Here is a 46,086-nt window from a genome sequence, read left to right as displayed (position 1 = left end):
ACCCTCCAAACTGGACCGAAGAAGGCTACGCAAAGGTCACGTCCGATAATATCGGTCGACCTCGCACACTGGCTACGGGAACACGACTTTGCAGTAACAGAAGATCATCTGTGTAAGAGGCCGTGCAGCACATCTTTCTTCACAGCGAATCGACGTCACTGTTGAGATACGTGACCACATTCAAGAGGCTATAGCTCGCTTTCCTGACTTCGCGCCTCACTGCGGGATCCCGCTTGTCGCGCAGGTCAAGCAAGCGAGCGCACCTTGCTGTAAGCTGCGCGGCAAATGCCGCCACTGCCGCTGGGCTACCGGCCCGGGGGCGCGTTCTACTTCACGCATTATTCGCTAGCGCGCGGAGATCATGCGCACAATCGCCGAGGACGTCCGCCGGGAGCACGGCGCGTCGCTCGATCAGAGTACGTACGCAGCGCATGTCGCGCCCACGATTGAGCGTCACACCCGCCGTCACCACGCCGTCGCGCAACCCAACCAATACGCAGGTGGATCTGGAGAGATCGCCTCGCTCGATCCATTCGGACGCTGTCATGTCGCCAGCAAACTGCACGTTCACGCCGCACTGATCGGTCCAGAACCACCGCACGTACGGTGAGTCGTCCGGCTCACCGAGCATCGCCGAGGTCGCACGCGCGGCCTGTCGATTTGCGTTGTCCCAGCTTTCCTGACGCAGATGCGGGCCGCCGCGGGGGTCGACTTCGGCTGTGTTGTCGCCGGCTGCGAATATGTCTGGATGCGACGTCCGGCAGGCGGGGTCGACGAGAATCGCGCCGTCCGTGCGCAGGCCGGCGTCCCGCGCGAGCGCATCGTCCGGTTCGACGCCGATCCCGTAGACAACGGCATCGCCGCGTACGGCGGTGCCATCTTCAAGCGTCAACACGAACCCATTGGCGTCGCGCGCCGCGTCGAGCAGCCTCACGCCGGTCCGCACATCGACGCCCCGTGCACGATGCAGCGCGAGCAGATGTGAACGCACCGGCAGCGGCGCGCAACGCACCATCACGTCGGGCGCCTGCTCGATCACCGTCACCCGCGCGCCAAGCTCGATCGCGCTCGACGCGAGCTCCATCCCGATCACGCCGCCGCCGACGATCAACAGCCGCATGCCGCCGTGAAGCGCTCGACGCAGTGCTTTCGCGTCGTCAAGCGTACGCAAGGTATGCACACCAGGACCCAGCCGGTCGAGCATCGGCAGCCTCCTGACCCGTGCACCCGTCGCCAGCAGCAACTTGCCAAACCCGAGCGACGTCCCATCGGCGAACGTCAGCGTGCGTTGCGCCGGATCGATCGCCGTGACGCGCGTGCCGAGCCTCAGCTCGATCCGCTGTTCAGCGTAGAACGTCTCCGGATGAAGCGCAATGCGCGCGCCGTCCGGTTTCAGCAACATCTCTTTCGACAACGGTGGTCGCTCGTACGGCAGATGCGGTTCATCGCCGATCAGCACGACGGGCCCGTCGAAGCCGCGCCGCCGCAACTCGGCTGCCGCAGTCGCGCCCGCCTGCCCGGCGCCCACGATCACGCAGGCGCCGCCCCTGACCGCACCACCCGCTTCATGTATGTGAGACATGGAGGCCCCCTGCGACATGGCGGATCCCGCGAATGCCGAGCCCCGCGTCGGCCTGGATCATCACGCCGGATAGCGTGCGATTGTTCGCACGCGATGCAAGCAGCACGAACGGTCCGGTGAAATCCGCAGGCGCCGGAAAGAACTGCAGCGGCAGGATACTGGTGATCGCCTCTGGGGTCCGCGTATCCATGATGCGCTGCTGCGACTGTCCCAGTGCGTCGGGTCCGCGCAGGTCGCTCGCCATCCCGCACGGCCCCACGCCGTTCACGCGCACGTGCGGCGCAAGCTCGTATGCCAGCTCGCGAATCAGACCGACCGCCGCGTGCTTGCTCGCCGTGTACAACGGACCGCCGCCACCCGGATAGAACGCCGCGTTCGACAGCGTGAAGATCATGCTGCCGTGCGATGCAACCAGCGCGCCGGCAGCCGCCTTCGCACCGAGCAGGTACCCTTTCACGTTGACCGCGAACAGTTCGTCGAATCCGCTATCGAGCCGCTCCGGCGACAAGCCTAGCAGGCTGGCACCGTGATCCCACAGCGCGGCGTTGCCGATGAACGTATCGAGCTTGCCGAAACGCGCGACGGTCGCGTCGACCGCGCGACGGTTGTCGTCATACACACGCACGTCTCCGTGCACGATCTCAATGTCCGCACCGAAGCGCGCGTGCAATGCGTCGACCTTGTCCGCCAAACGTTCCAGCACGCCGACGCGCGCTCCTTCAGCGAGAAACCGCTCGACGAGCGCAAGCCCGAGGCCCGACCCACCCCCGGTGATCAGCGCGACTTCTCCATCGAGCCAGCTCATGCGAGCTCCGGCTCGTCGACGTACAACACACCTGCGTCGACGACGATCGGGAACGTACGCAGCGCGTCGGTCGCAGGCTGGCACAGCGCCGCGCCGGTCTTCAGGCAAAAGCGCGCGGCATGCAGTGGGCATTCGACTGTCGCGTCGTCTTCGACATAGCCGTCTGACATGGACGCGTTGCCGTGCGTGCAGCGATCGGACAGCGCGTAATACGCACCCTGCACGCGAAACACCGCGATTGCGCCGTGTGCACCGCTTACGCGCGTCGCGTCGCCGTCGGCGAGCGCTTCGATGGGTCCTACGAGAATTCGAGCCATGATCAAAAGAGCACACTGAGGTTATGGGAAGACAGCACCGCCTGGTCGAGAACGATCTCGCGACGGCATATGTGCCAGCCACCGACGTCGTCCGCACGACGCACGCGGTCGCGGCGTGCCCCGACATAGAACGTCTCGTCGCGCTCCTTCTGCGAGCGATACAGCAGATAGTTGACGTACACGTCGTATTCTCCGTGGGCGTCGGCCGGCTCGACCCGAACGTTCGCGAGCAGATGCCGCGTGCGCGAAGGCGGCTCCTCAGCCCACGCCATGCCCGTCTCGAGCCGTGCGATGCGGCGCTCCAGCTGCGCCTTCGTGTCGTTGAAGATCCAGGTGGTGGGCGGCTGCACGCCCTTGCGGCGATCGCGCGTCTGGGCGTTGACGGTCGTGCGCATCGTGTACTGCACATCGTGGCTCAGCAGCGCGAGCCAGTCGCGAAAGCGCCATGTATCGAGGCAGTCGGCCTCGCGATACAAGAACTGCGTGATGGCGTGATGCAGCGCCGGTGTCACCGGCACCCGTTCGATCGTGACGGCGTCGTTCATTTCAGCAACTCCCGTTCATAGTCGCGCGTCCGGCGCTCGACTTCGTCCCAACTGTCCGACAGCAACAGGTCGGCCCAACGGCGGTACATCCCGCGCGCCGCCGTTTCCGAGAAGATGTAGTTGGTGATGCCCGGAATGCCGTCTGCGCGTACACGCTCGCCGCCCAGGCCCATTTCGACGCAGAGCTGCGTCTTGCGCGCGCGGCTGCCGCGCAGCACTTTCTGCACCTCGACCCAGTTCTCCGAATCGTCCTGCTCAAGGAAGCCGGCCGGGCCGAACGCGCGTGTCGCGCTGCGCTCGAACGCCGACTTCACTTCGTCCGACGCATCCTTGTCCGCGATGCAGAACGCCCACACCTCGACCTGATTCGGGCCGCGCGGATGCCACACACGCAACGTCGCGGTGCCATTCAGCCAGGACATCGTCGGGAACAGGTTGTTGTGGCCCGCGAGACGGCGCGCGCGCACTTCCCCCAGACGCGCCTTTGCTTCTTCATACGTATCGCGGAAGTACTGGGACACTTCGCCGTCCACCCACACATTCGCGTCCGGCTCCTCGGTGAAGAAGAAGCCGCTGCCGTGGCCGGCCTGACCATACTGCAGCGCGTCCTTTGCAGTCTCCCACACGGGCCGCGCGGTCTGCCCCGCACCGAGAGCCTTGTCGCTGGCACCGGCCTTCGCGCCGAGCACCTCGATCGCCGACGCATGCGAGTACAGCGCGTGATACTGGTCGCTCGCGAACTGCTCGGCCGGGAATTTCCAGTTGCAGTCGATCACCCACTTGTGCACGCCGCCGACGATCTCGGTGCCCCCTTCTCGGCGGTCCAGCACGCTATCGAGATACCACGCGATGTCGCCCATATAGGCGTCGAGATCTGGCGCATCGGGGTCCCAGTTGCCGAAAATCAGCCCCTTGTAGATTGCAACACGCGTGACTTCCTGCAGCCCGAGATGCTGCTTGCACAGCCCGTGCGGAAACGCGCGCGCCTCGAGCGGCACGTCGATCAGCGTGCCATCCGTGCCGTACGACCAGCCGTGATACGGGCACGTAAATGAGCGCGCATTGCCGGAGTCGGCGAAGCTCACCCGCATCGAGCGATGCCGGCACTGGTTCAGGAATGCCTTCACCGAGCCGTCCTTCTGCCGCACGACGACGACGGGATCCTCGCCCATGTACGTGTTGAAGAAATCACCGGCCCTCGGAATCTGGCTCACATGCGCGAGGAACAGCCAGCAACGGCCGAAGATGCGTTCTAGCTCCAGCGCATAGATCGCCGGATCGGTATAGATCGACGACGTCACGCGGCCGTTGCGTGCGTCGACGAGTGCGTCGATGTCAAGCTTCTCTGTCATTTGCGTCTCCTCCGTGGCACCATCCGTTCCATACGGACAGGCACGCGACGATGATCGCCGTCCGTGCATTCGTTGTGAAATAGTTTGTTTGTTTGCCGTTAGACGTTTTGGCGATGACAGCCGAATGGAACTCCGACACCTACGTTATTTTGTTGCGGTCGCCGATGAGCTGAACTTCACGCGCGCCGCGCAACGGCTGCACACGGCACAGCCGTCGCTGAGCCAACAGATTCGCGATCTCGAGGACGAGGTCGGCACGCAATTGCTCGAGCGCTCGAAGCGTAAGGTCGAGCTCACCGAAGCGGGCCACGTGTTCCTTGCGGAAGCGCGGCTCGTGCTCGCGCAGGCGGATCGCGCTGTCGAACGGGCTCGTCAAACAGGCCGGCGACAGGCACTGACTGTGAGAATCGGATTTGTGCCAGCAGCGGAGGTGGCCATCTTTCCGGCGATCCTGCCAAAGCTGCGGATGCAGTGTCCCGGCGTGCACGTCGAACTGCGGAGCATGCCGACGATGGAACAGGAGGACGCGCTGCTGCGCGGTGACATCGACATCGCGTTCATGCGTAGACCCGTGCAAGCGCCGAACCTGCATGCGGAAGTGGTGCTCACCGAACCGCTCATCGTGCTGATGCGGTCCGATCACCCGCTCGCCGCGCATGCGAACATCGAACCCGCAATGCTCGACGGCCAGTCGTTCATCCAGACCAACCCGGCCTACGCGGGGCAGCTGTACGACATCGTAGACCGGTACTTCACCGACAACGGGATCCACCCGGATGTCGTGCAGGTCGCGACGAACATCCTGCTGAACCTGAACCTCGTCGGGATGGGGCTCGGCGTAGCCCTACTGCCGGCGTATGTCGAGGCGCTGGTTGGCGAATCGATGTGCTGCCGCACGCTCGCCAGTCCAGCTCCCCACATCGATCTGCTGATGGTCACGCGCGCGGAGCCGCATTCGCGGGAACTCGGCGCCCTGGTGGACCTGATGCGCCGCGCAACTTTCAGGCGCAACGACTGAACACGGAGCCCTGGCGGACAAAGATCGCGCCCACTGCATTCGAAGTGGCCGGACCGTGCGCGGCCGCGCAGGATCATGGGCGGCCGCGTGAAAGGCGATCCAGCATGATCCCGTTGAACCTGGCCACGCAGTCCACGAGGCGGGCCCGCCGCGGAAGCGGCCGGAAACGATCGTTGCGATTCGAATCCAGGCCAGCGCGACGATCCGGCCGACGCGCAAGCCCTAAATCGGTGAAAGGCCTTTCGCAGGCAACACCCGCATCGCGGCACTCAATTCTGCAGAAAGTCGACCACCATCCGGTTGAATGCATCCGCATGCTCCCACTGCGCCCAGTGCCCGCACCGGTTGAACACATGCAGTTGAGCGTTCTGCATTCCGGCGATCAGCCGCAAGCCGGTATCCATCGGCACGAACCGATCGTCGCGCCCCCAGATCACGAGCGTCGGCGCCGCGATCTCGCCCAACCGCGGGCCGTAGTCGGTGAACTGCTTCGGATTGGCCGCGAGGCTCTTCACGAAGTTTTCGAGGTGATCGCGCCGCGCGAGCATGTTGTCGAGGCGTGCCTGCATCAGCTCGTCTGTCAGCGCGCTCGGGTCATAGACGAACACGTTCATCATCCGTTTCAGGTTCTCGATCGTCGGGTCCCGATACAGCCCCTGCAACAGCTTGATGCCTTCGGTCGGCATCGGCGCGAAATTGCTCGGGCCGCCGGTGCCGCCGCCCATCAGCACGAGTTTGCCCACGCGCCCGGGATTGCCAAGCGCGAACGCGACCGCGCTATGCCCGCCCATCGAGTTGCCGAGAATATGCACATGCTCGATATCGAGCACGTCGAGCAGCCCCTTCAGCACGCGGCCGTTCAGTTCGGAACGCGAGGACGTGCAGACGATCGGATCGCTCTTGCTCCAGCCCGGGCAGTCCATCAGGATCACGCGATAGCCTGCCGCGACCAGCGGTTCGACGTTGCGGTTGAAGTTCGCCCAGCCGCTCGCGCCGGGCCCCGAGCCGTGCAGCATCACGACCGTGTCGCCCGTCGCTCCGGCGCCCGTGTCGTTGTAATGGATCTGCAGTTCGAGCTCACCGTCCTTCACGCGCGCAAACCGGCTCGTCGACGCTTCCGTGATCGATGAAGTAGTGGCAGTCATGATGATGTCCTTTCCGTAAAAATGAATGATGTCGATCGCGAGCCACGCACGCGTGGTCCGCCCGAATCGCTACACACGCTGCGGCTCGCTCGTGCGCTGCCGCGCAAACGCTCCCACCACCGTCAACGCCGCCACCGCGGCGATCACGATCAACGGGATGCTCGCCGACACCAGCATCGACGGGCTCTGACCGAGCGCGAACAACTGCCCTGCCACCAACGGCCCCAAAATCGAACCGAGCCGCCCCACGGCGACGGCCGCACCCACGCCCGTGCCACGCACTTCGGTCGGATACGCCTGGCCGGCCAGCGCATACAGCACAGACTGGCCGCCGACGAGGAACAACCCGCACAGCAAACCGCCCATCGCCATCGACGTCGCGCCACCCGCGCTCGCCAGCGTGGTCAGTGCAACAGCAACGCCGACATACATGCCGATCACCGTGCCGCGCCGTCCGAAGCGGTCCATCAGCGTCGCGATCGCGACGGCCCCGATACCACCGCCGATGTTGAACATCATCAGCACGACGTTGGCCTGCACGCGCGTCAGTCCGCGCGACAGCACCATCGACGGCAGCCAGTTCATCAGGAAATACAGCACGACCAGCGTGCCGAGATAGCTGATCCACAGCGCGATGGTCGTACGCGCGCGGCCGTGTCGCCACAGCGCGTCACTCACGCCGGGTAGGCCGGCGACATGGCCAGTCACGGCCGATCGGCTCACCTCGAACTGCCGTGACTCGTGCAGTAACATCCAGAGCAGCGGCACCATGACGAGCGGACCGAATCCGCCGACGTAAAACACGTGACGCCAATTGGCATCGCCTGCGCTCGCGATGCCGATCACCGCGGCGATCGCCGCGCCGAACGGCATCCCGCAGTACATCGCGCCGACCGCCGTGCCGCGCTGCCGCGGGCCCGCCGCTTCCGAGCACAGCGCAATCAGGTTCGGCATCGCGGCGCCGAGCCCGCAGCCCGTCATCAATCGCGCAATGAGCAGGCTCTCGAAGCTCCAGACCTGCGTCGTCGCAAGCGAGAACAGGCCGAACATCGCGACCGACCACATCAGCACGCGCTTGCGGCCGAACCGGTCGGCCAACCGACCGCCGAGCGCGGCGCCCGGCAGCAGGCCAAGCGCGCCCGCGCTGAACGCCCAGCCCATCTGTGCGACGGTGAGCGAAAACTCCTTTGCCATGCGCGGGCCGGCCACACCCGCCGATTGCAGGTCCAGCCCTTCGAGCAACGCAATCGCGAGGCACAACGTGATCGTCGCGCGTCCCGTGCGTCCATGTCGCGCGGTATCGCCTTCCTTTCCTGACGTATTCATCCAGAGTCTCCAATGATTGATATGCAGGCCGCTCTTGCCGGCGGCTGTCACGTAGCGAACCGCGGCGTGCGCGGTCCTGCCGTCCGTTCCTATGCGGCCTCGCCACGCTTCTTCAGATCGAGCGCGACATCAACGATCATGTCTTCCTGGCCGCCCACCATGCGGCGCTTGCCCAGTTCGACGAGGATATCGACGGTCCTGATGTCGTACTTTTTCGCGGCCGCTTCCGAATGACGCAGGAAGCTCGAATACACCCCCGCATAGCCGAGCGCGAGCGTTTCTCGGTCGACGCGCACCGGACGGTCCTGCAACGGTCGCACGATGTCGTCGGCGGCATCCATGAGCGCGTAGAGATCGGTGCCGTGGTTCCAGCCCATCCGCTCGGCCGCCGCGATGAACACTTCGAGCGGCGCATTGCCGGCGCCCGCCCCCATTCCCGCGAGCGACGCATCGATCCGGTCGCAGCCCTCCTCCACGGCAACGATCGAGTTCGCGACGCCGAGCGACAGGTTGTGGTGCGCGTGCATGCCGGTTTCCGTTTCGGGCTTCAGCACCGCCTTCACCGCACGGAACCGGTCGCGCACGTCCGACATCGTCAGCGCGCCGCCGGAATCGACGACGTAGATGCAGGTCGCGCCGTAGCTTTCCATCTTCTTCGCCTCGACGGCCAGATTCTCCGGCGTCGTCATGTGGCTCATCATCAGGAAGCCGACCGTGTCCATGCCGAGCTCGCGCGCATATTCGATGTGCTGCTTTGAGATATCGGCCTCGGTGCAGTGCGTCGCGACACGCACGATGCGCGCGCCGGCGTCGTACGCGGCCTTCAGGTCGTGAATCGTGCCGATGCCTGGCAGCAGCAGCGTCGCGATCTTCGCGCGCGTGACGACGTCGGCCACCGCCTCGATCCATTCGAGATCGCTGTGCGCGCCGAAGCCGTAATTGAAGCTCGAGCCCTGCAGGCCGTCGCCATGCGCGACCTCGATGCTGTCTACGTTCGCGCGATCCAGCGCGCGTGCGATATCCTGCACGTTCGCTATCGAGTACTGGTGCCGAATGGCATGGCTGCCGTCGCGCAGCGTCACGTCGGAGATATACAGCTTCTTGCTCATGGTGAAAGTCTCCTTACGCGCTCACGCGCGCCTGCGCCATGCGCTCTGCGGTCGCGAGCGCGGCGGAAGTCATGATGTCGAGATTGCCCGCGTAAGCGGGCAGGTAGTGCGCCGCGCCCTCCACTTCAACGAACACGGACGTCTTCAGGCCGCTGAACTTGCCGAGGCCCGGAATATGGATCGGCGCATTCGCCGGAATCTCGTCGAACTGCACCTTTTGCTTCAGCCGGTAGCCGGGCACGTATGCATGCACTCTCGCGACGGTTTCCTCGATCGACGCCTCGATCTCGGCACGAGACGCGATATCGGACAGCGTATAGACGGTGTCGCGCATCATCAGCGGCGGATCGGCGGGATTCAGCACGATGATTGCCTTGCCCTTCGCGGCACCGCCGACCACCTCGATCGCCTTCGACGTCGTCTCGGTGAATTCGTCGATGTTCGCGCGCGTGCCGGGGCCGGCGGATTTGCTGCTGATCGACGCGACGATTTCCGCGTAGTGCACCTTCGCGACGTGCGACACGGCCGCGACGATCGGGATCGTCGCCTGCCCGCCACAGGTGACCATGTTCACGTTCGGCGCATCGATGTGTGCTTCGAGATTCACGACCGGCACGCAGTAAGGACCGATCGCGGCAGGCGTCAGGTCGATCATGCGAATCGACGGCTTGAGTGCACGCAGCAGCGCGTCGTTGCGCACGTGCGCAGCGGCGGACGTAGCATCGAACACGAAATCGATCTGGTCGAAGACCGGCAGGCGCGTCAACCCGTCGACGCCTTCGTAGGTGGTCGCGACGCCAAGGCGCGCCGCGCGCGCGAGGCCGTCCGAATTCGCGTCGATGCCGACCATCGCCGCCATTTCCAGATGCTTGCCGTGACGGAGGATCTTGATCATCAGGTCGGTGCCAATGTTGCCGGAGCCGATGATCGCCACCTTGAGTTTTTCGGAAACCATGCGAATTCCTGAGTTAAGCGATGAAAGTTGCCCGGACGCCGCCGAGCCCGTCGATCTGCGCGACATAAGTCCCGGGCTCCCGCACGGCGACCATCGGGCCGAGCGCACCGGTCAGCACCACGTCGCCGGCGCACAACGGCGTACCGAGCTGCACCATGCGATCGGCCAGCCACACAGCCGCGTTGAGCGGATTGCCGAGGCACGCTGCGCCGCTGCCTTTCGACAGCACTTCTCCTTCGCGTGCCAGCGTCATCGCGCACCCCGTCAGATCCAATTGCGAGAGCGGCACCGGCCGGCTGCCGACCACGAAGCGCGCGCTCGACGCGTTGTCCGCCACCGTATCGACGAAACGGATGTCCCAATCCCGGATCCGGCTGTCCACCACCTCGATCGCGGCGAGCGCATAAGCGCTCGCACGCAGGATGTCGACGAACGTGTGCTTGTCGTGCGTGAGGTCGCGCTCGAGCACGAGCGCGATTTCGGCTTCGACCTTCGGCTGGATCAGTTGCGCGAGCGAAATCGGCTCGCCGTCGCCGCAGGCCATGCACGCGAACAGCGCGCCGAAGTCGGGCTGGTCGACACCCAGCTGTTTCTGCACTGCAAGCGAAGTCAGGCCGATCTTGCGGCCGACGATGCGCTCGCCGCCCGCGACACGCCGGTCGACGTTAGCCTGCTGCACCGCGTAGGCCGTGGCCATGTCGTCGGGCGGAATGCCACCCGAGGCGGCGGCGTCGCGCAGCGGCGCGATCGTGCTACGCGACGCCTCGGCTTCGCGCAGCCGCGCGGCGAGTGTCGCCACGAGGTTCGAATCTGACATCGGGGTCTCCTGGAGTTCGGTCAGGCCACCGCCGCGACGACTGTCGACGGTGTGGCATGCATGGTGGCGAAACCCGCGATCCACTCGGGAATCGCGCGGTAGTAGTCAAGTGATGCTCGATATGGACCGTATGCGGCGAGCGTGCCGAACGCGGCTACCCATGTGCGGATCTCGTGCGCGGACTTGCCGCCGTCACGCGTGATTGCGTTGTTGGTCATTCCGTCCACTGCGCTCAGTTCGCCGGATGCGAGCTGCGCAAGGAACGCACGGTCCCACTCGGGATTCAGCGGATGCAGCCGACTGTCGCCGGCCGCGAACGAACGGGCGGCGGCCACGGTTCTCGCCTGGCGTGCCGCGCGCGACTCGGCCGACGGATTGCGTCCTGCGATCAACCGCTCCGCCACTTCGGGCGACGCGCCGATCAGCTCCGGCACCGGCGGTTCGTGGGAGATGCCCCCCGAGCCGACCACCAGCACGCGGCGCTCAGTGCGTGCGAGATAGCGGCCGATCGCATCACCCAGCAGGCGTGCGCGGCGCAACGTCGCCATCGGCGGCGCGACGGAGTTGATGAACACCGGAATCACCGGATGGCGATCGAGTCCGCCGGTGAGCACTTCGAGCGCCTGCGCACAGCCATGGTCGACCTGCATTCGGTACGACAGCGCAACGTCGATGTCGGCGGCCAGCACGCTTTCCGCTAGCGCATGCGCGAGTTCGCCGGGTACCGGCAGCCTGCCGGCCAGGCTCCGGAAGTCCCCGATCGCGTCGGCGCGCGCACCGATGCAGAACGGCGGCATCACATCGTAGAAGAAGCCGTTGAAATGATCGGGCGCGAATACAACGATCAGGTCAGGCCGGAAACGCTCAACCCGTTCGCGCGCGGCGCGGCCGACGCGCTCGACTTCGGCAATCACTTCCGGCGCCGGATCGAAATAGCCGTGCAACGGCGTATGGGACAGACATTCGAGATGAATCGGCATGCTTATGCTCCCGCCGTTTGTGCGACCCCGACGCGATCGAACGAGTGGCCGTGTGACATGTGCGATGCGTCGGCGCATTCGTGCCACTTGCGTTCGGCCACGCCGAGTTTCTCGGCAAGTTCGACGATGGCCGCCGAAACCTGCTGCGGCGAGCACATGCCCGCGACGAACCGGTCGGGGCGCAACAGCACGACCGACTCCGGCACTCGGCTGAACCAGTCCTTCAGGCAGCCGGCCACATCGCCGATCGCGAGCACGTCCGGCGGTACGTCGTCGGCGTATGCGAGCTGGACGTCCGGCTTCGCAATAACGAAGCGGCCACCGATCCGCGCCCACAACGCGCGTGCCTGCGACGTCATGCCGAAGGTTGGGTCCGTGCCCCAACCGAGCACGATGAAACCATTCCCGATCGCGTCGTCGAGCAGCACCGTGCGACCGTCTGCCTGCCGCACGCGCGGTTGGATGAACATGCGTCCGACAGGCGATGCCGCAAACGGATCGCGACCGTATGCGAGTCGGCCGAGCAGCGAGTCTCGTTTCTGGCTCATCAGACCGAGCAGGCGCCCCGGCGCGGAAGTACCCGAACGCTCGAGCACGCGCGCAATCCAGCCCGGCTTCGGCGCTTGCGCAGGCAGCAACACTGCGCCCGCCTCGTAGCGCGGCATCGGCTTGAAGCGCATTTCGACGAAGTAGCGCTTGACCGACGGGAGAAGATTCAGCGCACGCACGAACGTGTCGCGAAAGCGCGCGCCGAAGCGCGTGGTCGGCGCAAAAATGTCGCCCGCCACTTCGGACAGGTGAATCATCGAGCGCGCATGCGCGCGGCGCTCGACGGTATAGGTGTCGAGCAGGCAATCGTCCGCGAGCCCCTTCGCGACCATTGCCAGCTTCCAGCCGAGGTTGTTCGCATCGCGGATGCCGCTGTTGTAGCCCTGCCCCTGCCACACCGGCATGATGTGCGCAGCATCGCCTGCGAGCAGGATGCGGCCCGCGCGGAACGTCGATGCGAGGCGTGCGTTGTGCGTATAGACACGCTTGCGGATGTAATCGACCGCATCCGGATTCGCGACCACCTTGCGGATCAGCGCGGCCATGTTGTCCGGCTTCGACAGTTCCTCCTCGGTCTCGCCGGGCATCACCATGAACTCGAAACGGCGAATGCCGTGCGGCAGCGCAGCCGACACATACGGCCGATCGTGATCGCAATGCAGATAGATGTGCGGCGCGCCGATCGGATCGTTGCGCACGTCCACGACGATCCACTGGTTCGGCTTCGTGCGCCCTTCGAACGGCACGTTGAGCATCCGGCGCACGAAACTGTTGCCGCCGTCCGCGCCGACCATGTAGGCGGCACGAACCGTCCGACGTTCGCCGCGCGTGTCGTCGATCTCGATGCTCACCCCGTCGGTATCCTGCGTGAACGACGCCAGGCCGTGCCCCAGCAGCACCTGCACGTGCGGGAAGCGCGCGAGACCCTCATGCAGCACGCGATCCGCGAGCGGCTGAATGAACGCGTTGCGACGCGGCCAGCCGAATTCGTTGGTGCGTGGTTCGATCGACGCGAAGCACTGACCATCCTTCGTCACGAAGCGCATCCAGTGATCGGGCGTCGTGTGCGGCAGGAGCCGGTCGACGAGGCCGACGGACTGGAACACGCGCAGTGCTTCGTCATCCAGACCAATCGCGCGCGGGTAATCGATGATCCGTTCGAGCTTCTCGATCAGCGTGACACGCACCCCCTGAAGGCCCAGAATGTTGGCGATCATCAAGCCGACGGGACCTGCGCCGATGATTGCGACGTCGGTGGTATGCGGGTCATGCCGGTCGTCGGACGCGGCCGGGGTGAATGAGGCGTTCATATGTCTCCTTCCTCGCGCGACTCGACGGTCGCTGCGTACTCGGGTGGATTACGGCCGGGACAATTCGCGGTTCGCTGCGTCATGTCGCGTGGCGCTTGGATCAAGGCAAGTCTAGGGAGCTGCAGAAGCGCGCTCAACAATTTCAATCAAATGTGCAAGGAATGCACATCGTTGATTTTTAAGATATTTTTAATGAACAAGTATGCAAATGTCCGGGGGCTGTCACGCGGCCTGCAGGTGCTGCAAGCGCTCAATGCGCTGGAAAACGGACGTGCGACGAGTCAGCAATTGAGCGAAGTCACGGGGCTGCATCGCACAACCGTGCGGCGGCTGCTCGAGACGCTGATCGAGGGCGGATTCGTGCGGCGCAGCGAGTCCGACGACACGTTCCGGTTGACGCTGCGCGTGCGCACGCTGAGCGAAGGGTTCACCGACGACGAGCACATTGCGACCGTCGCGCCGCCGATCATGGCCAGGTTGTTGCAGCGAATCGTCTGGCCGTCGGACCTGACGACGCCGGACGGCGATTCGATGATCATTCGCGAGACGACTCATCGGTTCAGCCCGCTGTCGTTTCATCGTTCGATGGTCGGGCGCCGGCTCCCAATGCTGCTGACGGCATCGGGCCGCATCTACTTCGCGTCTTGCCAGGACGCGGAGCGCGAAGATATTCTCGACCTGCTGCGCGCCGGCGCCGGCGGCGAACACCAGCAGCGACTCGCGTCGGACAACGCATTCATCCGCAATCTGATGCGGCAAACGCGCGCCGACGGTTTCGGATCGAATCATGGCGACTGGACCGACCAACGCAAAATCGGTTCGATCGCCGTCGCGATCAGCGCGCATGACCGCGTGATCGCGGCACTGAACGTGATCTACCTCGAGCAGGCGATCAATCCGGCGGAGGCCGTGCGGCGCTTTCTGCCGGAGTTGCAGCACGCTGCGCATGAGATGGTAGGCGCGCTCGAGGCATCCGGGGAATAGTGGTACAGGGGTTTGTCGCTGACACGCCGCTGCATGATCAGCGTCCGCCTGATAGCGGTTGCGGCGCTCGACGATATGCGATCGCAGCTCGTTTGCGGACCGCCGCGGAGGAACCTGTCCGCATTTTTGTGGGCGAGGCGGTTGAACAGCGCGTTATCCGCGCGCCTGCATAAATCGCTCGCCGAACAGGATAGCAAACTGGTTCATGGCTGACTTCCAGTCGAAGGCGGCCCGTACGGTCTTGGCCAGCACATTGCGCAGCGCCAGCCAGATCAGTTTGAGTGCGCCCTCGTTCGACGGGAAGTGGCCGCTCAGTACCTGCACCTTATCTGACAAGGCTCGGCGCACAAAGCTACGCCAAGACCTACGCTCAGGCTTTTGAGGATCGTCCGCTAACGACCCATCAGAGACGCTCGGTTCGTTGCTATCTAACTGGCTACTTACGAGGTGCTTCTGTCACTGGGATTTGCGAACACGTGACCTGCCCCCTTCAGTAGGGCCAACCGGACCGCTGCCCGCGTCATCGCACCGGCCCGCGAGCCCGCCGCCTCCGCCCGCCCTCGGTACTTTCCACCCATTGACACACCTCCCCGCCCTCATCCTATACTCCCCGAAGCGCCAATAAATTGTTGAACAATCAATCACTGTAATTGACGCCTGACCGGCCACCACAAAGGGCTTCGGCCGGATTGCCGCATCTGCCAATTTTCCCCGAGAGCACCGCGTCATGTCGAATTATCCCGCCGCGTACCAAGTCACCAAGGGCTCCGTCCTGAACGTCGACAAGGTCTTTTATTCCGCGATTGCCCAGCGCCAGGACGCGCGCGAGCGCATCGCATCGCACATCGTGCCGATCCGCAGCGGTTTCGCGTGGACAGTGCCGGCCGGTCACGTATTCCGGATCGTCACGCTGGAAGGCCCACAAGTCGCCGATTTCAACATGTGGAACCTGCACAATCCGCGCGAGCGCATGTGGGCATCGCGCACGCGCCAGTTGCAGGCCGCGCACGTGACGACGTTCGACCGGCTCTGGTCGACGCTGCCGTACCTGCGCCCGATGGTCACGATCACCGACGACACGCTCGCCGGCTACGGCGTCGACGGTGACGGCGGCCGCGTGCACGATCTGCTCGGCACGCGCTGCGATCCTTACGTGAACAAGCTGCTGACCGGCGAGGACTTTCATTTCCATTGCCACTCGAACCTCGTGCGCGCGGTCGCGCCGTATGGGCTGACCGAATTCGACGTGCACGACGTGCTCAACGTGTTCCAGTGCACGGGCCTGAACGACGACGACAAATACTTCATGAAGGCCTGCCCCGCGAAGCCCGGCGACTATCTCGAGTTCTTCGCGGAAATCGACGTGCTGTGCGCGATGTCCACCTGCCCGGGCGGCGATCTGTCGGTGCCGATGTGGGGCCCCGACGCGCGCGACCCGATCGACGTATGCCGGCCGCTCGGCGTCGAGGTGTACCGACTCGACCCGAGCCTGCTCGAAGGCTGGGCGTCGCCCCCCGTCGCACCGTACCGCGGCATGCACGGCATGCAGCCGCCACAGGCTGACTGGCAGTCCGGCAAAACGGCTTGACCGGCCCCGCAGCCCGTAGAATGGCGAAACGCCGCCGGCCGGTCACGCTGGCGGCGCACGATCAGGAGAGGAGCGAACGAACGGAATGGCAAGCGAAAAAGCGAGAGGACAATCGGTCGCCGACCGGATCAGCCATCAATTGCGCGAGCACATCATCAGCGGCAAGCTGCCGCCGGGCACGGCACTGATCGAGATGGACCTCGCCGCCGAGTACGATACGTCGCGCAACTCGCTTCGGGAAGTCCTGCATCAGCTCGGCCGTGAAGGGCTCGTCACGTTCGTGCGGCACAAGGGCGTCGTCGTGCGCACGCTCAACCGCCAGGACGTGCGAGATCTCTACGTTGCACGCCGCACGCTCGAACTGCATGCGCTGAACACGGCCGAACTCGCGCAGCCAGCACTGCTCGAAAAGATGCAGACCGCCATTCGGGCGGCCGAGCGCGAACTCGCCAAGGAAAACTGGCAAGCCGTCGGCACGCACAGCCTGCGGTTTCACCAGCATATCGTCGCGCTGCAGAAGTCGGCGCTGCTCGACGAATTCTTCCGAACCATCTCGGCGCAGTTGCGCCTCGTCTTCGCCGCGGATCCCGACGAGAAGCGCGTGCAGACGCCAGACTGGATCCAGCGCGAATACCAGATCTACGACCTGCTTACGCAAAACCGCCGCGGCGAAGCCGTCACCACGCTCACGCGCTATCTCGACGACTCCGAGCGCATGCTCGTCGAGGCCATCAAGCGCAGCCATCGCGAGGCAGCCTGAATCCGGACGCCGCGCCGCCGTTGCGCGTCGCACGGCGCGGCACGCAACGGTACGGCATCACGCATCGTCAGGCTTGCTCCCCCGACGGCAGCGCGTAGCTGCCGTCTTCCCGATGCGTCTCGCGCCCCGTGAGCGGCGGATTGAATACGCACACCAGGTGCAGGTCGCCGCGCGTCGCGCGCAGGATATGCGGATCGTTGAGGTTCAGCGCGTAGATCGTTCCGGGCGCGATCCGGTGTACGTCGCCGGTCGCCGTATCGACGACCTCCCCTTCTCCCGCCACGCAGTAGTTGGTTTCGAAGTGGTTCTTGTAATGCAGATGCAGTTCCGCGCCTTCATGCACGCGTGTCTCGTGGACGGAATAACCGACGCCGTCCTGCTGGACGATCATGCGCTTGCTGTCCCAGCCCGGGCCGCGTGCGTGACGCTCGGTATTGGCGATATCGGCCGATTTTACGACGATCATAAGTACCTCTTAATAGTAACGATGAAAAATGACAAGGCGAGCCTTGCTTCGTAAATCAGGTCACGCCGAGTCGGTCAGTGCGCGTTCGACCAGTGCAGCGACATCGAGCAACCGCGCGTCCCCGCCGCGCCGCGCCGTGATCAGCAAGCCGATGGGCTGCCGGTGCCGCAGGTCGCCCGGCACGCTGATGCTCGGCAGATCGAGCCGGTTCGCGAACTCGGTCAGGCGGAATGCACGCGTGTTTTGTGCGAGGTACACGGTTTCGTCCGCCAGATCGGCCACGCGCGGCGGCAGCATCGGCACCGTCGGCGTCAGCACCACATCCGCGTCGCCAAGCCCGGTGTGGTACGCATCGGCCAGCGCCGCCAGGCGCAGCAGTGCCGCCACATAGTCGTGCGCACGCACCTGCTCGCCCGCGGCGATGCGCCGGCCGACGAACGGATCGTAGCGGTCGGCCGCCGTTGCCAGCCGCGCACGATGCAGCATGAACGCTTCCGCCGCGATGACGCCGCCCGCGCGCGCGACCACACCGGCCTCCGCCACGCAATCGAGCCGCTGGCGCCGGATGCGGGCGCCATGCGCCGAGAGCCGCGACAGCCATGCGTCGAACGCGCGTCCGACGTCCGGGTCCAGGTCGTCGGTCGCGAACGGCTCGGGCACGATGAAATCGAGGTCACGCAAGGTCGCGGGCCGCGGCCGTTGCACGTCGCAGCCGTGCAGCACGGCGTCCGCGCGCCGGCACAGGTCGACCGTCGCGGCCAGCAAGCCCGGTACGTCGAAGCTGGGCGACAGGAACTGCATCCCGTCGGTCGCATAGCGTCCACGTGACGGCTTGAATCCGGTCACGCCGCAGAGTGCCGCCGGAATGCGCGCGGAACCGCTCGTATCGGAGCCGAGCGCCAGGTCGGCCGCGCCAAGCGCCACCGACACCGCCGCGCCCGAACTCGATCCGCCTGCCACCCGTTCGCGCCGTGCATCGAGCGGGGTCGTCGGCGTTCCGTAAGCGTGGTTCACGCCGAGCGCGCCGTAGGCGAATTCGGTCATCGCCGTCTGCGCGATCAGCACCGCACCGGCCCGACGCAGCGCCGACACCGGTGCGGCGTCGGTGCTCGCCGGCGGATCTTCTGCCAGCACGCGCGAACCGGCGTGCGTGACCCAGCCTTCGCAATCGAAACAGGCCTTCACCGTCAGCACGGTGCCGGCCAGCGGCGCAGCGGCGGTGCCGCCGCGCAACGACGCATCCCATGCCCACGCCTCCGCGGCCGCCGCTTCGTCGCGACGCGCGAGCCACGCCGTACCGATGTCGCCGGGATACGCGCCGGCGCGCTCAAGACATGCACGCAGCCGCTCGGCGGCGCACGCCTGCGCATCCATGTCGCCCAGCCGGAAAGCCATCGGATCCATTCCTGCTTCCATCCCGTGATTCGTCATGCGAAGTGAACGTGCTTCAGGAAATCCTTCACGCGCGCGTCCGCGCTGCCGCGAATCCGGTCTGGCGGCACGTCGTACAGGATGCGTCCGTTCTCCATGAACACGATCCGGTCGGACACCTTGAACGCGAAATTCATCTCGTGCGTCACGATGATCATCGTCATCCCTTCCTTGGCCAACGTTTCGACCACCTTCAGCACTTCGCCGACAAGCTCCGGATCGAGCGCCGACGTCGGCTCATCGAACAGCATGATCGACGGCCGTGTGGCGAGCGCGCGCGCGATCGCCACACGCTGCTGCTGACCACCCGATAACTGATGCGGATACTTGTTCGCATGCTCGAGCATTCCGACCTTCGACAACAGCGACAACGCCTGCAGCCGGATCGCAGCCGCATCGGCCTGCCGGTGATAGCACGGCGCCATCATCACGTTCTGCAACGCGGTGCGGTGCGGGAACAGGTTGAAGCTCTGGAACACCATGCCGATATCCAGGATTCGCTCGTTCGACACGCGCGGCGGGTGCGCACCGGACGCACGGATGAACGACTCGCCGTAGAGGTCGATCTCGCCCGCGTTCACCGGCGCGAGACCGTTGATGGTGCGGATCAGCGAGGTCTTGCCGGATCCGGACGGGCCGATGATCGACACGACCTGCCCTGGCGCGACGTCGAGGCGAATGTCCTTCAGCACCTCGTGGCGGCCGTAGCATTGCTGCAGCCCTTTCAGGCGCAGCGCAAACTCGGCGCTCGCCCGCGGCCTCGGCGCGACGGCGGGCACCGACAGCGGCAGTTCGAGAGCCGCGTGACCGGCCTGCGCCGGCGTGCGGCGACTGACGTCGAGGTGCCGCTCGAGATAGCCGAGCAGCCGGCTGAACACCGTGACGATCAGCACGTAATAGAACGCGACAGCCAGCATCGTTTCGAACACGAGGAAGTTCTGCGTATACAACCGCTGCCCGACGAGCAGGATCTCGGCAAGTGAAATCACCGATACCAGCGACGTGAGCTTCACGATCGTGATGAACTCGTTTGCGAGCGCCGGCAGCGCAATGCGGATTGCCTGCGGCATCACGATCAGCCGCTGGATGCCCGTGAAACGGATGCCGAGCGCGCGGCCCGCCTCGAGTTGGCCGCGCGGCACCGACAGGATCCCGCCACGATGGATTTCCGCGAAATATGCGGTTTCGCTCAGCACCATCGCGATGAGGCCGGCCGTGAACGGATCCGACAGCACCACGCTGGTCGCGGGGAAGACCTGCGGGAGGTTGTAGATGAATACCAGCAGCACGAGCAACGGCAGGCTGCGGAAAAACCAGATGTACACGGCCGCCGCCCGCTTCAGCAGCGGCTGGTGCGACTGCCTCGCGAGCGCTACCGGAAACCCGAGCACCACCCCGAGCACCCACGCGGCGACACTGAGTTCGACAACCACGACGCAAGCACGCCAGAAATCCTTGTCCCACAACAGCTGAAATGCATAGTGCCAATCGAACTGCATCGAAGACTCCTCAACCCCGGAGGGTGATGCGGCCGCCCTGCGCGGCACGCGGTGGTCGGATCGTGCTTGCTCCAGGCTTACTTCGCAGTACCCAGTGCGCCAGCGACGTCGGCCGGCGTGGGCTCCTGCAGGCCGTATTTCTTCACGAGGCCGCCGTATTCGCCGCTGCGCTTCGCGTCGTTCAGTGCGCTCTCGAGCGCACTCTGCAGCCCGCTGTCGCCTTTCGCCACGCCGAGACCGATCACGATCGGATACAGCAGCGTCGTCGAACTGATCTCGACACGCCCGTTCGTCTGCTTTGGAATCCCCTGCGCGACGGCCGCATCCTCGATCTGGACGTCGACCGCTTTCGACATCAGCGCGGACGTCGCTTCCGGCGAGGTCGGGAACTCGAGGATCGCGATCTCTCCGCGTCCGGCCGCCTTGCACGTGTCCTGCGACACCGTGCGCAACTTCGGCGTCCACGATGCCCCCTTGATCGAGCCGACCCGCTTGCCGCACAGGTCCTGTGGCGTCTTCGGCAGGAACGCGCTGCCCTTCGCGACGAGCAGCGCTGCGCCCGTCTTCAGGTACGGCACGAAATCGACCTGCTTCTCGCGATCGGGCGTCACGTAGAGCGCGGACGCGACGACATCGAAGCGGCGCGCCTTCATCCCCAGGATCAGGTCCGGGAAGCGGGTATCGAGGAACACCGGCTCGAGCTTCAGGTGGCGCGCCAGCATTCGCGAGAACTCGGCGTCGAAGCCGGCGGGCTTGCCTGCTTCCAGGTAGGCGTATGGCGGATACGTGAGGTCGGAGCCCACCAGCAGCGTGCCGGGCCGCACGGTCTGCAGCGGAGCCGCCGATGCGAGCGAGCATGCGAAGGTCAGCGGCACAAGCGCACCGCAGAGGAAATGCCGAAGCGAAAAACGAGCGGACATGGCGAAGCTCCCGAGTGATTCGGCGCCGCGCTGAAACATCACAACGCCTCCCGCACGCCGCCCTACGCGGCTTTCCGGGATTTTTCGCCGAAAATTGTTGAACAATTTCGGCCGATTCTGACCAGTTCAAATTGAAATCTGAATTCGGGTTTACGCGGCAAACGGCGTCACCGGACGCGAACCGGGCGCGCATGCGCGAAGCGCAGTTCGATGCGCGAGCGAATCAGGCAAACAAGGGAACGGAATGACGGAAACGGGGCCCCGGCCGGGGCCCGTCGAGATGCGGCGCGGCCGCAGGAAGATCAGGAACAGGGTTTCAACATCCTGCGCGAAAGGCGCGGAAGACCTTCATGGCCGCCGGCCGCCGGCCGCCGGCTGCGTGCTGCGTGCTGCGTAGCGGACAGGAGCGGCAGATCCGCTCACGGGATTCAGTCGTACAGGCCGGCACATTCAACGTGCCGGCCCGCACGCGGGCACGATACCGCGATCAGTACTGCGCCTGATCCGTCGGATTCCTGAACAGCTGTTTCATCTCCGGCGACAGCGGATAGTTCAGGCTCACGCCCTTCGGCGGAATCGGTTGCGTGAACCACTGGTCGTAGAGCTTCTCGGCCGCGCCCGACGTCTGCATCTTCGCAATCACGTCGTCGACCACGCGCTTGAACGCCGGATCGTCCTTGCGCATCATGCACGCGTAGTTTTCGTGAACGAGCGGCGTGCCCGTCACCGTGTAGGCGCCCGGGTTGCGATCCTTCGCGATCTCGCCGTACAGCAGCGGCTCGTCCATCACAAACGCCACCGCGCGCCCGGTCGTGACGTTCATGAACGCTTCGGCGTGGTCCTTCGCGCTGATGATCGCCATGTTCATCCCCTTTTCCTCGTTGAGCTTGCGCAGCAGACGCTCGTCCGACGTGCCGGCCGTCGTCGCGACCGTCTTGCCCGCCAGGTCCGGGAAGTCCTTCACGCCCGAATCCTTGCGCGTGCTGAAACGGATGCCGTACAGAAAGATGCTGTCCGAGAACGCGGCCTGCTTCTGTCGCTCGAGCGTGTTGGTCGTCGACCCGCACTCGAAATCGATCGTGCCGTTCTGCACCAGCGGAATCCGGTTCTGCGACGTGATCGGGATTTCCTTCACCGTGAGGTTCGGCAGTTTCAGATCCGTCCTGATCTGGTCGATGATGCGCGCCGCGATGTCCCGCGAATAGCCGATGTTCTTCTGCTGGTTGTCCGAATACGAGAACGGCACCGACGATTCGCGGATACCCAGCGACACGATGCCCGTGTCCTTGATCTTCTTCAGCGTGCCGGTGAGTGCCTGCGCATGCGCGGTGCCTGCCAGCGCGCAGGTCAATGCGACGGCCAGCCAACGGAAGCGACGATCCATGCTTTTCTCCTGACGAAACGTTGATCGAGCCGCGATCGTACGCCCGACAAAATTCGCGTCGCATCAGGGAAAGCGTAAGGAACCTTCCATCGCAAACGCGCGCCGGCGGCCCTTTTTCCGTGCCGCGCAAACGCGTGTCCGTTGCGCACGCGCCGCGCGTCGCGCCCGGCCGGCCGTGCTCGCTCGCGCCCCGCCGTCCCGGCAGCCGATGCCGGGTACCGCATGCATGCTGCATCGCGACAACGTAATCGTTTGCGCCCGCACTTTTTTTTCTGCTGGAACCCACTCAAGAAGCCGCCGTGGCAGCCGTTACCCATTGCATGGCGCGTCGCAGCAACCTGCTCCGATCGTCAGACAAAAACCACAAGGTCCGGCATTCACCGGATCGAGCGTTACCGCCGGCACGACGGTTATCTACGAGGATCAAGTTTCACCATGAGAGCCAAACGTTTCAATTCCGCGCTGGTCCGCTCCACTCATACGCGCGTACTCGCGGGTATGCTGTCCGCCGCCGTGCTCGTTCCCCTCGCCAGTTGCGGCGGCGGTGGCGGCGACGGCAGCAATCCGTCGTCTTCCAATGCCGCACCGGCGCCCGCGCCGAGCCCCAGCCCCAGCCCGACAACGCCGCCTGCCACCAGCGGCAGCAACGCGTGCGCGACGCAGCAGGCCGCCGTGCAGATGGCTGCCCAGACCGCCGCACCAGCCGAGCCGCCGGTCGATCACCTGATCGTCAAACTGAAGACGCTGACGGCCGCCCGCGCGATGGCGGCCGTCGACACCGGCACGCGGCTCGACGCCGTGATCCAGCGTTCGATGACGCGCTGGAACGCGCCGACCGCGAGCGGCGCCGCACGCGCCTATGCCGCCGCGACGACGTCGCAGGCGCCGCTTGACGTCCAGGTCGAGCGGACCCTGTCGAACGGCGCGGCCGTGCTGTCGATCGGCCAGCGCATCGCGGCCGACGATGCCGCGGCGCTCGCACAGGCGTTCGCGGCCGATAGCGACGTCGACTACGCGGAACCGGATCACCCGATGCGAATCCGCGACACGCCGAGCGATCCCGACTACAGCCAGCAGTGGAACCTGTTCGATCCGACCGCCGGCATCGACGTGCCGCCCGCATGGACGCGCACCAAGGGGTCGCCGACCGTCGTCACGGCCGTGCTCGACACCGGCTACCGGCCGCACCCCGACCTCGTCGGCAACCTGCTTCCCGGCTACAACTTCATCTCGAACATCAACACCAGCAACAACGGCCAGACCCGCAGCGGCGACGCAACCGACCCGGGCGACTGGGTCACCCAGCAGGAACTCGACGACGCAAGCGGCCCGTACTATCACTGCGCGAGCGAGCCGAGCACCAGCAGCTGGCACGGCACGCGCGTGATGGGCGTGATCGGCGCAACGGCCAACAACGGCATCGGCATCGCCGGCGTGTCGTGGCTCGGCCGGATCCTGCCGGTGCGCGTGCTCGGCAAGTGCGGCGGCGTGACGAGCGACATCGCCGACGCGATGCGCTGGGCGGCCGGCATTCCGGTCAACGGCGTCCCGACGAACCCGACGCCCGCGAAGATCATCAACCTGAGCCTCGGCGGCGTCGGCGCATGCAGCGCGACGTTCCAGCAGGCGATCGACGACGTGAACGCGAAGGGCGTGACCGTCGTGGTCGCCGCCGGCAACGACGGCCTGTCGACCGGGCTCGACCAGCCCGCGAACTGCCGCGGCGTGATCAGCGTCGGTGCGACCGATGCAACCGGCCGGCGTGCATCGTTCAGCAACTTCGGCACCGACGTCGCGCTGAGCGCACCGGGCGTCAACATCCTGTCGACGGCCAACGGCGGCACGACGACGCCGGGCGCGGACACGTACGGCACCGCGAGCGGCACGAGCTTCGCGACGCCGCAGGTGGCTGGCGCCGCCGCGCTGATGCTGTCGGTGAACGGCAACCTCACGCCCGCGCAGATCCAGCAGAAGCTGCAAGGCGGCGCGCGTGCCGCGATACTGCCGACGAGCACGTCGTGCACGGCACTGCCGGCCGGCTCCGGCATTCTCGACGCAGGCGCAGCCATCACGGCATCGTCGCAGTAACGCGTCGCTGCCTCGCCCCGACCGCGCGCATGCGTGCCTCGCACGCGCGCGGTTTGCCATTCGGAGCGCCGGCATCGTCGCGCCGACGTTCTGCAAAAAATGCCGGAAAAAAGGGCATAAAAAGGGTTGACGCTTCGCACGACGACCCCTTACCATCGCCCCGTCTAATTACATGGAGTGTTCTGTGAACACCGATGCGAGTTGTAGTTGGTCCTCGACCAACTTGACTGCTGCCTGAGGAAACCGCGCAGAGCCTCGTCTTTTGCCGCATCCCGGGAAGCAGGATGCGGTGCCCTTCCGGCCTGACCGGCCAGAATCCCCGCCCAGATTTTTTCGATATTGCCGAATGCCCGCGCTGCGCAACCGTGCGTTACGCGTGCGTTCGTGCTGCGCGCAGCGCGAGCTGCGTGCGTCTTCCGTTCGCGTGCCGTCCGGCCGCGCACCCTCGTGCGTGCGCAGCCGTCGATCGCCCGTGCCGACTATCCGCAACCGACAGGAGTGCAGATGAACTCAGACGACAGTAGTCGATTACCGCTCGCCGGTGCGACGCTGCGCATCGTCCATCCGATCGCATTCCGTGCGCCGGCGAGCGTTCCTCCCTTCACCGATCCACAGCCGATCGCGCCTGACGCGACGCGGCGGGGAGCGCTCGTGCGTCGATAACGTCACGGTCGCTCCCCGCCCGCCGCCTCGTGCGCAAGGAGCGACTCATGACACAACGCAATACATCGCAAAAGAAACAGCGCGGCTTCATCAACGCAGGCGCCAGCCAGCAAAACGCACCGCACATCATCCGCGCCGCGCAGGAAGCGGCCCGCCCGCTCGAGGAAACCTTCAAGTCGCTGCGCACCAGCTCGCGCGGCCTCACCTACGACCAGGCCGCCGACCGGCTGCAGCACGACGGCCCGAACGAAATCGCGCACGACAAACCGCCGCACTGGACACGCCAGTTGCTGCACGCGTTCCACAATCCGTTCGTCTACGTGCTGCTGGTGCTGGCCGCGATCAGCTTCTTCACCGACGTCTACTTCGCGGCGCCCGACGATCGCGACTACGTCGGCATGACGATCCTGCTGTCGATGGTCACGATCAGCGCGCTGCTGCGCTTCGTGCAGGAATTCCGTTCGCTGCGCGCGGCCGAGAAGCTCAAGGCGATGGTCCGCACCACCGCCACCGTGCAGCGCGCCGTGACCGACACGTCCGAGCCCGCTCGCCGCGAAGTACCGATGCGCGAAGTGGTGACCGGCGACATCGTGCACCTGTCGGCCGGCGACATGATCCCCGCGGACGTGCGCCTGCTCGCGTCGCGCGACCTGTTCATCAGCCAGGCGGTGCTGACCGGCGAAGCGCTGCCGGTCGAGAAGTACGACACGCTCGGCGCGGTCGCCGGCAAGTCCGCGAACACGGGCACGGGCGGCGCGGCCAGCGATGCGTCGACGTCGCTGCTCGATCTCGAGAACGTGTGCTTCATGGGCACCAACGTCGTCAGCGGCACTGCGACGGCCGTCGTCGTCGCGACCGGCGAGGACACCTACTTCGGTTCGCTCGCCCGCAACGTCGTGAGCCACAAGCGCATCGAGACGAGCTTCGATCGCGGCGTCGCGAGCGTGAGCTGGCTGCTGATCAAGTTCATGTTCGTGATGGTGCCGATCGTGTTCATGATCAACGGCCTGACCAAGGGCGACTGGCTGAGCGCGCTCACATTCGCGCTCGCGGTGGCCGTCGGCCTCACGCCCGAAATGCTGCCGATGATCGTCAGCGCGAACCTCGCGCGCGGCGCGATCGCGATGGCGCGCCGCAAGGTCGTCGTGAAGCGGCTGAACTCGGTGCAGAACTTCGGTGCGATGGACGTACTGTGCACCGACAAGACCGGCACGCTCACGCAGGACAAGATCATCCTCGAACACCATCTCGACCTGTCCGGCCACAAGAACGAGGCCATCCTGCGGCTCGGCTGGCTGAACAGCTTCCACCAGAGCGGCCAGAAGAACCTGATCGACATCGCGGTCGTCGCACGCGCCGACGAAATCGGCGAGCGCGTGAAGCCGCAGGGCTACCGGAAGATCGACGAGCTGCCGTTCGATTTCGTGCGCCGGCGCCTGTCGGTCGTCGTCGAGGATGCTCACGGCACACACATGCTGATCTGCAAGGGCGCGGTCGAGGAAATGCTCGCGGTGTCGACCCACGTGCAGGATGAGGACGGCATGCGCCCGCTCGATTACGTGGCGCGCAAGCGGCTGCTCGAACAGGCCACTGCCTACAACGAGGACGGCTTCCGCGTGCTGGTGCTCGCGACGCGCATGATCCCGCGCGGCGACGAACGCGAACAGTACCGCACCGCCGACGAACGCGACCTCGTCGTGCGCGGCTTCCTGACCTTCCTCGATCCGCCGAAGGAATCGGCCGCGCCGGCGCTCGCCGCGCTGCGCGAGAACGGCGTCGCCGTGAAGGTGCTGACGGGCGACAACCCGACTGTCACGATCAAGGTCTGCCGGCAAGTCGGCCTCGAGCCGGGCAAGCCGGTGCTCGGCGCAGAAATCGACGCGCTCGACGATACGACGCTCGCACAGGTCGTCGAACGCACGACCGTGTTCGCGAAGCTCACGCCGCTGCAGAAGGCGCGCATCGTCAAGGCGCTGCAGGCGAACGGCCACACCGTCGGCTTCCTCGGCGACGGCATCAACGACGCGCCCGCGCTGCGCGACGCCGACGTCGGCATCTCAGTCGACAGCGGCGCCGACATCGCAAAGGAAACCGCCGACATCATCCTGCTCGAAAAGAGCCTGATGGTGCTGGAAGAAGGCGTGATCAAGGGCCGCGAGACGTTCGGCAACATCCTGAAGTACCTGAACATGACCGCCAGCTCGAACTTCGGCAATGTGTTCTCGGTGCTCGTCGCCAGCGCGTTCCTGCCGTGGGAGCCGATGCTCGCGACCCAGTTGCTCGTGCTGAACCTGATCTACGACACGTCGCAGATGCTGCTGCCGTGGGACAGGATGGATCCCGAGTTCCTGAAGAAGCCGCGCAAGTGGGAAGCCGGCAATATCAGCCGCTTCATGCTGTGGGTCGGGCCGACCTCGTCGGTGTTCGACATCACGACGTACGTGCTGATGTGGACGGTGTTCGGCGCGGGCGCGATGTATCACCTGCACGGCGGCTCGGGCGGCCAGGTCGTGATGAACTCGGGCTGGTTCATCGAAAGCCTCGTGTCGCAGACGCTCGTCGTGCACCTGCTGCGCACGCAGAAGATCCCGTTCCTGCAGAGCACGGCCGCGCTGCCGGTGCTGCTGTCGACGCTCACCGCGATCGCGATCGGCTGCTGGCTGCCGTTCTCGCCGTTCGCGGATTCGCTCGGCTTCATGCACCTGCCCGGCACCTACTGGATGTGGCTCGCGGCAACGATGGTGGGCTACATCCTGCTCGCGCAGATCGTGAAGACGATCTACGTGCGCCGCTACCAACAGTGGTTCTGATTCCACTCCGACAATGGCGCGCCGGCCCGCCCGGGCCGGCCGCTCACGACGCACGACAGGTGACGTGATGAAAAGAATGCTCCCGCTCGCGGCCGCGAGCGCCCTGCTCGCACCGCTGGGCGCCTACGCGGCCCATCCGCTCGTCAGCGACGACACGGGCACGCAAGGCAATGCGAACTGGCAGCTCGAGCTCAATGCCGAGGAAACCTCGAAACAGGACGAGAACGGCCGCCATCGATACTGGAACGCGACGCTCACGCGCGGATTCGGCGAACGCGTCGATCTCTACGTGAACGCGCCTTATACGCAACTGCAGACGCGCACCGACGACAACGGCACCGGGATCGGCGATGTCGAGATCGGCATGAAATGGCGCTTCGTCGAGCGCGGGCCGCTGTCGCTCGCGCTGAAACCGCAGTTGACGATGCCCACCGGCGACGACGGTCGCGGCCTCGGCACGGGCCGCGTCGGCACCGGTGCGACGCTGCTCGCGCAGGCCGACGTCGGGCGTGTGTCGCTGCTCGCGAATGCGGGCCTGGCTTACCAGCCGAATCGCCAGGGCGACCTGCGCTCGGCCTGGGCCGTGTCGGCCGCCGCGCTCTTCAAGGCGACCGACACGCTGCAGTTCGTGGCCGACATCGGCATGTCGCGCAATACGGAAAGCACGGCCGCCGCGAACCCGGCGTTCGTGATCGCCGGGGCGATCTACTCGCCGAAGAGTTGGCTCGATCTCGACGTCGGCTACCGGCGCGGACTGAATGACCAGACCTATCGTCACTCGATCATGGGCGGGGTGACGGCGCGGTGGTGATGCGCGTCGCTGCGTGATGACGCGCCGGCGCTGCATGCCCAACCGCAATACGCAAGGCCGCTTTCGAGCGGCCTTTCCTATTTCGCGTCGTTCGCGCCGAACAGTTGCGTGCACACCGCGCGCCCTTCGTCGGTCAACGCGGCACTGCCGGTGCCGTCTTCGTTCAGCGTCGTCGCGCTGAGGCCCGCGGCATCGAGCTGCGTCAGCACGCGGCGCAGCGTGCTCATCGGCAACTGCGTGCGCTTCGCGATCTTCGGCAGCGACCACGTTTTGCCGGCCGGATCGGCCGCGGCCTCGTTCAATGTCGCGAGCGTCGCGACGAGTGCGGGATCGAGCGGGGAGTCGTCGGATTCTGAAGTCATCGGTTCGGGTTCGTGAGCCGGCGCGAGGCCGGCGTTCTGAAAAGACACCATCGCGAGCACTATACGCGCGCTTAAGCGCACTTGATCGCGCTGCGCATGAACGAGACGAAACGCGTGGTGACGGGATCGTCTCGGCCGGACAACCATGCAAGCCCGACGCGCCACTTCGCGTCCCGGCCGTCGAGCGGCAACACGGTCGCGTCGCGCAGCAGGTGCTGCGCACGCGATGGAACGAACGCGACGCCGACGCCGGCCGCGACCGACGTCAGCACCGATTGCACGTCCTCCGCCTGCTGCGTCACATGCGGCACGAAGCGCCGCTCGACGCACCATCTGTCGATCTGTGCGGCAAGCCCGGGGCCGCGCGCACGCTGCAGCGCGATGAAGCCGATCTCGTTGAGCACGTCGAGCCCGGCCGGCACGCGCTTGAAACCGAGATGCGGCGGCACCGCGAGCGCGAGCCCCTCGTCGATCACCTTGAACGACGACAGCCCTTCATCGGACGGCAGGCGCAGGAAACCGGCATCGAGCTTGCCAGCGCGCAGCCGGCGCGTCTGCTCGGACGACGACAGGTCGCTCAGCGTGACGGCAATGCCCGGATTGCGGCCACGGAATTCCGCAACCAGCTTCGGCACGAGCGTCAGCACCGACAGGCAGATGCCGAGCCGCAAATGCCCGCGCTGCCCGCTGGCCGCCTCCCTCGCCCGCGCGAGGATCTCGTCGGCATCGCGCACGAGTGCCTGCGCGTCGGGCAGGAAACGTTCGCCGAACGGCGTCAGCTCCGCGCCATGCCGCCCGCGCTCGAACAGCTTGCCGCCAAGGCTTGCTTCGAGTGCGCCGATCTGCTTGCTCAGTGCCGGCTGGCTCATGTGCAGCGTATCGGCCGCGCGGCTGAAATGACTGAGCTCGGTGACCGTCAGGAACGTGCGCAGCAGTTTCAGTTCCATTCTTCAAATGAATCTTAACGATCGAAACATTCATTTTACTGATCGAACGGCGTGGCGTTCAATACGGACATCCCCTCCTGGAATTCACTGCCATGTGCGTCGATCACGCGTCCGAGTGCCTGTCCGACATGTCGTGCGACACGGTCGCCGCCAACGAATGCGTTGACGTGCCCGAAACACCGACGCCCGCGCACCGTGCCGCGCGCGCCGACGGACGCAGCCGCCGTCCGCGTTTCGGCGCTGCGCTGGACGACGCGCTGAACGACACACCGCCGCGACCGGCGACGGGATCGATCGCGATCAGTTTCGCGGTCGTATCGCGACGAAACTGGCCGCGCTGAGTGGCAGCGCAGCACGCCTTGCGCCGACCGGGTGCGTCCGGTCCTCCGCGAAAACCGCAGGAATCCGGCCATATCACGCACGATTTCATCCGCATCCATCGTCATCGCCGCGCGATCGACTTTATAATTTCCCGCACCCGCTGACCGCCCACGCATTTCGCGCCGCCGCAACGCGCGTGAAAAGGAGACTTTCGCTTGACCGGCCTCATCGCGCGCCTGCCCCGCACCCGGACTTCCCTCATCGTCGCCCTCTCGTTCCTGACACTCGCGTTCGCGACGAGCGCGTCCGCGCAGCGCGCGCAACCACATCGCACCGCGTCGCCCCACGCGCATGCGCAAGTCGTCAAGAAGAAACCCGCCCACCGCAAGCACAAGACCGTCAAGCACCGCAGCCCGCGCGCGAAGCATCATGCGGTCAAGCATCACGCCGCACCCGCGCCGCAACACCGGCGCGCGAGACGCACGAGCGCGGTTCGTGCGCGCCCGGCCGCAACACCGCACCTGCTCGCGAGTTGCGGCTACAGTCCGCGCGCGGTGCGCTCGCTGTATTCACGCGCAGCCTACGTGCTCGACGTCGACTCCGGCACACCGCTGCTGGCGCACAACGCACGCACCGTGCGGCCGATCGCATCGATCTCGAAGCTGATGACCGCCGTCGTCGCGCGCGACGCGGATCGTCCGTTGAACGGCGTGCTGCGCGTCACCGCGCGCGACCGCGACACGATCAAGTTCACGGGTTCCCGGTTGCCGATCGGCGCCGAACTGTCGCGCCGCGAGATGTTCCATATCGCGCTGATGTCGTCGGAAAACCGCGCGGCGGCTGCGCTGAGCCGCGACTATCCGGGCGGACGCGCCGCGTTCGTGAAGGCGATGAACCGCGAAGCTCGCCGGCTCGGAATGCGCCATACGCACTTCCGCGAGCCGACCGGCCTGTCGCCGCACAACGTGTCGACGGCCGAGGATCTCGCGCGGCTCGTGGGCGCCGCCGCACAGGATCCGCTGATCCGCTATTTCTCGACGGACACGTCGACGACCGTGCAGCCCGGGGACGGCGAACTGCTGTACGTGAATTCCGATCCGCTCGTCCGCTACGGCCGCCTGCCGATCCGGCTGCAGAAAACCGGCTTCATCAACGAATCGGGGCACGGCGTCGTGATGCGCATGCACGTGAAGGGCCGCCGCGAAACCATCGTGCTGCTCGGCGCGCCGACGCGCGCCGGCGTGTCGAGCGATGCGCTGAAGATTCATCGCTGGCTGACCTGCTCGATCCGGTAAAGCCGCGCACGCAGCCGGCACATTCGTCACGAAGGAGCGCGACGAGGCAGCACGAGTACCGTTTCAACGCGTTCGGACGCCTGCTCGCCGTCGTGCGTGAGAACGACCGCCGGGCCGTGTTCGATCTCGGCGCCGAGGGCAAGCGGCGGCCGGCCCACCTGCAAATTCCGTCCGCAATCGCCGCAGACGAACTCGCGCAATATCTCGGCGATCTGGTGCACGAGAACGCCTCGCCGCGCTACAACGACGTCGTGCCGATCGAACCGCCGCGATGCGCGGTTCGTCCCGCCCGGTCGCCGACGCACCGCGCACCGCGCACCGCGACCACCTTTCAATTCGACAGTTAAACTTGCAAGTTTAACTGTCGTGTTCTATGATCCGCCGCATGAACCCTCCCCGCATGCCCGGCGTTTCCGCCGAAGCCGTCGCCGCAGATCTGACCCTCGCGGTCGGTCAGCTTATTCGCCGGCTGCGCTCCGAGATCGAGTCCGAAGGGCTCGGCATGTCGCAGACGAGCGCGCTCGCGCGACTCGAGCGACAGGGCCCGATGACGACCGCCGATCTCGCCCGCGCTGAAGCAATGAAGCCGCAGTCGATGAAGGCGATTCTCGCGAGCCTCGAGGAAGACGGTCTCGTCGAACGTGAACCGCATCCCACCGACGGCCGCCAGATCCTGTTCCTGCTGACCGCGGCCGGCGTCGAAGCGCGGCGCAAGCGCGATACCGCAAAGCACAAGTGGCTCGGCGCCGCGATCGGGAAGCTCGACCCCGAAGACATCCGTACGCTCGCCGCCGCGATCCCGCTGATCCGACGCATCGGCGAGCCGTAATCCCCGCCCGCGTGCGGCGCGGCATCCGCGTGCATGCTTTCCTTCGCCCCACTCACGGAGCATCCGTCTCATGAGCACCACCCGCCTCGACACGAACACGGCGCTCGTCGTCATCGACCTGCAAAAAGGCATCGTTGCGCTGCCGACTGCCCATCCGGTCGCCCCGGTGATCGAACACACGCGCACGTTGCTCGACGCATTCCGCCGCCGCGGCCTGCCGGTCGTACTCGTCAACGTCGCCGGCGGCGCACCGGGCCGCACGCAGCAACCGCCGCGCAAGGATCCGTTCCCGGCCGACTGGGCCGACCTGATCCCCGAACTGGACCGCCAGCCCGGCGACCACGTCGTCACGAAGAAAACCTGGGGCGCGTTTACCGGCACCGGTCTCGACGCGCACCTGAAGGCGGCCGGCGTCACGCAGATCGTGCTGACCGGGATCGCGACCAGCATCGGCGTCGAATCGACCGCACGCCAGGCGCACGAACTCGGCTACAACGTGACGCTCGCTGTCGACGCGATGACCGACCTGAACGCGGATGCGCACACGAACAGCGTCGAACGCCTGTTCCCGCGCCTCGGCGAAACGGGCTCGACGCAAGACATCCTCGCGCTGCTCGACCGGCGCGGCGCGTGAGCGCCCCGCGCGCGCTGCCGTCAACGGGCCGCGCGACCGGCCGGCTCGCTCCGTCGATCTGGAAGGTCAGCGCGGTCGCGACGCTCGGCTCGCTGCTGTCGCAACTCGACGCAACGATCGTCAACGTGTCGCTGTCGAGCCTCGCGACCGACCTGCAGGCGAGCCTGTCGACGATCCAGTGGGTCACGAGCGGCTACCTGCTCGCACTCACGCTGGTGCTGCCGCTGAACGGCTGGCTGGTCGATCGTATCGGCGCGAAAGCGTTGTACCTGTGGTGTTTCTCCGCGTTCACGCTGACGTCGGCGCTGTGCGGGCTCGCGTGGTCGGCGCCGTCGCTGATCGGGTTTCGCGTGCTGCAAGGTGTCAGCGGCGGGCTGCTCGCGCCGATGGCGCAGATGATGATCGCGCGCGTCGCCGGCCAGCAGATGGCGCGCGTGATCGGCTATGCGGCGGTGCCCGTCCTGATCGCGCCTATCCTGGGCCCCGTCGTCGCCGGCGCGATTCTGCAGCACGCGTCGTGGCGCTGGCTCTTTCTCGTGAATCTGCCGGTCGGCGCGCTGGCGCTCGCACTGGCCGTATGGTTCCTGCCCGGCGACCGCGAGCAAACGCAACGGCGAGAGCTCGACTGGGTCGGCCTTGCGCTGCTGTCGCCGGCGCTCGTGCTGTTCCTGTACGGCGCCGAGCGGATCGACGCCGCACCCGGCATCGCGGCGATCGCATGCTCGGCGCTGCTGCTCGCGATGTTCCTGCGCGTCGAACGACGCAAGGGCGAGCACGCGCTGATCGACCTCGCGCTGTTTCGCTCGCGCGTGTTCGGTGCGGCGGCCGGCACGCAGTTTCTGTCGAACGGCACGATCTACGCGGGCCAGATGCTGATTCCGGTGTTCCTGATCGAGGCATGCGGCCGCTCGCCCGGCGAGATGGGGTGGCTGCTCGCGCCGCTCGGGCTCGGGATGCTCGTCACCTATCCGTCGATGGGCGCGCTCACGAGCCGGTTCGGCGTGCGCCGGCTCGCCGCCGCCGGCGCGATGCTTGCACTCTTCGCGACGCTGCCGTTCGTGTATCTCGCGCTGACCGGCTACGATCCTTACGTGCTCGTGCCCGCGCTGTTTCTGCGCGGGATGGGCCAGAGCGCGATCGGCGCGCCGTCGATTTCCGCCGCGTATGCGTCGGTAGACCGGCGCAACCTGCCGATGGCGACGACGTCGCTCAATATCGTCCAGCGGCTCGGCGGCCCGACGTTTACGACGATGTGCACGCTGTTTCTCGCGTGGCGGCTGCACGTGGAATCGATGTCGACCGGCGGCACGCATGGCGCCGCGTACGCGTGGGCGTTCGGGCTGCTTTGCGCGCTGCATGCGGCGAGCTTCGTCACGACGCTTCGATTGCCGCTATGGTCGAGCGGCGCGGGCGGAACGCACACGCGCAACGTGCGAGCCGGTTCGCGCTGAGCGCCGGGATTGCGCGTCGCGCGCGCCCCGCTACGGCAGCCACATCGGCACGATCGACGCCGCCAGCAACAGCCCCAGCCCGGCATTCACGCAACGCCACTGCCACTCGGTGTGCAGCACGCGTGCGAACAGCAACCCGGCGCAACACCAGAGCGACAGCGACGCCATCGCGGCCACGCCGAACGCGACCCCGAGCAATGCGCCTAGCCTCACCGGGCCGGACGCGAGCGCGGCGAACGACGCGGCCGCGCCGAGCGTCATCACCCAGCCTTTCGGGTTGTGCCACAGCATCCACACGCCGCTGACGAACCGCTGCGGCCGCTGCACGGCGGTGTCGAGGCCGGGCTTGCCGCCGCGCCCGATGCGCACGGCCAGCCACAGCAGATACAACGAGCCGAGCACCTTCATCGCGAGCTGCAGCGCGGGCAGCGCCAGCAATACGCAGCCGAGCCCGGCCGCCGCCGCGGCCGCCATCGACGCAAGGCCGGCCGCGATGCCCGCCATCATCGGCAACGAACGCCGGTAGCCGAAATGCGCGCCCGACACGGTCGCAAGCGTCGTCGCGCCGCCGGGCGTCCCAGTGGATACGATCACGAAAAGCATCAGCGGCAGGTAGTCGCGAAGCAGCACGAGGGCTCCCGGTCATCGTCGTCGAAACCCCGTTTTTACCCGCGCCCGAAGCATTACAACAGCGAAAGATTTTTATATCTGTGATTAGCATTCATAATGCGACACATGGTACGCAACCTCGACATCGCCCTGCTTCGCGCCTTCGTCACCGTCGCCGATCACGGCAGCATGACGGCGGCGAGCCACGCGTTGCACCTGACGCAAGGCGCGGTCAGTCAGCAGGTCGCGCGACTCGAAACACTGTGCAGCCCGCTGTTCGTGCGCGAGCATCGCAACCTGCGGCTCACGGCGGATGGCGAGCGGCTGCTCGGGCAGGCGCGCCGGCTGCTCGCCGCGCATGACGCGCTGCTGGCCGACATGACGGCCGGTGCAATGGACGGAACGGTGCGCGTCGGCGCACCGCAGGATCTCGTCGGCAGCTGCCTCGCGCCGATCCTGAAAGGCTATGCGCAAGCGCATCCGCAAGTCGCGCTGTCGCTCGTGTGCGCGGCGTCGCCGGAACTGCGCCGCGCACTCAGGCAAGGCGAGATCGATGTCGCGCTGATCGAGACGCCGGTCGGGCAACCGGGCGGCGAATGTATCGCCGTCGATCGTCTGGTGTGGGTCGGAGCGAAAGGCGGCGCCGCGTATCGGCGCACGCCGCTGCCGGTGTCGATGGTCGCGCCAACCTGCGCGTTCCGCCCGACCGTGCTCGACGCGCTGCGGGAATGCGATCGCGAATGGCGCACGCTGTTCGAGAACGGCAGCCTCGACGCGACGGCCGCGACCGTGCGCGCCGATCTCGCGGTGACCGCCTGGCTCGCATCCACCGTGCCGGCCGATCTCGACATCCTGCCGGCCGGCAGCGGCCTGCCCGCGCTGCCGAACTTCGCGATCAACCTCCATCTGCCGCGCGGCCAGCACACGCCGGCCGCCGCCGAGCTGGCCCGTCACCTGCGCAACGGCTTCTCGCGTCTGCGCGCAGCCGCCTAGCAAGCTGTTGGCGCTTCGAACTGCGTGCTACACCACGCCCGGCTCCTGCGGCGTCGCCGCCACGCCCGCGGCCTCCAGCGCCTGGTGCAGCGTCGGGAAGATGCACGACGCCCCGACGATCTCCGTGATCCGGTGACGCGCCATATCGGCGTGCAGATAGCGGTTCACGCGCCCGAACAGCACGCCGATGCGGCGATCGTGCAGCGCCTTGACGAGATCGGTCACCGTGCGCGCGGCCGAGTAGTCGAGATCGGTGATGGCCCCCGCATCGACGATGAACCAGCGCAGCGGCGCGGGCGCCGCGTCGACGAGCGCGGTCACTTCGGCGGCGAACAGATGGTCGTTCGCGAAGAACAGGTCGGAGCCGAACCGGTAGACGATCAGCCCGGGCGCCGTCATCGCGCCTGGCCGCGACGGCACCGGCTGCCAGCGCCCGTTGCCTTGCGCGGCTTCGAGCACCATCGTATGCGGCTGGTAGCTGTGCCGTACGTGCCTCATCAGCGACAACGCGACGGCCAGCAGGATGCCGTGCTCGACGCCGACCGTCACGACAGCCACGGCGGTGACGAGCGCGAGCGTGAATTCACCGGGGCTTTCCTTGCGGATCGCCGCGAGGCTGCGCACGTTGATCAGCCCGAGCGCGATCGTGAACACGATGCCGGCCAGCACCGCATGCGGCAGGTACTGCAAATACGCGCTCAGGAACAGCAGGACCACCGCGACGACCGCCGCGAACGTCAGGTGCCCGATCTGGCTGCGCACGCCCGCGCCGTCGGCCATCGCGGTCTGCGTCGGACTGCCGTTGACGACGAACGCGCCCCCAACCGCCGCCGCCGCGTTCGCGGCCGCGAGCCCGAGGATGTCGGCGTTGGTGTCGACGTCCTCGCCGTACTGCTGCGCGAACACGCGCGCCGCCGCCGCGCTCTGCGCGATGATCATCACGAAGCACGACGCGGCGACCGGCACGAGATCGAGGAACTGCTGCCATGTGACGGACGGCCAGCGCAGCGGCGGCAACCCGCCCGCGACCGGCCCGAGCACCTCGATGCCGTGTGCGGAAAAGCCGAATGCATAGCTCGCGGCGATGCTGCCCGCGACCGCGATCATTGGCATCGGCACGCGCGGCAGGAACCGCTTGCACGCGAGAATCGCGACGACGACGAGCACGGCCAGCGCGAGCGTCGGCCGATGCGCATGGGCCGCATGCGTGATCACGTAGTCGAGCTGGGCGACGCTGCGCGACGCCGGATACGGCACGGCCAGGCCGAGCATGTCGCCGAGCATCGCGATCGACACCTGCACGCCGACGCCCGCGAGAAAGCCGACCAGCACCGTGCGCGACAGAAAATCGGCGAGAAAGCCGAGCTTGAAGATGCGCGCGAGCAGCAGCATCGCGGCAGTCAGCAGTGCGACCATGCCGGCCAGCGCCACATATTCGGCGCTGCCGGCGGGCGCCATCGACGACAGGCGGCTCGCGAAGATCGTCGCGGTCGCGGAATCGGCGGCAACCACCAGATGGCGCGATGCGCCGAAGCACGCGAACGCGATGAGCGGCAGGAACACCGTATAGAGACCCGTCACGGCCGGCATGCCGGCAATGCGCGCATAGCCCAGCACCTGCGGAATATCCATCGACGCAAGCGACATGCCCGCGAAGACGTCGCGGATCGCCGTCGCGCGGTGGACCGGAAGAATGCCCTTCAGCAGCCGCAGCCCGGGCGGCCGGCTTTCGTTGGAATCTTGCATGCGTGAAATGCGTGAAATGCGTAGATTGCGTTGGTTGCATTGGTTGTGCGAGCGCCGTGAACGACGTGAAAACGCGGTTCGCGAAGTCGTTCGCGCATCGTGCCCCGAGCTGGCATCCCGTGGCAAGTACACAGTATGTTGCGCGGCGCGCGTCCGAAGGATGCCCGCGCCACGGTGAGGATCTTCGGGAGCCGTGCGGCGCATTCGCGGCACATGTCCGGAACCCGATGGCACAATCACGGTCCCTTTCATGTGCCCTTCACCGGGCACGCGCCGCGTCGCGGCGCCGATTCAATGCACGAGAAGGATCCAAGCTGCCCCTATGACCCTGAACGAATCCTGGTTTGCGCCGCTCGTCGGCACCCTCATCCTCATCGCCGCCGCCGGCGCGATCACCGCCGCCGTTCATTTCCTGCTGTTTCGCGTGGTCGCGCGCATCGCAGGGCTGTCGGCCACCCGCATCGACGACGCGCTGTTCCAGTTCGGCGCGTTCAAGTGGCTGAACCGCATCGTCCCGTTCGTCGTGATCAAGCTCGGGCTCGGCGCGGTGCCCGGCATCCCGGCCACGGCCGCGCAGGCGGCCGACAAGGTGCTGTTCGCGCTGATCGTGTTCCTCGTGTCGATGACGATCAGCGCGACGCTGTCCGCGCTCGAACACGCGCATCGCACAAGCCAGCGCGACCAGCCGCGGCTGTCGCTGAAAGGCGCGATGCAGCTCGTCAAGCTCGTGATGTTCATCACGGCCGCGCTCGTCGTGATCGGCGACGCGACCGGCAAGCAGATCGGCCTGCTGCTGTCGGGCATCGGCGCGATGTCGGCCGTGCTGATGCTGATCTTCAAGGACACGCTGCTCGGCCTCGTCGCGGGCGTGCAGCTGTCGTCGAACGACATGCTGCGGATCGGCGACTGGATCACGATGCCGTCGGCCGGCGCGGACGGCACCGTCATCGACATCACGCTGAACACCGTCAAGGTCGCGAACTTCGATCACACGATCATCACGGTGCCGACGTGGAAGCTGATCACCGAGAGCTACCAGAACTGGCGCGGGATGACCGAAGCCGGCGGACGCCGCATCAAGCGCGCGCTGTTCGTCGACGCGACGAGCGTGCGCTTTCTCGACAACGACGAGATCGAGCGGCTCGAACGCCTGACGCTGCTGAGGGACTACCTGGAAGACAAGGTCGACGCGATCTCGCAATGGAACGGCACGCTCGGCGCGGCCGGCGAATGCCCGGCGAATCGACGTCAACTGACGAATCTCGGCACGTTCCGCGCGTATGTCGCGAACTACCTGAAGGGGCATCCGCGGATCCGTCGCGACATGACGTGCATGGCGCGGCAACTGCCGCCGACGGCGGAAGGCATTCCGCTCGAGCTGTACTGCTTCACCGACACGACGACGTGGGTCGACTACGAGGCGATCCAGTCCGACCTGTTCGATCACCTGATCGCGGTGCTGCCGGAATTCGGGCTGCGCGTGTACCAGCACCCGTCGGGCTTCGACATGCGCAGCATGGCCGGCGCCGCGCAGCGCGAACTGCAGCGCGCAGCGTGATGCGTGCCGGCGGCGGCCTGCAGCGGGCCGCCGCCGGCCACCGTCGCGCCGCTCACCGTCCCGCGCACTCCGACGCGAGCCGCCCGAGCACCTTCAACGCGTCCTCGATCTGCCGCGACCACGGATAGCTGTAGTTGAGGCGGATGAAATGCCGGTAATCGTTCGTCGCCGAGAACATGTGACCGGGCCCGACCGTGATCCGCTGCGCAAGTGCGAGCGCGTACAGCTTCATCGCGTCGACCTGCGGCGGCAGCTCGACCCACAGCACGTAGCCGCCCTGCGGCTGCGACAGCCGCGTGCCTTCCGGGAAGAAACGCCGCACCATCGCGCTCATCAGGCTCGCCTGCTGCGCATACTGCTTGCGCATCCGGCGCAGGTGGAAATCGTAACCGTCGTACTTCAGGTATTCGGCGATCGCGAGCTGCTCGATCGCCGGTGTCGCAAGCGTGTTCAGGAATTTCAGCTTCTCGACCTGGTCGCGGTAACGGCCGGGCATCGCCCAGCCGATCCGGTAGCGCGGCGACAGGCTCTTCGTAAACGACGCGCAATGCAGCACGAGCCCGTCGCGGTCGTACGACTTCAGCGCACTCGGCGTCGTATCGCCGAAATGCAGCTCGTGATAGACGTCGCTCTCGATCGCGGGCACGCCGTGCTTCGCGAGCAACTCGACGAGCGCGCGCTTGCGTTCGTCGGGCATCTGGAAGCCGAGCGGATTCTGGAAATTGGGCATCACCATGCACGCTGCGATGCGCTCGCGCTCGAGAATCCGTTCGAGCGCGTCGAGATCGATGCCGTCGCCCGGGTGCGTCGCCACCTCGAGCGCGCGCATGCCCATCCGCTCGATCGCGTGCAGCATCGCGTAGAACGTCGGCGACTCGACAGCGATCGTGTCGCCCGGCCGCGCGACGGCCTGCAGGCACAGGTTGATCGCTTCGGTCGCGCCGATCGTCATCACGATCTCGCCCGGCTCGATCGCGATCCCGCGCTCCGCGTAGCGCCGCGCGATCTGGCGGATCAGTTCCTGGTTTCCCGGCGGCAGGTCGTCGATCACGCCCCAGCGCGTGCGGCGGCGCCCGATCGCCTGCGCGTAACGCGCGAGACGCTGCACCGGAAACTGCGACGCGTCCGGATACGGCGAGCCGAGCGGCACCGCGTCGTCCGCGCCGATCGAGCGCAGCGTCGACAGCACGAGCCGGCTCACATCGACCGACGACGAATCCGCGGCCGGCGCGGACGTGCGCAGCTCGGCGCATGGCCGTCGTCGCGGCGCAGGCTCACGAAGTAGCCGGACTGCGGACGACTCTCCAGCAGCCCGCGGCTCTCCAGCACGAGGTACGCGCGCAGCACGGTCGTGACGCTGAGCTGCTGCTGCCGGCCCGCCTGCCGCACCGACGGAATCCGCTCGCCGGGCCGGTACACGCCGCGGTCGATCTGCGCCTGCAGCTCGTCGGCCAGTTGTTCGTAACGCTTCACGCGCCTCCCTTTCAACTTCCCGTCAACAACACAGTTGCGCTCCGCACTGCCTGAATCGTCGCAACTGTACTCTTTTTTGAAGTGAAGAGGTGTACACACAGCGGCCGCAGCGCCGCGCGTACTCTCCGTGCATCGACCCTGACACACGCATCATGAAAAAGAAATCCGCCGCCGCGCGCATCGAACCGTATCACCACCCGGCTGCCGGCTGGGGCGCGCTGAAAGCCGTCGCGATCAACCTGATCAAGGAAAAGGTCACCGGCGGCAACTACCGCACGCTGCTGCGCCAGAACCAGCCCGACGGCTTCGACTGCCCGGGCTGCGCATGGCCCGACCGCCAGCACGCGTCGACGTTCGAATTCTGCGAGAACGGCGTGAAGGCCGTGGCCGCCGAAGCGACGAGCAAGCGCGTGACACCCGAATTCTTTGCCGCGCACACGGTCACCGAACTGCTCGAACAGACGGATTTCGAGCTCGAGCAGCACGGCCGCCTGACCGACCCGATGGTGTACGACGCACAGACCGACCGCTATGTGCCGATCGCGTGGGACGACGCGTTCGAGCTGATCGCGCGCCACCTGCGCGCGCTGCCGGACCCGAACCAGGCCGCGTTCTACACGTCCGGCCGCGCGAGCAACGAGGCCGCGTTCCTGTACCAGTTGCTGGTGCGCCTGTATGGCACGAACAACTTCCCCGACTGCTCGAACATGTGCCACGAGGCGACGAGCCGCGGGCTGCCGGCATCGGTCGGCGTCGGCAAGGGCACCGTCACGCTCGACGATTTCGAACACGCGGACACGCTGCTGATCTTCGGCCAGAACCCGGCGACCAACCATCCGCGGATGATGGGCGAACTGCGCGAATGCGCGAAACGCGGCGCGACGATCGTGTCGATCAACCCGCTGAAGGAACGCGGGCTGGAGCGCTTCGCCGATCCGCAAAGCCCGCTCGAAATGCTGACGATGTCCGGCACGCAGATCGCGTCAAGGTTCATCCAGCCGACGATCGGCGGCGATTTCGCGCTGATCAAGGGGATGGCCAAGCGCGTGCTCGAACTCGACGATGCCGCGCGCGCCGCCGGTGCGCCGCGCGTGCTCGACACCGCGTTCATCGGCGAGCACACGGCCGGTTTCGACGCGTTCGCCGACGATCTGCGCAACGAAAGCTGGTCGGCGCTGACCGCCGAAAGCGGCGTGCCGTACGAGCAGATCGACGGCCTCGCGCAGCTCTATGCGCGCAGCGAGCGCGTGATCGCGACGTGGGGGATGGGCATCACGCAGCACAAGCATTCGGTTGCGACCGTGCAGATGCTGACCAACCTGATGCTGATGCGCGGCAACATCGGCCGCCCGGGCGCGGGCCTGTGCCCGGTGCGCGGCCACTCGAACGTGCAGGGCAACCGCACGGTCGGCATCGAGGAAAAGCCGTCGCAGGCGTTCCTCGACCGGCTCGGCCAGGTGTTCGAGTTCGAACCGCCCCGCCACCACGGCTACGACGTCGTCGAGACGATCGAAGGAATGCTCGCCGGCCACGTGAAGGTGCTGATCGGCCTCGGCGGCAACTTCGCGATGGCGACGCCGGACACGCCGCGCACGTGGGAAGGCATGCGCCGCTGCGATCTCTCGGTGCACATCACGACGAAGCTGAACCGCAGCCACCTGATCCACGGCCACGACGCGCTGATCCTGCCGACGCTCGGCCGCACCGAGATCGACCTGCAGGACAACGTGCCGCAAGGCGTGACGGTCGAGGACTCGATGAGCATGGTCCACGTGTCGTACGGGATGAACAAGCCCGCTTCCGCAAACCTGATGTCGGAACCGGCGATCGTCGCGCACATGGGCCATGCGCTGTTCGGCAGCGGCAAGATCGACTGGCTTGCGTACAAGGACGACTACGCGAAGATCCGCGACGCGATCGAGGCGACCATCGACGGTTTCTACGACTACAACACGCGCATCGCGCGGCCCGGCGGCTTCCACCTGCGCGTCGCCTCGCGCGACCGCGAATGGCTGACGCCGACGGGCAAGGCGAACTTCATCGCGCATGCGCTGCCGACCGACACGCCGATCCAGCGCGCCCGCGCGCTGCACGGCGAGCGCCTGATGACGCTGATGACGACGCGCTCGCACGACCAGTACAACACGACCGTCTACGGGCTCGATGACCGCTATCGCGGCGTGTACGGCCAGCGCCGGGTGGTGTTCGTCAACCGCGACGACCTCGCGATGCTCGGCCTGAAGGCCGGCGAATGGGTCGACATGGAAACCGTGTGGCACGACGGCATCGAACGGCGCGCGGACGGCTTCCTGCTCGTCGAATACGACATCCCGCGCGGCTGCATCGGCGCGTACTACCCGGAGACCAATCCGCTGGTGCCGCTCGACAGCGTCGGCGACGTGTGCAACACGCCGACGTCGAAGTCGGTGCCCGTGCTGCTGCATCGCGCGGCCGCACCGGTGTCGATCGCTGCGTGACGGAGCGCCGCGATGATCGTTCGGCCTCGCGAGCACTGGCTGCGCATGCTGCTCGTCTGGAACGGTTCGGTGCTGCCGACCATCCTGCCGCAGCTCGTGCTGACGCTCGCGATCAGTCTCGTCGCGGTCTGGGGCGGCGGCCGCGTGCTCGGCGAGAAGGTGCCGCTGAACCCGACGCCGTTCACGCTGATCGGCCTCACGCTCGCGATCTTCGCGGGGTTTCGCAACAACGCGAGCTACGAACGCTACCGCGAGGGGCGGCAACTGTGGGGCGGCGTGCTGACCGCCTCGCGCACGCTGGTGTCGCAGGCGCTCTGCTACGGCGCGGTCGATGACGACGACGCGTCGCGGCAGGCGTTCGTGCGCAAGGTCGTCGCGTTCGTCTATGCGCTGAAGCACCAGTTGCGCGGCACCGATCCGCTCGACGACCTGCGCGCGCTGCTCGACGACGATACCTGTGCACGCATCGCCGCCGCGCGGTTCGCGCCGGTCGCGATCGTGCATGAACTGCGCGAGGCGTTCGCTGCGCGCGCCGACGCGGGCCAGCTTGCCGATACGCGGCTGTGGATGCTCGACGCGCGCCTCGAAGACCTCGTGTCGATGGTGAGCGGCTGCGAGCGCATCGCGTCGACGCCGATCCCGTTCTCGTACGACGTGCTGCTGCATCGGACGATCTATGCATACTGCGTGCTGCTGCCGTTCGGTCTCGTCGATTCGATCGGTGCGGCCACGCCGTTCGTCGCCGTGTTCGTTGCGTATACGCTGATCGCGCTCGATGCCATTGCGCATGCGATCGCCGAGCCGTTCGGCGACGGGCCCAACCATCTCGCCCTCGACGCAATGACGCGGATGATCGAGCGCACGCTGCTCGAACTGAACCGCGAGCCGCTGCCGGCGGAAATGACGCCGGGCCCGGCGTATCGGCTCACCTGACCGGGCCGGCGCGTTCAGTCGTCATGTCCACGCAGGAAATGGCCGTGCGCGGCGGTGGCATCCGCGATCCGTCGCAGCAGCACGATGCCGCGCAGCAATGCGCGGCCGCCGTCGCTGTCGATATCGGCCACGCGTCGCTGCAGTACACGCGCCGCGGCGTCGCAAGTCCGTTCGAGCCGCGCGAAATCCGCCCGCGCGACACGGCCGCGCACCGCGGCCGCCGCACGGCGCACCGCCGGCTCCCGCGCCGCCAGTTCCGCGAGCGACAACAGGCTGTCGCCGATTCCCCAGATCGCGAGTAGCTCGCGCATGTCACGCTCGATCCGCGTCTGCGGCACGCTGCCCGCGAACCCGAGCTCGCGTCCGAGCCGGTCGGCGGTGCGGCTCAGCCACGCGCTAGCCGACCAGCCGCGCGGGTTGCGGGCGATATCGGCCAGATCGCGGCGCACCGCGCGATGCAGACGCCGCCGGCTCGTGCCCGGATCGCCGGGAAACACCAGTGCGAACACCAGCACGCCGAACGCGATGCCGAGCAGCGTCGACAGTGCGCCGTTCAGGAATGCCGCATCGCCGATGCGGGCGGTATTGTCCGGCGACGTGAAATTCCAGAAGAAGATCGAGAACGCGCTGCCGAGCGCGGCGGTGCGCGGGTGGCGCAGCGCGAGGCCCGTGCCGATCATGAACACGCCGATGATGTACGCGAGCATCTCGAAGCCCGACACCGCGGGCAGCAGGACGAAGTTGCAGACCACGCCCGCCACCGCCGCGCAGGCCGCACCTTTCAGAAAGCCCAGGGCGGCCCGGGCCGAATTCGGGCGGGTCGAGAACAGTGCGCCGACCACGGCCGTGATCGCGACGAAGCCGGCGCCCGACGGCCACGCGGTGACGATCCAGATCGCCGAGGCGATCAGCACTGCGATGAATGCGCGCATGCCGTTGTGAACCGCGAGCACCGCGTCGCGATGAAACGCGTAGCGGACCCGTGACGGCGGCGGAACCGGCAGGTCGATCTGCGCCTTGTTCGCGAACGCACGGTCGAACCCCGCGAGCAGTGCATCGAGCCGGTCGAGCGTAAGCAGGCGCGATGTGTCCGAGCCGGCCGGCTCGGCGGCCTCGGCGCGCAGTGCGCCGTCCACGCGTGCGCGCAGCGCCGCCATGTCGGGCCCCGCTTCACCGGACGCGGCCACACCGTCGAGCACGCGCGCGGCATCGGCGACGAGCGGATCGGGTACGGTGCCGCTGCG

The 46,086-nt window shown here is 66.5% G+C and carries 39 protein-coding genes and 3 pseudogenes; 17 read left to right on the top strand and 25 right to left on the bottom strand.

Annotation, left to right across the window (positions count from 1 at the left end; genetic code table 11):
* Positions 1-331: 331 nt before the first annotated feature.
* The 5 genes from hcaD to hcaE are packed head-to-tail and all read right to left on the bottom strand — an operon-like array spanning position 332 to position 4,601.
* Positions 332-1,534 carry a 3-phenylpropionate/cinnamic acid dioxygenase ferredoxin--NAD(+) reductase subunit gene (hcaD, locus tag J7024_RS26775; RefSeq protein ID WP_124825639.1) on the bottom strand — a complete coding sequence of 401 codons (1,203 nt, stop codon included), beginning with the start codon at positions 1,532-1,534 and terminating at the stop codon, positions 332-334.
* Between the two features lie 31 nt (positions 1,535-1,565).
* Positions 1,566-2,387, bottom strand: a complete 822-nt coding sequence (gene hcaB / locus J7024_RS26770) for a 3-phenylpropionate-dihydrodiol/cinnamic acid-dihydrodiol dehydrogenase (protein WP_234745609.1) — start codon at positions 2,385-2,387, stop codon at positions 1,566-1,568.
* Entirely contained in the window at positions 2,384-2,704 is a 321-nt protein-coding gene (gene hcaC / locus J7024_RS26765; RefSeq protein ID WP_124825376.1) for a 3-phenylpropionate/cinnamic acid dioxygenase ferredoxin subunit, read from the bottom strand. The genes hcaB and hcaC overlap by 4 nt, the downstream gene beginning before the upstream one ends.
* Positions 2,705-2,706: 2 nt before the next feature.
* On the bottom strand, positions 2,707-3,249 hold the full coding sequence (gene hcaF / locus J7024_RS26760) for a 3-phenylpropionate/cinnamic acid dioxygenase subunit beta (RefSeq protein ID WP_124825377.1): 543 nt from the start codon (positions 3,247-3,249) through the stop codon (positions 2,707-2,709).
* The gene (hcaE, locus tag J7024_RS26755; RefSeq protein ID WP_234745608.1) at positions 3,246-4,601 is read right to left on the bottom strand and encodes a 3-phenylpropionate/cinnamic acid dioxygenase subunit alpha; all 1,356 of its coding nucleotides are present in this window, start codon (positions 4,599-4,601) and stop codon (positions 3,246-3,248) included. Before hcaE ends, hcaF begins: the two co-directional genes overlap by 4 nt.
* On the opposite strand from hcaE, the gene hcaR reads away from it, so the two are divergent.
* Positions 4,582-5,619: a DNA-binding transcriptional regulator HcaR gene (hcaR, locus tag J7024_RS26750; RefSeq protein WP_233410015.1), complete on the top strand. Its 1,038-nt coding sequence runs from the start codon at positions 4,582-4,584 to the stop codon at positions 5,617-5,619. The two genes, hcaE and hcaR, sit on opposite strands and share 20 nt — an antisense overlap.
* A gap of 269 nt (positions 5,620-5,888) precedes the next feature.
* On the opposite strand, the gene J7024_RS26745 is transcribed toward hcaR, so the two are convergent.
* The 7 genes from J7024_RS26745 to J7024_RS26715 all read right to left on the bottom strand — a co-directional run bounded on the left by J7024_RS26745 (position 5,889) and on the right by J7024_RS26715 (position 13,810).
* Positions 5,889-6,764 (bottom strand): alpha/beta fold hydrolase, encoded by an 876-nt coding sequence (locus tag J7024_RS26745; protein ID WP_124825379.1) that lies wholly within the window; start codon positions 6,762-6,764, stop codon positions 5,889-5,891.
* A 69-nt stretch (positions 6,765-6,833) separates the two neighbouring features.
* Positions 6,834-8,090, bottom strand: a complete 1,257-nt coding sequence (gene mhpT, locus J7024_RS26740; protein WP_124825380.1) for a 3-(3-hydroxy-phenyl)propionate transporter MhpT — start codon at positions 8,088-8,090, stop codon at positions 6,834-6,836.
* Positions 8,091-8,179: 89 nt separating this feature from the next.
* Positions 8,180-9,199: a 4-hydroxy-2-oxovalerate aldolase gene (dmpG, locus tag J7024_RS26735; protein WP_124825381.1), complete on the bottom strand. Its 1,020-nt coding sequence runs from the start codon at positions 9,197-9,199 to the stop codon at positions 8,180-8,182.
* A 13-nt stretch (positions 9,200-9,212) separates the two neighbouring features.
* Entirely contained in the window at positions 9,213-10,154 is a 942-nt protein-coding gene (locus J7024_RS26730) for an acetaldehyde dehydrogenase (acetylating) (RefSeq protein ID WP_124825382.1), read from the bottom strand.
* A gap of 13 nt (positions 10,155-10,167) precedes the next feature.
* Positions 10,168-10,971, bottom strand: coding sequence for a 2-keto-4-pentenoate hydratase (locus J7024_RS26725; RefSeq protein WP_124825383.1), 804 nt, complete (start codon positions 10,969-10,971; stop codon positions 10,168-10,170).
* Between the two features lie 20 nt (positions 10,972-10,991).
* Positions 10,992-11,951 carry a 3-carboxyethylcatechol 2,3-dioxygenase gene (locus tag J7024_RS26720; RefSeq protein WP_124825384.1) on the bottom strand — a complete coding sequence of 320 codons (960 nt, stop codon included), beginning with the start codon at positions 11,949-11,951 and terminating at the stop codon, positions 10,992-10,994.
* A 2-nt stretch (positions 11,952-11,953) separates the two neighbouring features.
* Positions 11,954-13,810, bottom strand: coding sequence for a bifunctional 3-(3-hydroxy-phenyl)propionate/3-hydroxycinnamic acid hydroxylase (locus tag J7024_RS26715; RefSeq protein ID WP_327796270.1), 1,857 nt, complete (start codon positions 13,808-13,810; stop codon positions 11,954-11,956).
* A gap of 192 nt (positions 13,811-14,002) precedes the next feature.
* On the opposite strand from J7024_RS26715, the gene J7024_RS26710 reads away from it, so the two are divergent.
* Positions 14,003-14,794: a DNA-binding transcriptional regulator gene (locus tag J7024_RS26710; protein WP_124825641.1), complete on the top strand. Its 792-nt coding sequence runs from the start codon at positions 14,003-14,005 to the stop codon at positions 14,792-14,794.
* 153 nt (positions 14,795-14,947) lie between these two features.
* On the opposite strand, the pseudogene J7024_RS26705 reads toward J7024_RS26710, so the two are convergent.
* Positions 14,948-15,106 (bottom strand): annotated as a pseudogene (locus J7024_RS26705) (IS256 family transposase); the annotation flags it as partial.
* A gap of 415 nt (positions 15,107-15,521) precedes the next feature.
* Between J7024_RS26705 and J7024_RS26700 the strand changes: the two are divergent.
* A complete protein-coding gene (locus tag J7024_RS26700) occupies positions 15,522-16,382 on the top strand; it encodes an urea carboxylase-associated family protein (RefSeq protein ID WP_124825386.1) in 861 nt (286 codons plus the stop codon).
* A gap of 85 nt (positions 16,383-16,467) precedes the next feature.
* Positions 16,468-17,142, top strand: coding sequence for a GntR family transcriptional regulator (locus J7024_RS26695; RefSeq protein WP_124825387.1), 675 nt, complete (start codon positions 16,468-16,470; stop codon positions 17,140-17,142).
* Positions 17,143-17,209: 67 nt separating this feature from the next.
* On the opposite strand, the gene J7024_RS26690 is transcribed toward J7024_RS26695, so the two are convergent.
* From J7024_RS26690 to J7024_RS26670, 5 genes are all read right to left on the bottom strand, one after another.
* On the bottom strand, positions 17,210-17,608 hold the full coding sequence (locus J7024_RS26690) for an ectoine synthase (protein WP_124825388.1): 399 nt from the start codon (positions 17,606-17,608) through the stop codon (positions 17,210-17,212).
* 60 nt (positions 17,609-17,668) lie between these two features.
* Entirely contained in the window at positions 17,669-19,012 is a 1,344-nt protein-coding gene (locus tag J7024_RS26685; RefSeq protein ID WP_234745607.1) for an amidase family protein, read from the bottom strand.
* A gap of 23 nt (positions 19,013-19,035) precedes the next feature.
* Positions 19,036-20,538, bottom strand: coding sequence for an amino acid ABC transporter permease/ATP-binding protein (locus J7024_RS26680; protein WP_124825390.1), 1,503 nt, complete (start codon positions 20,536-20,538; stop codon positions 19,036-19,038).
* A gap of 77 nt (positions 20,539-20,615) precedes the next feature.
* Complete coding sequence (locus tag J7024_RS26675) at positions 20,616-21,458, bottom strand: ABC transporter substrate-binding protein (RefSeq protein WP_124825391.1); 843 nt, start codon at positions 21,456-21,458, stop codon at positions 20,616-20,618.
* A gap of 487 nt (positions 21,459-21,945) precedes the next feature.
* Positions 21,946-22,842 carry a glutamate/aspartate ABC transporter substrate-binding protein gene (locus tag J7024_RS26670; RefSeq protein WP_234745606.1) on the bottom strand — a complete coding sequence of 299 codons (897 nt, stop codon included), beginning with the start codon at positions 22,840-22,842 and terminating at the stop codon, positions 21,946-21,948.
* A 435-nt stretch (positions 22,843-23,277) separates the two neighbouring features.
* Between J7024_RS26670 and J7024_RS26665 the strand changes: the two genes are divergently transcribed.
* From J7024_RS26665 to J7024_RS26650, 4 genes are all read left to right on the top strand, one after another.
* Entirely contained in the window at positions 23,278-24,930 is a 1,653-nt protein-coding gene (locus J7024_RS26665) for a S8 family peptidase (RefSeq protein ID WP_175750430.1), read from the top strand.
* A 504-nt stretch (positions 24,931-25,434) separates the two neighbouring features.
* Positions 25,435-25,593: a hypothetical protein gene (locus tag J7024_RS26660; RefSeq protein WP_175786475.1), complete on the top strand. Its 159-nt coding sequence runs from the start codon at positions 25,435-25,437 to the stop codon at positions 25,591-25,593.
* A gap of 47 nt (positions 25,594-25,640) precedes the next feature.
* The gene (gene mgtA, locus J7024_RS26655) at positions 25,641-28,403 is read left to right on the top strand and encodes a magnesium-translocating P-type ATPase (protein ID WP_124828263.1); all 2,763 of its coding nucleotides are present in this window, start codon (positions 25,641-25,643) and stop codon (positions 28,401-28,403) included.
* A gap of 67 nt (positions 28,404-28,470) precedes the next feature.
* The gene (locus J7024_RS26650; RefSeq protein ID WP_124828264.1) at positions 28,471-29,214 is read left to right on the top strand and encodes a transporter; all 744 of its coding nucleotides are present in this window, start codon (positions 28,471-28,473) and stop codon (positions 29,212-29,214) included.
* Positions 29,215-29,291: 77 nt separating this feature from the next.
* Here J7024_RS26650 and J7024_RS26645 read toward each other — a convergent pair whose 3' ends face one another.
* The 3 genes from J7024_RS26645 to J7024_RS26635 form a co-directional block, all read right to left on the bottom strand.
* Complete coding sequence (locus J7024_RS26645) at positions 29,292-29,576, bottom strand: transcriptional regulator (protein WP_175759960.1); 285 nt, start codon at positions 29,574-29,576, stop codon at positions 29,292-29,294.
* Positions 29,577-29,647: 71 nt separating this feature from the next.
* Complete coding sequence (locus J7024_RS26640; RefSeq protein ID WP_175750428.1) at positions 29,648-30,523, bottom strand: LysR family transcriptional regulator; 876 nt, start codon at positions 30,521-30,523, stop codon at positions 29,648-29,650.
* A gap of 35 nt (positions 30,524-30,558) precedes the next feature.
* A complete protein-coding gene (locus tag J7024_RS26635; protein WP_175750427.1) occupies positions 30,559-30,963 on the bottom strand; it encodes a hypothetical protein in 405 nt (134 codons plus the stop codon).
* A 96-nt stretch (positions 30,964-31,059) separates the two neighbouring features.
* On the opposite strand from J7024_RS26635, the gene J7024_RS26630 reads away from it, so the two are divergent.
* The 5 genes and pseudogenes from J7024_RS26630 to J7024_RS26610 all read left to right on the top strand — a co-directional run bounded on the left by J7024_RS26630 (position 31,060) and on the right by J7024_RS26610 (position 35,053).
* Entirely contained in the window at positions 31,060-32,139 is a 1,080-nt protein-coding gene (locus tag J7024_RS26630; protein ID WP_124828268.1) for a serine hydrolase, read from the top strand.
* Positions 32,140-32,186: 47 nt separating this feature from the next.
* Positions 32,187-32,486, top strand: a pseudogene (locus tag J7024_RS26625) (DUF7661 family protein); the annotation flags it as partial.
* Between the two features lie 26 nt (positions 32,487-32,512).
* A complete protein-coding gene (locus J7024_RS26620; protein WP_124828269.1) occupies positions 32,513-32,968 on the top strand; it encodes a MarR family winged helix-turn-helix transcriptional regulator in 456 nt (151 codons plus the stop codon).
* 70 nt (positions 32,969-33,038) lie between these two features.
* Entirely contained in the window at positions 33,039-33,602 is a 564-nt protein-coding gene (locus tag J7024_RS26615) for a cysteine hydrolase family protein (RefSeq protein WP_124828270.1), read from the top strand.
* Entirely contained in the window at positions 33,599-35,053 is a 1,455-nt protein-coding gene (locus tag J7024_RS26610) for a DHA2 family efflux MFS transporter permease subunit (protein ID WP_175750425.1), read from the top strand. The genes J7024_RS26615 and J7024_RS26610 overlap by 4 nt, the downstream gene beginning before the upstream one ends.
* 30 nt (positions 35,054-35,083) lie before the next feature.
* On the opposite strand, the gene J7024_RS26605 is transcribed toward J7024_RS26610, so the two are convergent.
* On the bottom strand, positions 35,084-35,683 hold the full coding sequence (locus J7024_RS26605) for a LysE family translocator (protein ID WP_175750424.1): 600 nt from the start codon (positions 35,681-35,683) through the stop codon (positions 35,084-35,086).
* 96 nt (positions 35,684-35,779) lie between these two features.
* Between J7024_RS26605 and J7024_RS26600 the strand changes: the two genes are divergently transcribed.
* Positions 35,780-36,655 carry a LysR substrate-binding domain-containing protein gene (locus J7024_RS26600; RefSeq protein WP_124828273.1) on the top strand — a complete coding sequence of 292 codons (876 nt, stop codon included), beginning with the start codon at positions 35,780-35,782 and terminating at the stop codon, positions 36,653-36,655.
* A gap of 27 nt (positions 36,656-36,682) precedes the next feature.
* Here J7024_RS26600 and J7024_RS26595 read toward each other — a convergent pair whose 3' ends face one another.
* The gene (locus J7024_RS26595; RefSeq protein WP_124828274.1) at positions 36,683-38,401 is read right to left on the bottom strand and encodes a SulP family inorganic anion transporter; all 1,719 of its coding nucleotides are present in this window, start codon (positions 38,399-38,401) and stop codon (positions 36,683-36,685) included.
* Positions 38,402-38,723: 322 nt separating this feature from the next.
* On the opposite strand from J7024_RS26595, the gene J7024_RS26590 reads away from it, so the two are divergent.
* Positions 38,724-39,959 carry a mechanosensitive ion channel family protein gene (locus tag J7024_RS26590; protein WP_124828275.1) on the top strand — a complete coding sequence of 412 codons (1,236 nt, stop codon included), beginning with the start codon at positions 38,724-38,726 and terminating at the stop codon, positions 39,957-39,959.
* Between the two features lie 52 nt (positions 39,960-40,011).
* On the opposite strand, the pseudogene J7024_RS26585 reads toward J7024_RS26590, so the two are convergent.
* Positions 40,012-41,432: pseudogene (locus J7024_RS26585) on the bottom strand (aminotransferase-like domain-containing protein).
* A gap of 152 nt (positions 41,433-41,584) precedes the next feature.
* On the opposite strand from J7024_RS26585, the gene J7024_RS26580 reads away from it, so the two are divergent.
* Together J7024_RS26580 and J7024_RS26575 are read left to right on the top strand one after the other, a co-directional pair.
* Positions 41,585-43,909: an FdhF/YdeP family oxidoreductase gene (locus J7024_RS26580; RefSeq protein WP_175786469.1), complete on the top strand. Its 2,325-nt coding sequence runs from the start codon at positions 41,585-41,587 to the stop codon at positions 43,907-43,909.
* Positions 43,910-43,921: 12 nt separating this feature from the next.
* Complete coding sequence (locus J7024_RS26575) at positions 43,922-44,842, top strand: bestrophin family protein (protein ID WP_124828279.1); 921 nt, start codon at positions 43,922-43,924, stop codon at positions 44,840-44,842.
* Between the two features lie 14 nt (positions 44,843-44,856).
* Here the strand turns inward: J7024_RS26575 and J7024_RS26570 are convergent.
* A partial coding sequence (locus tag J7024_RS26570; protein WP_234745605.1) for an FUSC family protein occupies positions 44,857-46,086 on the bottom strand: 1,230 nt, incomplete at its 5' end.

Source organism: Burkholderia sp. WTPI3 (genome assembly GCF_021483755.1).
Classification (GTDB): domain Bacteria; phylum Pseudomonadota; class Gammaproteobacteria; order Burkholderiales; family Burkholderiaceae; genus Burkholderia.
The sequence above is the reverse complement of the archived record's forward strand: the minus strand, read 5'-3'. Positions and strand labels throughout refer to the sequence as shown.

Bases quoted from the DNA above. Each gene is read 5' to 3' on its own strand.
- hcaB (WP_234745609.1), bottom strand. From the start codon at position 2,387: ATGAGCTGGCTCGATGGAGAAGTCGCGCTGATCACCGGGGGTGGGTCG.
- hcaC (WP_124825376.1), bottom strand. From the start codon at position 2,704: ATGGCTCGAATTCTCGTAGGACCCATCGAAGCGCTCGCCGACGGCGAC.
- hcaF (WP_124825377.1), bottom strand. From the start codon at position 3,249: ATGAACGACGCCGTCACGATCGAACGGGTGCCGGTGACACCGGCGCTG.
- hcaR (WP_233410015.1), top strand. From the start codon at position 4,582: ATGTCAAGCTTCTCTGTCATTTGCGTCTCCTCCGTGGCACCATCCGTT.
- hcaE (WP_234745608.1), bottom strand. From the start codon at position 4,601: ATGACAGAGAAGCTTGACATCGACGCACTCGTCGACGCACGCAACGGC.
- J7024_RS26745 (WP_124825379.1), bottom strand. From the start codon at position 6,764: ATGACTGCCACTACTTCATCGATCACGGAAGCGTCGACGAGCCGGTTT.
- mhpT (WP_124825380.1), bottom strand. From the start codon at position 8,090: ATGAATACGTCAGGAAAGGAAGGCGATACCGCGCGACATGGACGCACG.
- dmpG (WP_124825381.1), bottom strand. From the start codon at position 9,199: ATGAGCAAGAAGCTGTATATCTCCGACGTGACGCTGCGCGACGGCAGC.
- J7024_RS26730 (WP_124825382.1), bottom strand. From the start codon at position 10,154: ATGGTTTCCGAAAAACTCAAGGTGGCGATCATCGGCTCCGGCAACATT.
- J7024_RS26725 (WP_124825383.1), bottom strand. From the start codon at position 10,971: ATGTCAGATTCGAACCTCGTGGCGACACTCGCCGCGCGGCTGCGCGAA.
- J7024_RS26720 (WP_124825384.1), bottom strand. From the start codon at position 11,951: ATGCCGATTCATCTCGAATGTCTGTCCCATACGCCGTTGCACGGCTAT.
- J7024_RS26715 (WP_327796270.1), bottom strand. From the start codon at position 13,810: ATGAACGCCTCATTCACCCCGGCCGCGTCCGACGACCGGCATGACCCG.
- J7024_RS26710 (WP_124825641.1), top strand. From the start codon at position 14,003: ATGAACAAGTATGCAAATGTCCGGGGGCTGTCACGCGGCCTGCAGGTG.
- J7024_RS26700 (WP_124825386.1), top strand. From the start codon at position 15,522: ATGTCGAATTATCCCGCCGCGTACCAAGTCACCAAGGGCTCCGTCCTG.
- J7024_RS26695 (WP_124825387.1), top strand. From the start codon at position 16,468: ATGGCAAGCGAAAAAGCGAGAGGACAATCGGTCGCCGACCGGATCAGC.
- J7024_RS26690 (WP_124825388.1), bottom strand. From the start codon at position 17,608: ATGATCGTCGTAAAATCGGCCGATATCGCCAATACCGAGCGTCACGCA.
- J7024_RS26685 (WP_234745607.1), bottom strand. From the start codon at position 19,012: ATGGATCCGATGGCTTTCCGGCTGGGCGACATGGATGCGCAGGCGTGC.
- J7024_RS26680 (WP_124825390.1), bottom strand. From the start codon at position 20,538: ATGCAGTTCGATTGGCACTATGCATTTCAGCTGTTGTGGGACAAGGAT.
- J7024_RS26675 (WP_124825391.1), bottom strand. From the start codon at position 21,458: ATGTCCGCTCGTTTTTCGCTTCGGCATTTCCTCTGCGGTGCGCTTGTG.
- J7024_RS26670 (WP_234745606.1), bottom strand. From the start codon at position 22,842: ATGGATCGTCGCTTCCGTTGGCTGGCCGTCGCATTGACCTGCGCGCTG.
- J7024_RS26665 (WP_175750430.1), top strand. From the start codon at position 23,278: ATGAGAGCCAAACGTTTCAATTCCGCGCTGGTCCGCTCCACTCATACG.
- J7024_RS26660 (WP_175786475.1), top strand. From the start codon at position 25,435: ATGAACTCAGACGACAGTAGTCGATTACCGCTCGCCGGTGCGACGCTG.
- mgtA (WP_124828263.1), top strand. From the start codon at position 25,641: ATGACACAACGCAATACATCGCAAAAGAAACAGCGCGGCTTCATCAAC.
- J7024_RS26650 (WP_124828264.1), top strand. From the start codon at position 28,471: ATGAAAAGAATGCTCCCGCTCGCGGCCGCGAGCGCCCTGCTCGCACCG.
- J7024_RS26645 (WP_175759960.1), bottom strand. From the start codon at position 29,576: ATGACTTCAGAATCCGACGACTCCCCGCTCGATCCCGCACTCGTCGCG.
- J7024_RS26640 (WP_175750428.1), bottom strand. From the start codon at position 30,523: ATGGAACTGAAACTGCTGCGCACGTTCCTGACGGTCACCGAGCTCAGT.
- J7024_RS26635 (WP_175750427.1), bottom strand. From the start codon at position 30,963: ATGGATGCGGATGAAATCGTGCGTGATATGGCCGGATTCCTGCGGTTT.
- J7024_RS26620 (WP_124828269.1), top strand. From the start codon at position 32,513: ATGATCCGCCGCATGAACCCTCCCCGCATGCCCGGCGTTTCCGCCGAA.
- J7024_RS26615 (WP_124828270.1), top strand. From the start codon at position 33,039: ATGAGCACCACCCGCCTCGACACGAACACGGCGCTCGTCGTCATCGAC.
- J7024_RS26600 (WP_124828273.1), top strand. From the start codon at position 35,780: ATGCGACACATGGTACGCAACCTCGACATCGCCCTGCTTCGCGCCTTC.
- J7024_RS26595 (WP_124828274.1), bottom strand. From the start codon at position 38,401: ATGCAAGATTCCAACGAAAGCCGGCCGCCCGGGCTGCGGCTGCTGAAG.
- J7024_RS26590 (WP_124828275.1), top strand. From the start codon at position 38,724: ATGACCCTGAACGAATCCTGGTTTGCGCCGCTCGTCGGCACCCTCATC.
- J7024_RS26580 (WP_175786469.1), top strand. From the start codon at position 41,585: ATGAAAAAGAAATCCGCCGCCGCGCGCATCGAACCGTATCACCACCCG.
- J7024_RS26575 (WP_124828279.1), top strand. From the start codon at position 43,922: ATGATCGTTCGGCCTCGCGAGCACTGGCTGCGCATGCTGCTCGTCTGG.